The following is a 57,671-nucleotide window of genomic DNA, read 5'->3' as shown; positions in this document are numbered from 1 at the left end:
AGCGGCGAACTCCCGCATCGTTGGCAAGCCGGTCAGCGGATCAATTTTATTGCGCGCGTCCAGGCGCGTCATCATGCCGGCGAACAGCCACGGTTCGCCTTGTTCGTTTTTCATCATCGTGCCGCGGCATTCCAGCCACACATAATCGCCCGCCTGACTGCGCGCCCGGTATTCGCAGCTGTGATGCGTTTTCACTCCGGTAAAAACATCCTGGATGTCCTTCAGGTAGCGGCCGCGGTCATCCGGATGGATTTTCGCCATCCACAGCTCGGCAACGTTTTCCATATATTCGCCCGGCAGGCCGAAAAAGGTGACGGCATTCTTCGACCAGTGCGATAAATCCTGCTTGACGTCGCAGACATAGATATAAACCTGTTCAGAGGCCTCGGAAAAAGCGGTGAACAGGGCGTTGTCCAAAATCGTAGGCATCCGTTTTCCCCTTTCGTATCCTTTTCTATTTTAGGGAATTCCTGCCAAATTTCAAATTGATTACCTAAACGAGATGTTTTTCGACTTAAATCAGCGTCAAATACAGCCCAGATGCGCCAATGCATGCGCGATGCCGTCCTGATCGGACGAAGTCGTCACATAGTCAGCCAGCGCTTTGACTTCATCCACCGCGTTGCCCATCGCCACCGCGGTGCCGGCCAGCTTCAGCATTTCCACATCGTTGTAATTATCCCCAAACGCCGCGACTTCCCCGCGCGCAATCCCCAGCTGATCGATCAGCTCCTGCAAGCCGACCGCCTTGTTCATGCCGCGGGCCACGACGTCATAGCCATCGGCGGAATAGCGCAGAAACGCCAGTTCCGGATCGTCATGGAAAACTTCCTCGACTTTCTCGGGATCGGCATGCACGCTCGCGCTTTGCGGCAGAACGGTCTGATGACGGTCCTGCGCCGGACAGTCGATAAACGGTTCCGGTCCGATATCCGATTCTTTCTGCGGCTGCAGCCAGTCAATCTTCTCCGGATATTGATAGATGTAGCAATGATCGAGAAACTTCCAGGCCAGCCCGGCTTGATGCGAACGACAGAAAGCGTTGACACGCTCCACCTGCGCCAAAGATAAATCATGATGCGCCAGAATCCGCCCCTGCCCGTCAGCAACCACCGCGCCGTTAACCGCCAGGATATAATCCGGTTCTAACGCGTTCAGCGCCGCACCTAAGCCATAATGCGTCCGTCCGGTCGCAATCACAAAAATCAATCCGCTGCGCTTGGCTTTCGCGATCGCTTCCTGGCACGAACGCGGAATTTCATGGCGGTTTAAATCATACAACGTCCCGTCGACGTCAAAGACCAACATTTTTATCATTAACGAATCACTCCCGGCCTTATTGTACCAGAATTCAGTCGTTCCGCGTGTTCTTTTCCCGCCCCGGTCCAGAAAAAAAACATCTTCTCAGAGCTGACCGGGGCTGAGAAAATGTTTTGTCAGTAAATCAAGGCTGCGTTTAAGCTTCATCCTTCGCGTAGCACAGCGCGGCATAGTCCTCCTCCGGGACTGGCCGGGAGAAATAGTAGCCCTGAATGTAGCGCGTGTCGATGGATTTCAGGAAATCAACCTGAGCCTGAGTTTCCACGCCTTCGACGATTACCGGAATGTTCAGCGAATGCGATAAGTTGACGATCGACGCGATCACCGCGCCGGAACGCTCGGCATTGTTTTCATCCGAACTGATAAAGCCCATGTCCAGCTTGATGATATCCACCGGTGCATCCTTAAACATGTTCAGCGAGGAATAACCGGCGCCGAAATCGTCCATCAGCACGGTAAAGCCGGCCTGCTGGAGCTGCCGGATCACCGCGTAAATTTGCTCGGTGTCCTCCGCGCAGGCGGTTTCCGTAATTTCCAGCTGCAGATCTCCGGGTCTCAATTCATACTTGGCGATCAGATCGGTAAACAGCGCGACCAGATTGGCGCGGTAGAAATTATACTTTGACACATTGACCGACACCGGCGGAACTTGCTCATGAAGCCGGTGCTGACGCTGCAGGAACTGACATGTCTTTTCCCAGACATAATAGTCCAGCTGCATGATCTGTCCGTTTTCTTCCAGCACGCCGACAAACTGCCCCGGACCCAGCAGTCCCCGGACCGGATGCTGCCAGCGCACCAGCGCTTCCCCGCCGATCACGCGCTGTGCGACGATATCATATTTTGCCTGAATGTAGATGATGATTTCTCCGCGGTCCATCGCGCCCTCGATTTCATCCAGAACCTGCTGCTCACGGATAATCCGCTGGCGCTGCTGATCCGTGTAGAATCCCACTTCGCTGAACATCGGATCCGTTCGATTCTTGGCTGCCAGCGCCGCCCGGTCCTGCATCAGCTTCATCGGCAGCGATCGATCGGTAATCGGATACACGCCATATTCCAGCGACAGATTCAAATCGCTGGTATAGTCTTTCAGAATATCCTCACGGCCGTTGGCCTGATACGCTTCGCACGGCGTCATCAACATGAAGTGATCCGCCGTGATCCGGCACGCCAGCGAACCGGGATAACGCCCGCAGTAATCCTGCAGCCGGCTGCCGATATGACTTAACAGCTGATCGGCCTGTTCTACCCCCAGCAGCTCATTGACGATCTTAAACCGCCGGATATTGATATAGATCAAATAATACGGCGGCGGATCCTGCGCCAGAATCGCCTGCGCTTTCTCCGTAAACGTATCCTCGTTGTACAGTCCGCTGATCCGATCCATTTCCGCCTTGTGCCGGAACATTTCGGTGCGCCGCCGCTGAATTTGTTCCTCGGTCTGCTTGCGGCTGCGGTAGATCAACAGCGTGACGCCCAGAATCAGCGCCAGGGCTAAGGACGCGACCAGATAAGAATTTGCTTTGAGCCAATCTGTCCACGAGGGCTGATAATGCAGTCCCAGCGTGGAATCATAAATAACCTGGTTAATTTCCTTCTGCGACAGACTGGCAATCGTCTTGTTTAAAATCGCCATCAGCACCGGATCAAGATCAGCGCTGGCCGCAAAACAAGGCTGTAGCGACGGGAATTCCAGCGGATAATTATCCTGCAGATCGCTGATGCCTGGTTTCCAGCTGTAATAATTCAGCGTATAGGAATCGCACACAGTCGCCGCGGCTTTGTGATCGGCCACCGCCAGCAGGCACTGAACCAGCGTATCGGCATACAGAATCTGACCCAAAGGCATCTGACTTAAAAACTCGCTGTTGACAGCTGTGTTGTCGGTTACGATCAGGCTGAATTCTTCATTGCCAGCCGTACTGAACTCCTCCGGATTGACGACGACCATCAAATCCAGCTGCAGCAGCGGGTCGCTGAGCTGAACGGCCGCGTTCTGCGTCATCCGCAGGTTGCGCCGGGTGATGCCGCAATAGAGCGACTGCCGGGGATTCTGATCCAGAAATGCGACATAATCCGCCTGGGGAGCCTGCGGCGTCAGCGCAAACCGCAGACCTGATTTCTTCTCGATCAGCGCTAACAGCTGCGGCCAGATTCCCTTCAGCTTCCCCTTTTCCATATAGGCGAAGGGAACCTGCGAGCCGTCCAGACCGACCGGGATCATCCCCGCTTCCCGGATATACGCGTCTTCCTCGCGGGTGAACAGCGGCTGCACGGAATACTGACTGTCGCCGTAATATTCATCATATAAATGGGCTTCAAAATAAGGATCCGATAAAAGCATCTCCGCCAGCGCTCCGTCGATCTGCGCCATCAGATCCGGCCGGGCTGAATTGGTAATGATATAAAACGGCGCCGGTTCCAACTTGAGCACGACCTTCGCTTCGTCATGCAGCGCCAATCCCCCGCTGACGATCAGGTCGACCTGTTGGGATAACAGCGCTTCCATCAGCTGATTTTCTGTTTTATATTCCGTTGTCGGACAGTTCAGGCCATGCTTTTTAGCGTAGTCCTGCCAGCTTTGATTTTGATAACTGCCCTGAAGCAGTCCGATGCGCAGTCCGTCCATCGCCGCGCTGTCATCGTAATACACCGACGCGTCTTCCCGCGCGTACACCACCGCCAGCTCATCGCCGATCGGCTGCTGAGAAAAAAGAAACTGGTCCGCCCGTTCCTCGGTGTACTGTGCGGTCATGATCAAATCGATCGAACCTTCGTCTAACTGGCTGAGAATCTGCTGCCAGTCGCCATAAACATATTCGTAGCGCCAGCCGGTAATCCGGCTAATCCGCTCGAGCAGCTCCACGCCGTAGCCTGTATATTTTCCAGTCCCGTCTTCTTCAATAAATCCGGCGTAATCAATGTAGCCGACACGGATCACCGGTGTTTCCGCCCGCACGGAAGCGGACCTTAAAAACGGGATCATTCCATTCAATCCCAGGCAGAAAATTAACATTAAAATAAGCCTGCGTTTTTTCATACAGCGTGATCTTTCCTTCCTGACAAGCGATCAGGTTCGGCCGCTGCGCTCGTTCCGGCGGTCATGGCCTGGCAATCCTCAATAATGTTCTATAAAAGGATTATATCATTGATTTGTAAAGAATTGGGAAAGATTACCGTTTTCATGATATTGATTGCTTTTTCTGCTTCCAAAGTCCTGTTTTGACAGCGATAAACATGGGAAAATCCATCTTTTATCCAGAATCTTTTCCACACCCCGCCTGCGGACTGCGTGAGATACCCGCCAGCCGCTATGCCAAAATCCGAACGATCAGGTCCCTCCGCCGCGTCTTCGAACAGTTTGCGCGGGGCCAGTACACCGGAAAAGGCATGAAAAAAGCGGAGTCCGCCTGACGCTGCCGTCCTGCTCTCCGCTGTACTCAGCCTTGACGGTCTGAGCTCAAAATCATGTTTGCGATTACGCTGAGCGCTTCGCCGCCGCTGCCCCGGCCTTGCGTCCGAAGTGGCAGGTGCCGATGACCGCGGTGCCGCTGCCTGGATAGTACGGGCCAACCCAGCCGCCCGCATTTAAGCCGGCCGCATACAGGCCTTCGATGACCTTGCCGTTAACATCGACGACTTCGCAGTCCGTCGTAATCTTCAAGCCGCCCAGCGCGCCTAAGTTATACGACGTGTTTTTATAGGCATAGAACGGGCCGCTGATCGGTTCCAGGCCGTCCTTGCGGCCAAACGGATCTGTGCCGGCCGCCACGTCTTCGTTCCAGTCCTTCATCGTCCGGGCCAAGCCCGCCGCGTCGATCCCCAGCTTTCCTGCCAGATCTTCCAGCGTATCCGCCGTGATCACAACTCCGTCGGCGATATCCTTGGCTACGCTTTCCGCCGTCCACGGCGCACCCGCCGCTTCCAGACTGCTTGCGCCGAAAATCATGTAGGTCGGGCCCTGCAGCTGCATTTCCTGCTGATAGATCGCGCGGTAATGATAGGCATACGTCGCGTCCTCGCAGACAAACCGCCGGCCGGCCTGATTGACGATAAACGACGGGAATACCGGGTTGCGGTTATCTGTCGCCGCGCCCGTCTTGCCGCAGAAGTCGATTGTACCGCCGCTGACATAGGCCGCGCCCAGCTCCATTCCCATGCGGATGCCGTCGCCTGTATCAGAAGCGACGCACAGACAGATCTGCGTCGTATCGTCCCAATACTGCTGCGGATTTAATTCCTTCGCCATCTCCACGTTCTGATCGACGCCGGCGGCCGCCAGAATGACGCCCTTGTTCGCCTTGATCGTAATCGTCTGGCCGTTCTGTGTCGCCTCCGCGCCGATGACCTTGCCGTTTTCCGTAATCAGACGGGTAACTTCCGTTTCATATTCAACAACCGCGCCTAAGCCCTCGGCGACCTTCAAGACCGCCTGAACATAAATTCCGCCGCTGCCGGAAGCGCCGCCGCCCTCATAGACGTGAATCCGGTCCGCCAGCACTTCATCCTTGACATAAGGAACGTGGCAATGGCCGTAAACGCTCGTCCATTTCAAGCCGCACGTGCTGGCCAGCCATTCGATGTCTTCCGGCGCGCCCATCGCCAGATCCTTAACCAGCGCTTCGTCCAGCTGGCCTTCGCCTTCCGTCATCCAGCATTCGAAATGCTTTTCCGGCGTATCGTCCTGATACGATGTGAATTGTTTCTGATAGGTTGTGCCGGCTGCCTGCATAACGCCGCCGGACAGATTGGTAGTCCCTCCGGCAATGCCCGCTTTTTCCAAAACCAGCACCTTCGCTCCGGCCTCCGCAGCCGCTGCGGCCGCACAAACTCCCGTGCCGCCGGCGCCGACGATTAAGACGTCCGTTTCCTTCGTCCAGCTGATCGTGGAGGCCGAAGCCTTCGGCGAATCCTCGCTGCTGCATCCGCCCAGCATCCCGACGGCAGCCAGTCCCAATGTGGAAGCGGCGGCGCCTTTCAGGAAATCCCGGCGGCTGATTGATTTCTTTGCCATGTTTCTTTCCTCCTGTTATTTTGTGATTTTATTATCCATTTCAAAGAAGGAAGATTCAAGAAACAGGTCGGCGGTTTTGTTTCTCTTTGTCCGCAAATTCACGATCAATCGTTGAAATACGGCTTAAACCGTTGCGGCAGCGTATCGTGGGAAAGCTGGATCATCTCGTCGATCGTTTTATCCATGCCGTTCTCCACCCATTCGCACATAAGCTCGAGATTGCCGTAAATATGCACCCGCAGCATGGCCATCGTATGCCAGTCCTGCACGTCTTCCCCATGGCGCTTCAACGTTTCCGCATACAGGTTCAGGCTGATCTGAAAAATATAGTTGCGCAGCGAGTTGGGATCATGCGAGCGCAGCGCATTCTGAAAGAAAAACAGATTTTCCTGAAACACCTGATACAAGGCCTTCACCGAATCATGCCAGCCGCAGCCGTCCAGAAAGGTATAAAGCGTCTTGTCGAGTATCTTCTGATAACTCTTGTTGACCAGATCATATTTATCCTGATAGCGCCGGTAGAAGCTGGACCGGCTGACGTGAGCTTGTTTCAACAGATCGTTGACCGTCAGTTTGTCTAACGGCATCCGCCGCATCAGCTCGATCAAGGCGTCGAACAGGCATTGTTCCAGTTCTTCTTCATTTTGATTGATTCCGATCGACATTCCGATTCTCCCCCTTTTAGCGCGGCTTCGCCTCGCTTTGTCTTCTCTATGATAACGAAAGGAGTCCGGCTTGACAATCGCTTTTCCGCACTTTCCGACACTCATCCCCCGGAAACGCAAAAAACGCCGGCGATCCGGCGTTTCTGCTTTTACAGCTTCAGAATATAATCGGCTTTGCGGGGTTTCGGCTGCGGAGCTTCACCGGCCGGTTGGCCCAGCGCCAGCGCGCCGACGCCGCGCAGGTTCTCGCTCAGACCCCATTCTTTTAGCAGCGCCTTGCCTTCCGCGCTGTCGAACATCTGACGCTCGCGGTGAATCCAGACGCTGCCCAGACCCAGCGCATGCGCCGCCTGCATCATCGTGCACAGCACGCAGCTGCCGTCTTCAACCCAGGTGCCGACCGTACTGTCGGCCAGAACCAGAATGATCACTGGCGCGCCATAGTAAGGATCGGTTCCCGGTTTGGCATATTCGGCGTTCATCCGCGTCAGCTGCGCGCGCAGCTGCGGATCCTGAACGGCGATGATCACCGGCGCTTGTTTGCCCTGACCCGTGGGAGCGTAAGTTCCGGTTTTTAAGACAAGATCCAGCAGTTCGGCAGAGGGGGCAGCGGATTGAAACTGGCGGATTGCCCGGCGTGTTTGAAGATCTCTGATCGTCGCTTCTGACATGGCAATGATCCTCCTTTTTCTTTTATTATACCGCGTCCGTCAAGCTCCGGAGGGCTGTTGATCCTGGAAATGGGCCAGAAACTCGGTCAGCTGCGTTTCTGCCAGCGGCCGTGAATAATAGAACCCCTGAATCAGATCGACGCCTTCCGCGCGCACGAATTGATCCTGCTCGACGGTTTCCACGCCTTCCGCCAGCACTTCATAGCCCAGCTCGTGAAAGACCCGGATCAAATATCCGGTCATCGTCGCGCTGCGCGGGTTTTCCACAGCCGATACAACAAGACTGCGGTCCAGCTTCACTGTGCTTAAAGGCATGTGCATGACGGAATCGATATTAGAATAGCCGGTGCCGAAATCATCCATTTCGATCTTCACGCCGTGTTCCATCATCGTCCGGGCAAAGCGGATCGTTTCCTCAGGATTCTCGGCAAGGGCTGTTTCCGTAATTTCAATGATGATCTGTTTCGGATCGGTCCGGCACTCGCGCAGCGTCCGCAGGACGGTTTCCGCCAGCTCCGGCTGAACCAGCTGAACGGCTGAAAAATTGACATGCACCGCCGGCAGCGTCATTCCTTGTTCGTGCAGCCGGACGATCATCACGCAGATCTGCCGCAGAATCTGCCAGGTCATCGGAATGATCAGTCCGGTTTCCTCGGCGATCGGAATAAACTCGCCCGGCGACAGCGGCCCCAGAGGACTTTCAGGGATTCGCATCAGCGATTCCACCGCGCTGATCCGCCCGGTCTTCACCTCCAAAATCGGTTGATACACCATGACAAACGCCTGTTCCTGCAGCTTTTGTTTTAAGATTTCAATGATCTCCGTGCGCCGGCGCATCCCTTCAAGCATCGTCTGGTCGCAATAACAGAGCTTCCAATGATGCAGCTTCGCCTGATTGACCGCGTATTCCAGACCGTTGATCAAGCCTTCCAGACTTTCCGCGCTGTTGGGGTAGGCAGCCAGCCCGATCACCGCGTGCAGCCGATAACTGTATCCGTCGATTTCAAACGGTTTGTTAAAGCGTGCCAGAATGTCCTGTTCAAGCTTTTCCATTTCTTTAGGCGTGCGGTTGCGGATCAGCAGCGCGAATTCATCGCCGGAGAACCGATACAGGGGATAGGGCGCCGCCATCGTTTTCAACGTCGAAGCGATCTGTTTGAGGAAATGATCGCCAGTCCGCTGACCGAAGTGATCGTTGATCTGCTTGAAGTCGCGCAGTGAAATTACCATCACCAAAAACAACGAGCGGTTGTTCTGCATCGACAGGCTGATCATTTTCTGGAACTCGACGCGGTTGCCCAACCCCGTCAGCGGATCCAGAGAGATCTGCTTATTTTGTAAATAGAGATAAATCAGCAGGATCGCCGTCGTCGCCGCCGATCCGCTTAAGATAACGTCGGGAAACAGCTGCTGGACCACGATGACGCTGCAGGCGATCAGCGGAAAAACAAATAGAATTTTATAGATCTGCGGTTCCAGCCAGCGGCGAAACCGCCGCACCAGCACGACGGAGATCAAACAATAAAAATAGAAGATCAGATAGGTCGTGATGATCCACGGGCCGCGCAGATAAACCCCTGCCCGGATCGTGAACAGCATGCCGGTCCAGGGATTGAGCAGAACGAGAACAGCATACAAAACGCCCGGCAGAATACCGAGCCAGAGCGCTCGCCGTCCGCCGGCATGTTCCTCGAAAACCGTCGCCGCCGTGTAGCAATAATAGGCCAGTCCCATTAACGGCGTCGCTAAAAAATAGATTTCCGTTACGCCCCAGCACAGCCAGGAATCAACCCAGTGCGGACTGGCCAGCAGCAGCGTCGAAAGAACGTTGGATACCATCGCCGCAAAGGTCGCCCCCAGGCAGCACTGAAACATCCGGTTTTTCCACGACGGCAGCAGCGTGCCTTTGTAGGCGTACACCAGAATGATCGATAAAAAAACAATGGAGATGCACTCCGCCGCGATATTCCAGGACATACGCTCCCTCTTTTCTCCAAATTAGTTCGTTATTCAATTACTTTCATTATAACCACAGAAAAATTAAAATACAACGGAGGATCATCCATTCATCAGCAAAATCCCAAATTGAATCTTAAAATTGAATAATACCTATCTTGTGTTTTCCGATTATCTGTTTTCACACAATTGCGACTATGATATACTAGCGGCAGAGGTAAACCGCAATGGACTTTAGAGATCTGGTATATCTGGACGCAATAGACCGTTATCGTAATTTAACGAAGGCTGCGCGAGCGCTCTACATCACCCAACCTGCGTTATCTAATTTTCTGCGCTCATTAGAAGAAGAACTGAACATCGAGCTTTTCCGTTGGAATGGTAATACAATGGCCCCGACTCCTGCGGGATTAGAATATCTGGATTTTGCACGGAAAGTGATAAAAAGTAAGAAAGAGCTTGATAATTCTCTACAGCTCAGCGCGTTTGGACGTGGTACGCTGCGTATCGGCATTCCCTTTTCAAGAACGTGTTCCTTTGTAAAACCTTTGATCATTTTTGAAAAAGCTTTCCCTGAAACTGAAATCATTCTTACCGAAGATGCTTACAAGAACCTCAATCACATGTTAAAAGCATGCGAGCTGGATCTGATCTTCACCAATGATCCAACCCTGGATCCGAGCCATGTAATTCGACCGATTTTTGAAGATGAAATTTTACTGTATGCTGCGGCCTGCCTAATTAAGCCAAAAACCTCAGTATGTCCGTTTTCTGATCGGCCCTGGACAGATCTGCAAGCTCTTTCCAATTATCGGTTTTTGATTCCTCCATCCGACCAAATGCTTGGCCATATCACTGAGCGAATTTTTGCTGAAAATGAGTTTCATCCTGCCCGAATCTTTCGGATTAAAAATGTTCAAGCTGAACTGCAACTGGCCAGAGCAGGCTATGGTCTGTGTTTCTACGGTCATCCCCGCGGTACACAGCGGCTGAGTCAGGAAGAACAAAGTTATTTATATTCCTTTGGGTCGCATCCATATATCAACCTGTTTGCCGCTGTTTATAGTAAGAAATTAAAATTCCCAGAAATGGCCGAGGCCTTTATTCAAATCGTAAGGAATCATATGAATCTTGATTAAAAAAATTCCGTATATCTGTTCACAGACAGATAACGGAATTTTTAATTTAATCAATTCTGAGAATACAGCGCCGCGCTTCTTCCAGCTATGAACCCCATATGGGAAGCGACAGCGAGCGCTTCCCCGCCTGGATAATAGTCGGCAAAGAAAGCACCGGAAGACACTAAGCCGCCAGCATAAAGCCCGACAATCGGCTGACCGGCAGCGTTGACGACTTCTCCTTGAGGACTTGTCAGAATTCCGCCGTAATTGCCGCGGGTTCCATCATAAAGCAACACTGCGTAATAGGGTCCTTCATCGATCGCGTCCAGGTATTTTGGATCCTTGCCGCAATCGCTGTCATTTCTCTGCTCACATTGCACATTATACTGGTTTATCGTGTTCTGCAGTACAGTTGAATCGATTTCCATCAAGTCTGCAAGTTCAGTCACTGTGGCAGCCTGATAAGCGCGGATTATCGGACTTCCCGCGGCGGTTGCTTCAAGATATTCGTCCAGTCGAACAAAATGATTGGCAATCGCCTGATCCATAACGCACCATGCTGTATCGAGCGCGTTGTCACGGATGTAATGAACCATTTGTTGATGACTTCCTCCATCTTCCCGGAACACCCGTTCGCCCTCCATCGTTAAAACAATAGATTCAAACGGATAAGAATTCGCTTTTTGCCCAATTGTCGGCATATCGAAAGGATTGGCGTTAAACACCCCGCTCATCGATTCCTGAAATTCATCAAGCACCCCGCCTGCGGACAACGCCAGTTTGATACCATCACCAGTATTGCCAATGGCCGTTGCGGAATATTCACCAGCGGCGCGGGGATTGATTTCCGCAGTCAGTTCAGCATTTTTGGCATAATCTCCGGTGGCCAGAACAACTGCTGCCGCATGAAAAATATGGTTTCCGGATTTTTTTGATTCACTGCGCACACCATTAACATTGCCATTTTCAATCAATAATTCAGTGGCTGGCATATTCAGAAAAATTTCAATTCCAGCTTTTTCACAGGCTTCTGTCAATGTCTTTATCGTATTCTCAGCACCTTTACCAGTCGCTTCCGCGCTTGCCATCTGAATAGTTAAGGCATTACGCAGCGACGCTTCGGAGGCATTGGAGAAAAAGGTTTGAGAACCTGAATCTGATGTTCTGATTTCGTATTCCACACCGCTGTCTTTAAGCAAATTAATAACCTCGGGCGAAACTTCACAAAGGGCCCGCACCATTTCCTCATCGACTTGATTGCGAAGATTGTTTTCGTTTTTTTTCATCCAGCTGTCAAACATTGGCTGAATGTTTGCTTCCTTTTCAGCACAGGCAAAAATACCGGAAGCCGTAATACTTGTCCCGCCAATCACACCGGTTTTTTCGATTAAAGTAACCCGTGCGCCTGTCGACGATGCAGCCAAGGCCGCCATCAGTCCGGACAATCCAGCGCCGACAACAACAACGTCCGTTTCATGCTCGGCATCTTCAGCAGCAGACACCACGGGTTTTTCTTTGAGCGCTGCCGCTGAGCCTCCAGCCTGCTCGACTGCATCCGCAACAGCGTTCAGCACCGCGTTGGACGTCACGGTCGCACCAGAAACAGTATCGACTGCCAGCGATTGGTTCGTGATAATCTGATCTGGCAGCGTCTCATAAACCCATTCACAAATACCGGCTGTTTCATTCTCTTCTACAATCTGAATTGTCAATATTTTCGTATCGTCGAACGTTACCTCGACGCTGACAGGTCCATCCATTCCCTGCGCGGTACCCGTTACTGTTCCAGCTTTGTAGAGTGCTGCTTTTTCTTTCGGCGTGTCGTTATTCGCACACCCGGACAAGCTCAGAGTCAGCAAGACACTGAGCATCAGACAAATTGTTTTCTTCATTTAGTTTCCTCCTCGCTAAAAGTTTATCAAGTTTAAGACGCTAAGAAAACTTTATTTATTTTATGAAAACTATAAGTTTTAGTGATACCATCAAGGTGAGCTATACAAATAAAAACACTGCATTTTTTGCAGTCAATGGCGTAAACCCAGAAAATTCTGGATTTGCGCTTTTTTTAAATATGCTTTAAACAATCAATATGTGGCATAGCAGAACCTATATTATTCAATTATTCAGTGTATTACAGTATAATTGCAGTATAGGAAATGAGCGGTCTTATGTTTATTAAAGTAGTTCCAAACAATAAAGGTAGAAAAAACTTCTTTTATTTACCTTGTTCAGTCTTATCGCGAAAATGGAAAAGTAAAACCCAGAACTATCCATGATCTTGGTTTATTTAAGAATGATCAAGCGCCTTATGTCTAGGCTGCTTTTATGGATCCTAAGCCACATCTTATTTATGACCATGAGTAGTATAGTATATTATGCATCTCAGGAATATTTTACAGGCATTTTCTTTCGTCCTCAGTGATCCGTCTTTCTTCTCTCATGCTCGTATACTTCCTCATTCTTTTACCAGGGGAAAGGGTAAGATGCCTTTACAATATCATTAACCCGCTTCCTGTAGAAAAAAGACGTGATTTCTTTAAATCAAGAATACCGTGATAAGACAGAATAATTAAAAAAGTTTTGGTAACTGTTAGTTACTCTTCACCGAAATGAAAAGAGCGTATTAGTTGAGAACTCGTTCGAGTGCCGCTATTGTGTTTTCTTTTCATAAGATTGCAGTCTGAAGAATGATCAGTCACCACAGTGATAAGCCACTGTCCTCAGAAACAAACTGTTTGAAAATTCTTTTCTTTGCCTTTACAATGCGGCATTGACGTTCAATAACCGTTTGAAAAAGTGAAAATTTTATTATTTTCCTCTTAACAGTTTTTATTCACATTCTTTTCTTCCTTGTTTATCGGTGAATAGTAACAACTATTTGGTTTTCATATACTCAATTTTTTTATTTCACTTTTTTTTAGAATCCTAATATAAAAAACGCAAATCCAAAATTTTCTGGGTTTACGCTATTAAGAGGTTATTCCTCTGTTTTTTCGTGCCAATAGTAATACGAATCAGAATTATATTCTTCAAGATCATCCAAGCTCATTTCTTCAAGAACAATATAAGCTTTTCTGTCTTTCAAAATCAAATAAAAGTCTACACTTTCTGATATAGGCGAATTTTTAGATAACATTGTCGGCATAAATTCTCCTTTAGCACTGTAACTATTTTCAGCAATCTCAGTCAATGTCCCTTCATAAATTGACCGATGAAGTTTTGTATAAGCTTCTTGATCTTGCTCAGTAAATAGATCAAGATCGAGACCAACTCCACAATCCGCTACCCATCGTATGTTCTTTGTATCCAAGTTAATGATGATATCCGTAGGGTAAAATAGAAACTTTTCTTTAATTTGATCTTTAATATTCGATGTTCCTGGAACGAGACCACGATAATCTCTTTCTGAAGTATCCTCTTCGATATTTTGAGTAGGAGCCGGCTCAACTGTAATTGTTGGATCAGCGATAACTTCCTTTTCTTTGAATGAACAACTACACAAGAAAACCATGGATAAACTCATCAGCAAAATGTTTTTCATTTTTCCCTCCGTTACCGCATTTTAGATTTAAAATTTCTTCTATTCCTTTCAAGAGTGATCGCTGCCGATGATAAGCCTGGGATTGCCGGGCATCCTTCAATAAGTCTACGGCCTTCAGAACCTTTTTCAGATTTTGTAAGTTTCTCTCGGAAACGTCGGTCAAAAAAGGTTTTATCGAATCCGGTTTACCAGCTTTTGTTTTAGAAACTGAAGCTGATCGGGATCACAGTTCTTTTTTTCCAACGGATATCCGTAGTTTTTCTGTGGTTGGATAAAAAGAAATTCCGGATCTTCCAGATATCCGTAACATTCAGCGTATTTCAATCGCTCCCAGCTGTTTTCCGCGCTAACTTCAAACTCATCCTCACTAAAGGAAAAGGTTAGCGTATATCCAGCTTTAAGCCTTAGATTTCCATCAATTTCTTCATTCAAAGTTCTTTGACTCACGCTTTTTACAGCCTTCGGAATGAATAATATCAATAGCACAAAAAAGAATCCGCCGAGGAAAAGAACAGACGCGAACCAGCCAATGCTTCCCTGATTCTTAATCAATATGCCAAGCAGAATCAACAGACAGGCTTCCCCTCCGAAAAAAACCTGCAAATTCCGACTTAAAGTTCTGTACACCGTGCGCGTGTTGAGTTTAAAGAATAAACTGAATACATAAGGGCCGACATGAGTCTGAACTTGATTCTGATCCATCATTAATTCCTCCGGCTTGTTTTATCCCCCTGCATGCCTCTTCGGACATACCCCGGGCTTCTTTAATTTCATTATACCGATAGTTTCCTGAAAAACAATGTGTATTCGTTCATCAAATCCTTGCGCCGCGGCAGAAAAAACATCCGCAGTAAACGGATGTTTCAAGGATTTATTCTTCTTCCAGCTCTGCCGCAGCCTTGTTCAGCTCGCGCATGTGCTGCCGGCGTTCCAATGCCGTCAGATATTTCTTGCGGATCCGGATATCCGTCGGCGTCAGTTCAACCAGTTCATCGTCGTTGATGAATTCCAGCGCTTCTTCCAGCGACATGATCTTCGGCGGAACCAGCTTCATCGCTTCGTCGTTGCCAGTCGAGCGAACTGCCGTCATCTTCTTGTTTTTCAACGGGTTGACGTCCATGTCCATATTCCGGGCCGACATGCCGATGATCATTCCTTCGTAGACTTCCGTCTGCGGGGAAACGAACAGCTGGCCGCGTTCCTGAATATTCCACAGCGCATAGGTCATCGCCTTGCCGGTTTCCGTGGAAATCAGCGCGCCGTTAGCCCGCTGCGGGATATCGCCCTTGTAGGCTTCATAACCGGCCAGACGGCGGACCATCGTGCCTTCGCCGCGCGTATCGTTGATGAATTCCGAACGGTAGCCGAGTAAGCCGCGCGTCGGAACCGTGTATAAAATCCGCGTGTAGCTGCCTTCATCCTGGATATCGACCATGATGCCCTTGCGCAGGTTCAGCTTGGAGATGACCGTTCCCGCGTATTCGTTAGGAACGCTGCACACGACTTCCTCGACCGGCTCATACAGCGCGCCGTCAACCTTGTGCATGATGACTTCCGGCTTGGAGACCGCCACTTCATAGCCTTCCCGGCGCATGTTTTCCAGCAGGACTGACAGATGCAGCTCGCCGCGGCCGGAAACCTTGAAGCAGTCGGTCGTATCGGTTTCTTCAACCTTCAGGCCGACGTTGACTTCCAGTTCTTTTTCCAGCCGTTCGCGGATGTTGCGGGAAGTGACGTATTTTCCAGACTGTCCGGCAAACGGTGAAGTGTTGACCATAAAGTTCATCGACAGCGTCGGTTCTTCAATCCGGATCATCGGCAGCGGCCGGATGCTTTCCGGATCACACAGCGTATCGCCGATCGAGATATCGGCCACGCCGGAGATCATGACGATTTCACCGCACTGTGCTTCCGGCACGGCGATCCGGCTTAAGCCCTTATACACGAACACCTGATTGATTTTACGGCGTTCCTGACGGCCGTCCTCGTTGCACAGGATGACCGTGCTGCCCTCTTTCAGCGTGCCTTCATAAACCCGGCCGATGCCCAAACGGCCGATGTAATCGTCGTAAGCCAAAGCGGAAACCTGCATCTGCACCGGTTCTTCCGTGAAATCCGGATACGCTTCGCAATGCTTCAGGATCGTTTCAAACAACGGGATGATGTCCTCGTTTTCATCATTTGGCTGATAACGCACGATTCCCTGACGGGCGATGCCGTAGAGGATCGGGAAGTCCAGCTGTTCGTCGGTCGCGTTCAGATCGAGGAACAGATCGTAAACCTCGTCGATGACCTGATCGGCCCGTTCATCCTTCTTGTCGATCTTGTTGATCAAGAGAATCGGGCGCAGGCCGCATTCCAGACTCTTCTGAAGCACGAAGCGCGTCTGCGGCATCGGTCCTTCGCTGGAATCCACCAGCAGGATGACGGTGTCGACCGTCTTGATGATCCGTTCAACCTCGGAGGAAAAATCCGCGTGGCCCGGAGTATCGACGACATTGATTTTGTAATCCTTGTACGTCACAGAACAGTTCTTGGAGTAAATTGTAATGCCCCGTTCCCGTTCCAGATCGTTGCTGTCCATAACGCAGTCAACCGTTTCCTCGTTATCCCGGAAAACGTGACTCTGATTTAAAAACGCATCCACCAGCGTCGACTTACCGGCGTCGACGTGGGCAATGACCGCGATGTTAATAATCTTCTGATATGCCATAAAAGTACCATTCCTTTACACAGTGATTTATTATAGACGCATTATCATTAAATTACAACAAAAACCGCATAACAAAGCGATAAATCGAAGATTGACAAATTTTGAAAAAAGCAGCGGAGCGACTTTCTCACCCCTTGTTGAGAGCCGGGTTTTCCTCCGTTTGTTTCTTCTGCGGACGACTTCAGACATCTGGCGCTTTGTGAAAACCTATAAGTTTTAAGCAAACGAAAACCGGTCAGTCAGCGACCGGTTCGTTTTCATCTTGAGTCGTTGCGGCAGGATCAGCTTCCATTTCCTGAACCGCTTCCGTTGAAGACGGCAGCGTCAGACCGCGGACGTTGAGATTGCGGTTGACCTTGGCGTCGTAGGAGCCGGCCCGGACGATTTCCTTCAGGTCGATGCCGGTGGTTTCCTTCATTGACTCAAATAATTTCGCCATGACGGCCGGCACGTTATTGGACACTCCGTCCAATCCGCTGCCTTCGCCGCCGATAATCGTGATCTTGTCAATCTGGCTTAACGGTTCGGCGATCTTGCCGGCAACCTCCGGCAGAATCTGGATCAACATTTCCGCCATTGCGGCGTCGTTGTATTTCTGATAAGCCAGCGCTTTCTTTTCCATCGCTTCCGCTTCGGCGATGCCTTTAGCCCGGGCAGCTTCGGCTTCCGCTTCGCCGACCATCTGGATGCCCTGTGCTTCGCGTTCCTTCGTATACCGTTCCGCGTCGGCCTTGGCTTTCTGGGCTTCCGCTTCCTGCTGGATTTCAAATTTGCGCGCTTCGGCTTCTTTCTGGCGGGCGTACAGCTGGGCGTCGGAGCGCTGCTGCTGCGCATATTTCTCCGCTTCCGCCTGCTTGCGGATCTGCGCGTCCAGTGCTTTTTCCTTAACTTCCGCTTCCTTCTCCTTCAACAGAACCTCGCGTTCCTGTTTGGCGATATTAGCATTGGCGGATGTGATTTCAATCGTTTTGCGCTGGGTTTCCTGTTCGATCTGATACGCGGCGTCGGCTTCGGCCTGTTTGAGATCCGCTTCCTTTTTCAGTTCGGCCTTCTGGATTTCCAGCTCGTTGTTCTTGATCGCGATCTCGCGCTCGGCGTTGATCCGCGCGTCGCTGGCCTGCCGGTCCGCCTCGGCCTTCGCCACGGCGATTTCCTTATCCGCTTCGGCTTTGGCGATCGCGGCTTTCTTCTTGATCTGCGAGATATTGTCGATGCCCAGATCGTCGATCACGCCGTTGGAGTCGGAGAAGTTCTGAACGTTGAAGCTGATGATGTCCAGTCCCATCGCCGCCAGGTCCGGCATCGCGTTTTCCTTGACCAGCTCCGCGAATTTCTGACGGTCGCTGACCATTTCCTCTAGTTTCATGCGGCCGACGATCTCGCGCATGTTGCCTTCCAGCACTTCGCGCGCGACGCGGGCGATATAATCCGTATCCTGATTCAGGAAGTTTTCCGCGGCAACGGACAACCGTTCGCTGTCGCTGCTGATCTTGATATTGACGGCGGCGTCGACCTGGATATTGATGTAATCCGCGGTCGGCACGGCGGTAGACGTCTTGACGTCGATCGGAATCAGCTTCAGACTCAGCCGGTCCATCCGTTCAAAGAAAGGAATTTTAATACTGGCCTTGCCGATGATAATTTTCTTCCGCAGGCCGGAAATGATATACGCCGTATCGGGCGGCGCTTTGATGTAGCCGGTCGTCAAAATTACGATGACGAGCACAGCAATGACGAGCACGATGATCAAACTCTGATAAGCCATTACTGCTTCCAACACAAACATCCCTCCTTCACTTGTGGTGGCGCCTTGCTTGCTTTCTGTTGACCGATTCCTCACCTCTTTCCGGCAATTCGCTTCGATAATTTATTTCTCTTATTTATCTTATCAAATTGTTGATCTTAGTTTAGCATAGATTCTTTGTTTTGTAAATATATTCACAAGATTTTCATCCTGCGTTCCCTTCTCAGGATGAATCCAAATAAAAAGACAGGAATCGAATCTCCTGTCAGTTCATGAATCAAATCACAGATGCGGACGGCGCTTGCGTTTCTTCCTGGCTGATTTATAGCGGCGCTGTTCCCGCCGGTAGTCGCGGATCAGAATCAGACACAGAACCAATCCCAGCACAACCAGCCCGAAGAAGACGGTATGGGCTTTTACCCACTCCTGAAATTGATGGAAGCCGTAGAGCAGGGCGCTGCGTTGATAACGGCGCGGACTGGTCAGCTCGATCCGAGCCAATTCCTGCGGGGTTTCCGTGTCGGTGCGGGTAATCGTCGCCATGCCTAACCGCTGGCCTTCCTCAATCGGAGCTTGAAGCTCCCCGTCCAGCTGGGTTTCGATCTGCAGCGCAGACAGATCATAGCCGTTGGGCAGATTCAGCACGACGTCGGTCCCAGCCTTCAGCGTCAGCTTGTCGTTGAACAGGACAAACGGAACCTTGGTTTCCAGCAGCGTCTGATCCGCCGTTAAAACCGTTTGCTTACTGTAATGATCGTAGAAATAATCATAGATATGGTCCGCGTCGAGAATGTGATACGGGGTATTGGATACCGGGGCATGTGCGGTGATCAACATATACCGCGTGCCGTTTTTCTCCGCGATCGAAGCCAGACACAGACCGGCCGGATTGGTATATCCGGTTTTGCCGCCGAGAATCGAATCGTTATCGATCTTGGCGGGGTCGGTCGACGAGATCTTCGCGAACAGCGTGCTTTCCCACACCAGCCCGCCAGTGTGCAGCGACGGGGTAGCGGTGTAGCGGCGGGTCTGAAAGATCTCACTGAACGTTGGATTTTCCAAAGCATAGCGCATCAGCGTTTCCAGATCGCGCAGCGTTGTGTAGTGATCGGGATCATGCAGTCCGGATGTATTGACAAAATGCGTTCCCGACATTCCCAGCTCAGCCGCTTTTTCGTTCATCAGTCCGACAAATGCCGTTTCGCTGCCGGCTTCTTCCAGTGCCAGCGCCTGGGCGGCATCCGCCCCCGAAGGCAGAAACAGACCGTAAAGCAGATCTTTTACCGATACGGTTTCACCCTGCTTAAACCCGGCGACCGAAGCGTGCGCCTCCGCCAGTCCGGCGAACACCTCCGGCCCCAGCGTCATCGTGCTGTCCAGCGCCGGGGCGTTTTCAATCGCCACTAACAGCGTCATCATCTTCGTCATGGAAGCGGGATAAATCTGATCCTCGCTGCCTTTGTCAATCATCACCTGGCCGGTGTCCATATCGACCATGTAGACAAAATCGCTTTTGATCTGCGGGAAATCCGCATCCTCTTCCAAATAAGCAGTCCCGTCCTCAAAGCGCGGCGCATCCTGGCGCACGATTTCCCCGATCCGGGAATCCGCCGTGATCAGCGCGCGGCCAGAGACTTCCGCATGAACCGGCGTCAGTGTCAGCCCCAGCGCCAGTAAACTTAATTGAATCATTCTTTTTTTCACGTTGCAAAACTCCTCGCTGAATTCCTTCTTATTATAACAAAAGTCCTGTCGATGTTCCTTGCGATTTTCTTTCATTTTTCTCAATCTGCTTAACTTTTATTCCTTAATGATTACGATTTTCTGATCAAACAAGGCGGAAGAAAGCTTAAACGCGGGTTGTCCGTCTTTTGGTCTTGTATTCCTCCGGTTGATCAGCACTTGACTTCACCGCCAAAAAGAAGCTGGCAGAGTCCATTCTCCGCCAGCCTTCATCAGGGGGTCATGCCGAACTTATTCCAAACGGCGGGCTTGCACGCGGTCGCGGATCACGCTCAGACTGCTTGTGTAGGTGATCAGGAAATAACCGCCGTAGATCAGGGCCAGGAACCCGCCGACAAGCAATACCTGGCTGCCAATATCAATTTTGACCAGCGCCACCAGCGATTGAATCACCGCGCTGACGCCGACGATGGAATGCACGATGGCTAATGCCAACGGGAATAGGAAATAAATGGCGATCTGGGTGAACAGCGAGCGGCGGATCATCTTTTCCTCGACGCCGATCTTTCGCAGCAGAGCGTACCGATGCACGTTGTCCGCGGATTCCGACAGCTGCTGCAAAGCCAGGATCGCCGCCGAAGCGATCAAGAAGACCAGGCCCAGATACACGGCGATATACGACAGGATCAGCTTCATCCCACCGGAGGCCTCGTACATCTCCGCGCGGGTGACGCCGTTGTAAGCAAAACCCGTCTGCTGCCCATAGGCTTTGATCATTTCATTCAAACGCGCATCGCCTTCCTCGGCAGATCCGTTATAGTTCAGATTGAACGACTGACTGGCTGGAATTTTATTGATAAAAAATGAATCCGGCAGCACGATCGTTAAGAAGTTGCCGTAAGCACTGAAATTCTGAAGCTGTAAGAACAGCGCCGGCTGGCTGACCGTCAGTGTCTTGCCGTCAATGGTCAGTTCGCGGTGTTCCTTGACTGCCTTGAAGATATCCGACTCGGCGGCGTTCATTGAATAGGTGATCAGATATTCGTTCTCTGCCAGCGTGACTTCCGGCTTCGACTGCATTGTCAGCGCGGCGTTGAGCTGGGACAGCGGCAGGAAATCGATCGCCATTTCCCCGACATCATGGGACGTGCTGTTCTGCATCGTTGCGATGACTTCCGGACTGCTGAAATCCTTGATTTTTACGGCCAGATCATACAGATCCAGATCGGCCGCTTCACGGGCCAGACCATCCAGATCCAATCCTTGGCTGCGGAAATCTTCAGTTAAATGGAAGCCCAGCGACTGCGTGTCGTAAACGTACACAGTCGCGTCGTATGGCGAGGTTTTCTCGACATCGCCCGCCAGCACCTGGCCGAAGGACAAACCGGTGCACAAAGCGCCGATTGTCAGCAGCAGCATGATGCAGATGATCGTCATCGACACGAACGCCGAATTGATCCGGCTGTTCAGCTGACGCATAACAAACATATTCAGATTGCGGTAGTAGAAGCTTTTGCGGCTCTGCACAAATTTCAGCAGGAAGCCGGACAGCGAGAAGAAAAACAGGAAGGTTCCGATCGAACCGAGCACGATCGAAGCGGTGAATTCCAGCGTGAACATCACAAAGCCATTGTCCAGGATCAGCGCGTAAGCGCAGCCCAGAATGATCAGACTGGCGATGAACAGCACGACGGACAAGCCGATAGAACGCAGCTTCAGCGTTTCGTTATGCCGGTCGCCCTGAAGCAGATCGATCAGCTTATACCGGCTGACAACCACACTGTTGAAGATCAGCACGATCAGATACATCCCGCCGAAGAACAGCGCCGACAACAGAATTGCCTTAAAGGAAACGATGAACTCAAAGGCTTTGAGCTGAACCATGAACAGATTGGCGGTGACCACCGTCAGCGCCTGGGAGACCAGAATCCCCAAGCCCAGACCGACCGCGAAGGCCAATAAACCGATCATTACGGTTTCAATCATCAGGATCCGGGCCACCGTGCCTTTGTTCATGCCCATCACCAGATACAGACCAAGTTCTTTTTTACGCCGCCGGATCAGAAAGTTATTGGCGTAAACGATCAGAAAGCCCAGGACGATACAGACAAACACTGAGAAGATCTGCATCAGATTGTTTAACAGCACCAGCATTTTCGCCTGCGACTGACTCAGCGCCAGCATGACGGACTGAGATTGAATTGAATTAAAGACATAGAACAGGCAGACGCCGAAGGTCAGAGTCAGGAAGTAAACGCCGTAATCCCGGATGCTGCGGCGGACATTGCCCAGCGCGATTTTAAAGTACATTGTTGGTGTCCCCTCCCAACAAACTGACGACCTCGATGATGCGGTTGAAGAATGTCTTGCGGTCGTCGTCGCCGCGGACTAACTCATTGAATATGCGGCCGTCCTTGATGAACAGAATGCGATGGGCGAAGCTGGCGGTGAATGCGTCGTGAGTGACCATCAGGATCGTGGCTTCCAGCGACTTGTTAAGCACCTCAAAGCTGTTCAGCAGCATTCTTGAGGCTTTGGAATCCAACGCCCCGGTCGGCTCGTCAGCCAGAATCAGCGACGGATGGCAGATCATCGCGCGGGCGCAGGCGACGCGCTGCTGCTGACCGCCGGACATCTGATACGGATATTTTTTCAGGACTTCCTCAATCCCCAGCTGAACCGCCAGCTTTTTGATGCGGCTGTCAATCTTTTTCGGATTGACCCGCTGAATTGTCAACGGCAGCGCGATGTTTTCATACGCTGTCAGCGTATCCAGCAGATTGAAATCCTGGAAGATAAAGCCGAGCTGTTCCCGGCGGAACTTGGACAGCTGGCTGCTTTTCATCTTGGTGATGTCGTCCTTGCCGATTAAAATATGACCGCTGGTCACCGTGTCGATTGTCGAGATGCAGTTGAGCAGCGTCGTCTTGCCGGAACCGGAGGGTCCCATGATCCCGACGAACTCCCCTTTCTTCACCTCGAAGCTGATATCCTCGATCGCCCGGGTAATGCTTCCTTTATTGCCGTAAATCTTTTCAATTTGTTTTACCTGTAATATCGTTTCCATAAGTTTTCCCTTCCTTTATTAATGAATATCGCCAAGGCCGTCCTGGCCTAATACAATGACCTGAAATAAAACCTGGCATACAATCAGAATCTTATTGAATGTTTTCATTTGTGATTCCTCCTTGATTACGATTTTATTATAAGCTTGTCACGCTTATTGTACCTTAGAAGGGACTTACAGCTCGCTAACAGAATTGTAAGATTCAGATTTCTTCCTTTTTATATAAAATGAACTCGTTCGGAATCAGGCATCCCCTAAACTCGGAAGTAAGCTGAAATCAAAGCAGGGTGTATAATAATGACAAGAAGATTCCCGCTTGAACTTAACTTCCGGGCCTTCGCAGGCAGATTCAGGGTCTGCCGAAAGGAGATCGCATGAAAATTGAAATCGGATCAGACCGGCCGGCTCATTTCCAACCCGCTTATCCGGAAGAATTTGAGCTGTTTTCCCATCTGGAGCTCGCAGCCGCCATCCCGCAGGTTTTATTTGCCGTCACGACATGGAAAGAGAATGGCAAGCCGAACATTTGTTTTCACAGCTGGAGCTGCTTCCACGGGGACAAGACGGCCTTCTTTACCGTGCTTGGCAATCTTTACCAGCACACGCACACCTATGCCAACATCAAGCGGACCGGTGTTTTTGCGGTCAATTTTCTGCCGGTGCGTTATTACGACGCACTGATCGAAACAATCCGCCAAAACGAACTGGATGCCGATGAGTTTTCCGCCGGCGGCTTCACATTGGAAAACGCCCGCACGATTTCCGCGCCGATCATCCAGGAAAGCTTCGTCACGTTGGAATGCACGCTGAAATCCATGGAGGATCTCAGCGGCGCCGGCATCACCGCCATGGTTGTCGGCCAGGTGCAGCATGCCTGGGTCGACGCCGATCAGTCCCCGGAAAGCCGGTGCGGAAAAGACGGGTATATGATGTTAATGCCGGGCGCACAGAATTTAAAAACCGGCGCGCCGAATCCTTCTATCATCGCCTCGCTGGCGATTGAAAAGCGGGATTAGCGAACATACTTGATCTTCACAACAAAAGAAACTGGCTGTCCAAAGCTCCAACATCCGCTTTGAACAGCCAGTTTTTTCTGAGATCTTGATCTAATCCGCAGGGTCTGCTTCTTTTCAAAAGGGACAAACCTTGCTTTTTGGCAAAGCTGAAGACAGGGAAGCTTCGTTTACCGCCGGTAAACGACCTCGCCGTCCACCATCGTCAGCAGCGCTTTCGCTGCGGTGGAAACGACCGGATTCTGATCAAACAGGACAAGATCGGCATCCTTGCCGACTTCCAGCGAACCAATCCGGTCTTCGCAGCCCAGGATCGTCGCCGCGTTGATCGTAATCATCCGCAGCACGCGTTCCGCCGGACAGCCGAAGCGTACGGCTTCCCCTGCCTGAGCCAGAATCATCCATGGATTGCGGGCCGGACCGTCGGTCATGATCGCGCATAAAACGCCGCGCTCATCCAGCTCCTTTAAGCAGCCGGTATCGACTAAATGCAGCTCATTCGGCCCCTTCTGCGCGCCGATCGGGCCGTAGATAATCGCCAGCCGGTCTTTTTCCGCTTCGATTTCGTCGAGGAAATCACTGGAACCCAGAGCATGATCGATCGTGATCCGGATATCGAATTCCTTTGCCAGTTCGATACATGTCAGAATATCGTGCTGATAGACATGGATTTTTAACGGGATCTTTTTATCGAGCACCAGCTCGCCGTTTTCCAGCCCCTGATCGAACTTCGGCATTTTGGCCGGATCCGCCTTGGCTTCCTGCTTCTTCTGGCGGTAGTCCTGAACCTGATGGAAGTATTCGCGGATCGTTTCCGCGATCGCCATGCGCGTCATCGGGCTTTGATTGCGTTTGCCGTAGACGCCCTTCGGATTGCCGCCGACCGCGGCCTTCAGCGCGAACGGCTGCTTCACGCAGCGCTCTGCCAGACTGGTCCCGGCGGATTTGATCACGCAGCCCAGACCGCAGATCACGTTGGCGCTGCCCGGCACGATCCCGCTGGCAGTGATGCCGGTTTCCAACGCTGAGGCAAACTGCGGCGATAACGGATCCACCCCGTCGTAGGCGTTCAGCTGCGCCGTAACCGGATTGACGCTTTCGTTGAGATCCTGCGCACCGGTTTTCGTGTCGAAGCCGCCGATGTGGCTGTGCGCGTCGACCAGCCCCGGCAAGACGAGCAGCCCGGAAGCGTCGATGATTTCAGCACCTTCCGCCGTAATCTTTTCCGCAATGTCAATGATCTTTCCGTTCTCAATCAGAATGTCAGCCTGCAGCGTTCCCTGTGGCCCCATCGTCATGACGGTTCCGTTTTTAATCAGCTTCATTGTTGATAACCTCCCTGAACATAGACGACCTTGCCCTGCATGAAGACCTTTTCAACCCGGCCTTCATAGGTTTCGATCGGATTGGCGCTCCAGACGACGAAGTCCGCGTCCTTACCGGCTTCAATTGAACCGATCCGGTCTGCGCAGCCCAGCAGCTTCGCCGCCTGGCTTGTCAGCATGCTTAACACGGCTTCACTGTCCCCGCAGGCCCGCATCATCCGCGCCGCCGTCCAGATCAGGCCTTCCTTTCCGTTAGGGTTGTTGCCGATTGTCGCCATCGCGACCGGCAGTCCCTTCTTATATAACGCGTATAATCCTTCCAAATCCGCTTTCTGCGAATAAGCGTTAAAGCCATATGACAGATTGCCCAGAATGACGCCCTGGATTTTATCTAACAAATCGACGTCTTCCGCATGAATATCATAGCCCAGCGCCAGAATCGGTTTCAGATCGTAGTCGGCGCAGACCCGCAGCACCCCCCGCAGCTCGGCGGCGTTGTTGGCGGCGATCAACAGCGGCATTTCCTTCGCCAGCACCTTTTTCAGCGCTTTGGCTTTTTCATCGCGCTTAGTTTCCGCTTTGTTCTCATCATACTCCTGCGCCTGCCGCAGTGCGTCCCGCAGCAAGCTGAAAATTCCCATCTTCGTCATCGGCGCTGCGTTGCGGGAACCATAGGCTTCCTTGACCTGATCGGTCACAGAACCTTTCATCCCTGCCTCATCCTTCACCAACATTTTAAACGGATTGATGCCGGCCGTTCTGAAAACCGCCATCTGACCGCCCAGAATATTGGAATTGCTCGGTGATGCCGCCAGCGCGGTAATCCCGTAGGTATACGGCGCCTGTTCGCTGACGCAGTCCCCGTCATAAGCATAGAGCGCCTTCAACTGCGGCGTGAGCGGATCGCTCTTTTCGTCGTTGTCGCGCACTTCGCCGCGCCGGACCGCCATGCCCAGTTCGCTCATCGCGTCGATAAACCCCGGCAGAATCACCTTGCCGGAAGCGTCGATAAACCCTTCGGCCTTTCCTTTTAAATCCTTACCCACTTCAACGATCTTTCCGTTATCGATCAGAATATCGGTATTTTCCAGCACTTCACCCTTGCCGGTATGGACGGTGCCGCCCGTGATGCAGATCATATAATCCCTCCTCAAGAATCATGTCTTTATTGTACGCCAGAGGAACAAGGAAAGGCAAGCCGCAGATGCAGGGAACCCGTTATTAAAAAGATATGGTAAACACGAACCAAGCATAAACGGCTTACCCCTCATCCCCGGGCAAGCCGTCCAAAATCCTGCTTTCTAAACGTAAAATATCCTGAACTTCGATCCGCGTTCCATCGTGAAGAATCAGCGTCGGATGAAGCGTATCCATCTTTTTCAACATTCCCTGAATCGTCTGATAACTACCGCCTGATTTCTTTTCATCCGCCGCAAAATAAACGACTTCAACGTCCGGCTGTTCCTCGATCCGCAACAGAAGCGCCTGCAGCTTTTTATCCAGCGCCTGCTTTTCATCCTCCGCTAACAGAATCTTTTCACTGGTGAATCGAGCCGCTTCCCGGATTTCATCGTCATACCCGGTCAAGGCGGCGAACGGGTTAAACTGCGCCGCGCGGTCTGCCAGCGCCATCGGGCGGTGGATTTTCGAAATAGGATGAGGAAGATCAATGATGTCTTCATACGGGAAATAATCTGTTTCCTTCATCTGCTTTCTCCGCCTCCCTAGGCTTTATGGCCGCCGATCTGCCGGTTGCGCTCAATCGTCGTCGCGCCTTCAAGCAGATTCGTACCTTTTAAAACGGCGTTCTTGCCATATTTCCGTTTAATTTTCAGGATTGCCTGCTGCACCTGCTTTTCTTTTTCCAGCTCCGCGCTTTCCTGTTTGCGCTGACGCAGAAGCGCTTCGCTGTCGCTGAACAAATCGAACTGTTCGACATATTCCTTCTCTTTCAGTTCGCTTTCCGGCCGCAGTTGATTGGCGTTGATCCCCACGCGGTGAATCAGCAGCTTGGGATTGACGATCCGGTCGAACAGCTGCAGCATCGCTTCGACAATCTGTTTGCCGGAAGCGTTGGGCCGGGCCATCCGGAGGGTTCCATGTGCGGATTTAGGTACCTCGCGGCCATTGCGGTCGGTCGTCACCGGTCCCTGATACTCCCGCCTGCGATCCGGATCGCGCAGATTCTCGACGGCATACCCGAGATACAACCCCAGCTGATCGGTAACCAGTCCCTTTTCAACTAATTCCAATGCTAACAGATCCGCCATTTCCCGGATGATCAGCCGCGCTTTCTCCGCCGGATAAGGACAATGCAGCACCTGCCCGCTGCCTAGACTGCGGGAAACCGGTTTGTAGGCCTTGATCTGCGCGATTGTGCAGGGTTCCCAGCCCCAGGCGTGGTCGATCAACAATTCGGCATTGACGCCGAACAGCTTATACAATAAGGCTTCGTTGTGGAATTGATCCGGGCCGCCCAGGGAACAGCGGGCGATGTCTCCCATCGTCATCAAGCCGTGGGCTTCCAGCTTTTTAGCATAACCCCGGCCGACACGCCAGAAGTCGGTCAGCGGCCGGTGCGTCCAGCACTGCCGGCGATAGCTCATTTCATCCAGTTCGGCGACCCGTGTTCCATCCGCATCCGCCTCAACATGTTTGGCAACGATATCCATCGCGACTTTGGCTAAATACAAATTTGTGCCGATGCCAACCGTCGCGGTAATGCCTGTCGTTTTCAGCACATCCTGAACAATGCGCTTCGCCAGCTCCCTGCCGGAAATGCCTAACGGCTTCAAATAGGCGCTGACGTCCATAAAAACCTCGTCGATCGAATACACATGGATGTCTTGCGGCGATATGTACTTCAGATAAAGCTGATAAATCTGACGGCTGACCTCAATATACCGGGCCATCCGCGGCGGAGCGGCGATGTAAGCGGCCGCAAGCCCGGGCTTTTGATCCAGCGTCAACGCATCCCACGACGAACCCGTCAGCTTCCCGTGCGGTGCTTCTCGGCGCCGCTGCGCATTGATGAAAGCGATCTTCTGAACAACCTCGAACAAACGCGGACGGCCCGCCAGACCCAGCTTCTTTAACGACGGTGAAACGGCCAGGCAGATCGTCTTTTCCGTCCGGCTTTCATCGGCAACCACTAAATGGGTAGTCAGCGGATCCAAAGCACGGTCGACGCATTCCACCGAAGCATAAAACGATTTGAGGTCGATCGCCAGAATCACGCGCTGTTTCTGCATTGTCAAGCCCCCTTTCAGCCTCCGTCAGGATGCCTGATCCTAATTTTATCTCCCGTTTGAAGTGAATTGAAATCTGAATCTATTATAAAGGAAAGTTGAATTATTTTCAAGTTTCAATTCCTATTTTCATCCTCCCGTTTGGCCTTCATCCGCTCTCTCCCTTTTAGTTTTAGCCTGATCCAGCTCTTCATCCAGAATGAAAAAAGATGGGCTTTCATCGCGTTAAAACGCTTGCGCAGAAAACTGTTCCAAAGAGTTTTTCCTTTCCTCTGTAACGGCCTTTCCTAATAGAAAAAACGTCCCTTCGGACGCTTCATCGTTGGAAAATTAACGCGGCGGAAAGCAGTCGCACCAGCGTTAAATAACGCTGCCGGCTGAACGTTTCGTTGAGCGAACAGAACTTATCCGCCAGGCAGACGATCACGCTTTCCCGATACCGCGGCGGAATCGGCACCAGCGGAAACATGTGCCGGGCGATGATGTTGCGCTCTACGGCGTTTAAATCAAAATCCTGAACCGCGTTGCGCAGCGCCGTTGAAGGATGCGTAAACCCATGCAGCCCGTATTCCTTGTGCGGCTGATGCCAGTCGTAAAGAAAATAGTCGTGCAGCAAGGCGCCCCGCACCAGACTCCCTTTGTCGCAGTTCAGCTTCCATTTCTGGTCCAGCATCAAGCTGTAATACGCGACGGCAATCGCGTGATCCAGCGTCGTCGTATCCCCATGCTGAAGATAACCGCGCATCGACTGCACCTTTTCCCGCGTCAGCGTCGCCTGCGCGTACTTTTTTAAAAGTACGACCAGCTCGGTTTGTTTTTCGTTGTTTTCGATCATGCTTCACCCATTCTTTTCGTCCTTATTATAATCAAGGGCGATGAAAAATCAAGCGTTATCCCGCGGTTTAAAATTTTCCAGCCTTTCCGCTCTCAGTGTACTGCCCTTTTTCCCATTTTATTCCGGAAGCAGAAAGCCGGATAACGGGAACGTCAGCAAGAGGGTGGTTCCCCGGCCGGGCAGCGATTCAGCCTGAATGCCGATATTCATTTTATCACAGAGCTGTTTGACAAGATACAGCCCCATTCCGGTTGATTTGGCCACCTGCCGGCCGTTGTCCCCGGTAAAGCCCTTGTCGAAGATCCGCGGCAGATCATGGGCGCTGATCCCGCAGCCGTTGTCTTCAATCCGCAGCGTCACCTGATTTTCATCCGCTTTCGCCGTAAACCGCAGCACAGGCTTCTCGGCCGCGCGGTATTTGACCGTGTTGGTCACAATCTGGCTGAGAATGAAATCAATCCATTTCACATCGGTATAGACGGTCTGATCAAGATTTTCCCGTTCTATTGAGAACTGCCGGGAAATCAGCGTCTTCGCGTGATTTTTGATCACCTGGCTGACGATCTGATCGAGCGAACAGCGGCGGATCACATAGTCTTTTTCCACAACGGTGGACCGTGTGTAATACAGCGCCTGTTCGACGTATTGATCAATCCGGTCGACTTCCTCCTCCAGCGAACGCGTCACCGGGTCGGAATGGTTCTCAATGATCAGCTTGCAGGAAGCGATCGGCGTTTTCACTTCATGCACCCACGTTTCAATGTACCGGCTGTAATCTTCGTTGCGGCGGCGGTATTCGGCAATCGTATCGTTCATCGACTTACTCACAACCCGGAACAGCTGCGTCAGCTTCTGCCCTTCCACAAAATCGGGCGATTCGATGAGTTCCGATAAATAGTATTTCTCTTCCAGCTGATCCAAGAGCTGAAACATCTGGTCGAAGAAGGTCTTCTTGCGGTAAAATTCAATCCCCAGCGTGACAAGGATCAGCGCCAGATACAGAAACGCTAAAAACCCCAGCGCGAACCCGCTGACGCGCAGCAGCCGCAGCAGCACCCCGGCGAAAAGCAGGAAGACCGTCTGCCCCAGCAGGAATACCCAGCGGTCCTGAAGAAATTCTTTGAACGTCATATCCGATACCCCAGCCCGCGTTTGGTCGACAGATAATCCGGACTCACGCCGATGCTTTCCAGCTTACGCCGCAGCCGGTTGATGTTCACGGTCAGCGTGTTGTCGTCGACGAATTCCTCCGACTGCCATAAATCGGTCATGATCTCGTCGCGGCTGACGATCGTGCCCTGCTTGCGCATTAACAGCCACAGGATTCGGATTTCGTTTTTCGTCAGCTCCACGCTTTGATTTTCATGCAGCACACAGCCCTTGCTTAAATCCAGCGTGACGCCGTTGACTTCCAGCAGCCGGCCCTGATCCTGCGGATACGCGCGCTTTAAAACAGCCTGAATATGCGCCAGAAGAATCTGGACGTTGTAAGGCTTGGTGATGAAGTCGTCGGCGCCTAAACTCATGCTCATTAATTCGTCCAGATCGCTGCTGCGGCTGGTCACCATCAGGATCGGAATCGAAGATTGCTGGCGGAGCGAGCGGCAGATCATATAGCCGTCCATTTCCGGCAGATTGATATCCAGTAAGACCAGATGCGGCTGAATCCGCAGGATCTGCTGATCGACTTCGTGAAAATCATCCAGCGTCAGCGCCTCATAGCCGTAGCGGTTTAACAGGTTCTGCAGCTCCACCCGGATTTTTTCTTCATCCTCGACAATCAAGATTTTAAACATCCCAATCCCTCCTCGTATGATCTTATTATACACTAACCGAAAATCTTCCCGCCATGGCTTTTCTTCTCTCTAACAAAACTGTTAGATTCTGCCTGCAAAAGTAACAAAAAAGCCCTGATTTCAGGACTTTCGACCCCGGAAGTTCCGGGAAATTGAATTCAACTGGTGCACCGAACGGGACTTGAACCCGTACGAATAAATCACACGCCCCTCAAACGTGCGCGTCTGCCGATTCCGCCACCGGTGCATTGCTTAATTATTATAGCAAAGTTCCATTCAAAAAGGAAGAATTTTTATTAGCGCGCCGCGTTTTCAATAGAAGAAAAAAAACGCCAACTGACAAAATGAAGAACCGCAGCCAAGTTCAGCCGCGGTTCTCTCTTCATGAATTCAACTTTTTCGTCTTCTCCGGCAGCACCCGGTTCAATACCGCGTACAATAAATCCAGATCAATCGGTTTCGCCACATGCGCCGACATGCCGGCCGCCGCGGAGGCTTCCACATCCTCCGCAAAGGCGTTGGCTGTCATAGCGACAATCGGAATCTGTCCGGCGTCCGCCCGCTTTAATTGCCGGATGACACGGGTTGCTTCATAACCGTTCATCACCGGCATCTGGATATCCATCAAAATTGCGTCGTAATACCCTTCCGGTTGTTCGCTGAACCGGCTGACCGCCTGCTTTCCATCATAACAGACCTCAAATTCAGCATCGGCCAATTCCAGGATGCCGCTCAGGATTTCCGCATTGATCAGATTATCTTCGACGATCAGAAACCGCCGCCCTGCCAGAGTTGTGTCCGCTTGCGGACTTAAGCTTCCCTCCGCCGGCCTCTCGCCGTCCGGATTTTCGTTAAGCTCCGGCTCACACGCCAATTCGATGACAAACGTCGAACCCTGCCCTACCTGGCTCTCCACCTGAAGACTGCCGTTCATTAACTCGATCAGGCCCCGGGTGATGCTTAAGCCCAGACCGGTCCCTTCAATCTGTCCGACTTGCGAACTGCGGGCAAACGGATCGAACAAATGCTCCAAAAACTGCGGTTCAATGCCGATGCCGGTATCGCGAATCGTAAACCGGTAGCGGACCTGATTCAGATCGCTGCCTGGAATTTCCTCCACGATGAAATCAATTGTGCCGCCCTCCGGCGTAAATTTCACCGCGTTGCTTAAAATGTTAATTAAGATCTGATTGATCCGCAGCGCATCGCCATAGAATACCGCATGTTCAATTTGATTGGCGGAAATATTCAGCTGGATCGCTTTGATCCGGGCCTGCGGCCCCATGATCGCCGCCAGCTGTTCGATCACCTCCGGCATCCGCAGACGCACCCGGTTCAACGTTATCTGCGAACGTTCAATCTTGCTCATATCGAGGACGTCGTTGATCAGGCTCAGCAGATGCTTGGACGAATAGGTGATTTTTTTTAGACAGTCGGCAACCCGCTGGGAATCGCCCAGATGTGCCGTTGCCAAGGCCGTCATGCCCATGATCGCGTTCATCGGTGTGCGGATATCGTGACTCATCGCCGACAGGAAATCACTCTTGGCCCGATTGGCTTCTTCGGCCTGGATCAAGGCGTTTTCCAGTGTTTTCTTGGTCCGGCGCTCAGCCGCGAGCATCTCCGTCACATCCGCGCGGACCAGGCAAACCGTCTGATGATCGGCGTCACCCCACAGCACGCTGACCTTTTTAATCCGTTCTCCCTGTGCGTCTTGATAAGGAAACAGAAAATCATAGCCTTGCGGATCCTGACGCAGCCTGTCAAGCATCGCCGCCAAGCGGAACTGCCCCCGGATTTCCTCCAGACCTTCCTTCTGGGTGTGCTGGCTGACAAACTTTTCCATCGCTTCATCGTAATGCTCGACGACATACGGCGGCAGGTTTTCCACAACGGTCTGGCGCGTATGCACAATCAGCCGTTTCGAGGTGATGTCGATAAAACCGGCCAGTTCAAAGGTAACGGCGGCCACCCGCAGTAATCCCTGCTGCTCGCGGACCGATTCGGTGATGTCAGTCCGCGACAGACAGATCCGTTTCAGCCGCCGGTCCGTGACCGAGACCGTCGCGTTCTTCATCCGCAGCTCGCCGCTGGGATCCCGCATCGAAAAGGTAAACGTAAAGGAGTCTTCATTCTGCAGCCGTGATTTCAGATATTCCGGTTTCAGACTTCTCTCATACCGTTCCTTATCCTTGGGCAGCACATGGCTTTCCAAAAGCCGTTCAATCCATTGCGAATAACAGCCGTGCGTCGCGTTGAGCAGGTTTGTCTGTTCATTCTGCGACAGAATCTTATATGTATCGCGGCCTAAGTCAATATCGGCGACAAAATCATAATTTATTTTTGACAGCTGGTGCAGAATGAGATTGGAGATCGTCTTTTCCGTGATATCTGTAACGGTCAGAATTCCCGTTACATCCCCGGTATCCGGCGTCGATACCATGTTCATCTTGATCTCAACATAGCGGCCCTGACTTTCCTTGGGCAGCTGCACAAAACACTCCTGCATCTGAACGGTTTCGCCGGCGGCGAATTCCCGCCGCGCCGGCTCGTTTAAATAGTGATCCAGGAAATACTGCCGCGGTCCGGGTTCGACGATCAGCGACGACAGTCCCTTAAAGAACACCTCGCGGTCATAGCCGAAGCTTGCCAGCAGATCGGAATCCGTATAATCCATGATATCCAGAATCCGGCCCCGCGTGATATTGCAATGGCCTGCGACCAGCGCGTTCTCACCTGGAGTCCGGTAGTGTTCAAGAATCAGCTCGTTATACTGCTGCCGGATCCGCTGCTGCTCCAGGCGTTCCTTGGTAATGTCGTGATGCACGGCGTAAACATGCACCGTCCCGTCCTCATCCAGAATCAGCGACAGCTTGCTGCTGACCCAGATTTGACTTTGATCCTGTTTCAGCATGCGGAATACGATTTCCCCCTGCGGCTGGCGCTCCGCGATGAACCGCAGCAGCTGGCCGCGGACCATTTCCCGATCCTGCGGATGAATATTCGCGGTAAAATCCTGCTGAATTGCCTGACACATCGCCGTGTAGCTCATACCGGCCATTTCCGCGAAACCCTCGGAAATGTATTCCGGCACCAGCTGTCCCGCCTGACGGCTTTGGATCACGGTCACGCCGCCCGGCAAATTTTTGACGACCGTCTGGAAATACTGCGCCAGCCGTTCATTTTCCCGGCGCACCCGAACCTCTCCGGTAATTTCCCGAACATGCTTGATATAAGCCTCAATCCCATTCCAATCTGTTTCGCGGAAGCGCGTGGCATAGAAGCGGTCAGGCTGATCGACGGACATTTCGTGTTCCTCATTGTCCGCGGCGTGGCTTTTCAGCGTACAGAAAGCGCAGGGCTGCGATTTGCCAAAAAGCACCTCGTAGCATTTCCGCCCGCCAGCTTGCTGATCCTTGGCAAAGATCCGGTGGTTGTCGCTGACATAATAGAGCTCATAATTATGCTTGCCGATCACATAGATTCCGTCCGAGGATTCGTCGGCAATACTTTGATACAGCCGTGTTTCCGCGGACATGCCGGTAAACACCGCGTAGAATTGGGATACCTCCGCGCGCGGCCCCATCCGCCGCCCGTTGAGATGAATCCAGATCAGGGAGCCGTCGCGGTGCGGGCTGCGGTAGGAAACGTCAAGCACCTCGCCGCTGACTAACGCCTGCAGCGCCGCTTTTTCCACCCGTTCACGATCCGGCGGATAGATCGCAAGCATTGCGTTCTGTCCGGTGATCGCCTGGAATTCTTGCGGGCTGTGGCCGGTCAGCTGCGCCACGCCGTCGGAGAAAAACGTTGGAATAAAAACATTGTTCTCCACTTTGTAGCTGGCGATTCCGCCGGGGATGGAGTTGACCAGATGATTCATCTGCAGCTGGGCTTCCTTCAAATCAGAAATATTGTGGAAAACACAGTGAAGCAGAGGATGTCCCTCGTCCTCGCCAAGGGCGCTGATCTGGACGCGCACCCAGACCAGATGCCCGTCGCGGTGCACCTTGCGGAATTCCAAAGTCGCCGGAGTGCCGGTGCGCACAACCTCCATCGCCCGGGCCACGACGCGCTCGCTGTCCTCCGCGTAGATTCGCAGCGCGGCATCCTGAAGCCTCAGCGCATGATAATCCTCGGCAGTATATCCGCATAATGCCGGAACGCCGTCCGAGAAATAAACCGTTTCGAAAATATCCGTTACTTTGTAAATGGCCACACCGCCGGGAATCGCGTTGATGATCTCCTGCATTTTCTGATTGGCAGTGTTCAGCTGCGTCTGTAAGGTGAATTGTTCGCTGACGTCCTGAAGCAGCGCCACCAGCACCGCGCCGGTTTGCGGCAAAGTGCGGATAGAGGCGTCGATCCGGATAAAGCGATATGTTTTCCGCGCCGCATCCCAGACGCGGAAACTGTGCTGGAGCGCGCCGTGTTGATCCCGCAGCTGCGCCAGGGCGCTTTGCAAAGCCGGCCGGTCCTGCGGATGCACAGCTTCCATCGCCGCTTTAAAATCCGCGGCCGGCGTGCCGAACATCTGCCGGTAAGCTGCGTTGACATACAGCGGCTGCGCGTTGTCGATCTGACAGACCACCAAGCCGCAGGCAACCGCTTCCCACAGCTTCTCCATCATTGTGGAAAAAGCCGGAACCTCCGGCGTCAGCGTCAGCAGCGTCACGGCCTCCCCGGCAATCTCTAACGTCTGGATTTCCGCGGTGTAGCTTGCCTGGGTGAGGGGATTTTGCCAGACTGCCGGTTTTTCGTTATTGTCGACCTGCCCCAGCCATTCCGTGAAACCCGGATCCTGATTCCGGCTTTGCGCCGTTTTGTTCACCGGCTGCCATTGTGCGGCAGCTGTGCGGACAAACAGAGCCGCGGAATTGCTTTTCATAATTGACACGCAGTCAGTTCTTCGTGCATCTGCCTGACCTTCGCGAATTCTTCCTCAATCTTTTCCAACATCGCTGGATAATCGGAACGCTTTTCCCCATGCCGCAGCGGTTCCACGATATCGCAGACCGCCTCATACAACGGCGTTAACCCCAAGTTTCCAGATACCCCCTTCAGCGTATGCGCCGCCTGAAAGGCTCCGTCCAGATTTTCCGCCTGCAGCGCCCGCCGCAGATCCCCCAGACTTTCGTCCTTGAACAACATGCCCAGGATTCGCACATACATCTTTTCCTGCCGCATAAACCGTTCCATTGTCAGCGCGTAATTCACGCCGTAAGTTTCCATGATTATTTTAACGTCCGCCATGGGTTTTCCTCCTTGTTCCCGATTAAATCATTGAGCGTCTGATACAACAAATCCGGGTCGATCGGCTTAGCCAGATGCGCGTTCATCCCCGCCGCCAGACTCTTGGCGATATCGTCGTCAAAGGCGTTGGCTGTCATCGCAACAATCGGAATCTGCGCGGCATCCGCACGCGGACAGCGGCGGATCGCGGCGGCAGCGCTCAGACCGTCCATCACCGGCATCCGGATATCCATCAAAATGGCGTCGTAGGAATACGGGCTGGAGGCCTCGTAACACCGCAGCGCCTGTTCGCCGGTTTCCGCGGTATCGACGATGAAGCCTTTAGCCTGCAAAAGCAATACCGCCACCTCGGTATTGATCGTGTTGTCTTCGGCCAACAGAATCCGCCGGCCGGTAAAATCCAGATTCCGCGGATTTCGATTCGCTGAAGCGGCGTCAGCCGAATTCCAGCCGCAGGCTTCTGCCGCGGAGGAAACAACACCCAGTTTGACCTCGATGGTAAATTCCGTCCCTTTTCCTTTTTCTGAACGCACATTGATGCGTCCGTCCATCAGATCGACAACACTTTTGGAGATCGCCAGTCCCAATCCACTGCCGCCATACGCCGCGGTCGTCCCCGTCGACTCCTGTGAAAAGGGCTCAAACAGATGCGGCAGAAATTCCGGACTGATGCCGACGCCCGTATCGCGAATCACAAACCGGACCACGGCATTCTCTTTTTTCGCCAGAACCTGACTGGCGTGCAGGATAACCTCGCCGCCGGAATCCGTAAACTTCACCGCATTGCTTAAAATATTAACCAAAACCTGCTGCAGCTTCATTGAATCGCCGGTGTATTCCGCCTGCAGCGACGGATCGACAACACACCGGTAACGAACCCCCTTGGCCGCGGCCTGACCGGCGCACAGCGTACTGACGCCTTCGATCAGCCTGCGTGTAAGCAGCGGCCCGTTGTTCAGGAGCAGCTTGCCGCTTTCAATTCGGCTCATGTCGAGAATATCGTTGATCAAGCCGAGTAAAAACCGCGAGGACAGCTGAATTTTTTCGATGCACTCGCCCGTCCGGCCCGGATCGTTCAGCGATTGGGCAGCGATTGCGCTCATTCCCAGAATTGCGTTCATCGGAGTCCGGATCTCATGCGACATCCGCGATAGAAAATCTGTCTTTGCCGCATTCGCCTGCTGCGCGGCATTCAGCGCGGCCGCCAGCTCCGCTTTCTGCGTTTGTTCCTGACGCACGACTTCGGTCACGTCGCTGCGCGTGACGCACAGACGCTCCAGCTGACGGTCAAGATAAAAAACCTTATAGACTTTGACGCGGGTCTGCCTCTGATCATCCTGCATTTCCACCGAGAATGTATACGGGCCTTGTTCGGCCAGCGTGCGTTTCATGCGGTCCAGATCCAGCTGACGGCGATATTCCGCAATGAATTCCGGTTTGACATAACGGCTGGCGAATTGTTCAATCGCCAGTGAAAACTGATCCTCGGCCGGAACCATCGGATCATTGGAAGCATGAATCCGCAGTTGTCCGCTGTGCGCGTCAATTTCCGCGATGATATCGTAATTCAGGCTGACGATCTGATCCAGCAGCTGTTCCTGCAGCTTCTGCTCCGTGATATCGAGCGTATAGAAAAAGAGAATGAGTTCCCCTGTTTCCGGATTCAGACAGGAATGGAATGTCGTATGACTCCAGAACGCGCCCTCGCGCGTACTGCGCAGAAATTCGAAGTGATATTCGCTCTTGCCGACGGCATAATCCGCCCGGACCTGTTCTCTTTGCATTTGCTTCTCAATCCGCAGGCCGGTGTCCGGATCCATGGAGGAGTGTGCGAATTGCGCGATCACCTGATCATAGCTGTCGCCCACCTGGGCTACGGCGAAATTCGCCGTTGTCAAATAACTTTCCAAAAGATTTTGAGTCACGTTCAGCCGGCCCTGCCCGCTTTGATTGCCGCTGGCCGCTTCCACGAAATAACGCAGCTCCCGCTCATAGAGTTCTTCTTCACGCCGGCGCAGCTGCTTTTCCTCCGTGATGTCGATGAAGACACAGTCAAAAAAGGATTCATCGTTCTCCATGAACAACTGGGCTTTGACTGAAGCCCACTTCACGCTGCCGTCCTTGCAGCGCAGCCGGTTTTCAATATGGATCGTCTTGGCCTGCCGCAGCTGTTCGCGCAGCCGCCTGACGACATCCGGCAAATCCTCCGGTTCGATAATCGCCGCCAGCTGATTGCCCAGTTCGGCAAATTCAGCGCGGGTATAGCCGATGAAATCAAACAAGCCGTCGTTAGCGCTGACCAGGCTCAGCTTCTCATCATAGCGGCAGCGGAAAACCGCGCCGGGAATGTTATTGTATAAGCGCAGCACTTCTTCCTGCGCCTGAATTTGGGCGGTGATGTCGTAGCACACCGACGAAATGGCCGGACGTCCATCCTCCGCCTGCAGCCGCCGGCCTAAGTCGTGAACCCAGATATAACTGCCGTCTTGTTTCTTCATCCGGTATTCGACTGTATATTCGTCCCCGGTTTCCAGCTGGAAGCTCACTTCCGCATCGACGCGCCGGCGGTCGTCCGGATGCATGCAGTTGATAATCTTTCCCTGGATATCCGCGATGAATTCCGCTTCATCCTGATACCCCAAATAGGCCAGCATCTGATCATTGATGAAATAAAACGGAAAATCCTCGGCTATGTAGCCGCCCATCATTCCGCCCGGCAGCGTGTCGTTGAGCAGTTCCTCCCGCTGACGGCGCAGTCGTTCTACGACCAGCGTCTGCGGATAATGCTCGCCCTGCTGCTGGCTGCGGCCCGGCTCGGCAAAATGCAGACTTAAGATCCGCCACCCCTCGCTCTGCCGCCGCAAGATAAAAAACCCCCGAAGATGCCAGGCATACTGGGAGTTTTGAAGAATCATTTCAGTAAAAACAGAACCCAAATCCGCTTGTAAAAGGCGGCATTTCATCACGGGAAAAGCAACTGAAAACGATTCATCCAGTTCTTGAATATCCGTGATGATATAAGCCCGCATCGCATCCAGTCCGCGGGCAGTTTCCTGTTCGCCGGTTCCGATAAAATCAATGTCCGCGCAGAGAAAACCGGTGGTTTTCCCGACGTCCCGTGTTTCAAACCAGGCATTGCAGAAGGCCCGCACTATTTTTTCACAATTTCGCTCCTGATCCCCCATACATTCGCTTCCTCCCATAAACGGCAGCGGCTCTGACATCCGACCTTCGCGCATTTCAATGCGCTGTCCGCCCGCGCCAAGACTTCGTCGAGCGTTTCACTCAGATCCCACATCGCGATGCCGGCAGAAACCGTCAGCGGCACATCCTGATTCCACCCGGCTTCGACAAACGCCTGCCCCAACGCTTCCCCTTTTCTGACGACCGCTTCCTTGCGCGCCGTCTTCTTCATGACGACGATGAATTCATCCTGATCCAGCCGCGCCAGAATGTCACTCTGCCGGAAATGGGAACGCAGCAGATGGCTGAACTGACGAATCCGCTGATCCCCCTGATCGCGGCCGAGCTGGTCGTTGACTTTTTTCAAATTATCGAGATCAAACCGGAACAGCGCCAGCGGCGCGTCATCCTGCCGCAGCGCCTGGCAAACCGCGGACAAGCCGCGGCGGTTTAACAGTCCTGTTAAATAATCGCGGTAAGCTTCCTCGCGCAGAATTTGTTCCTGCTGCCGCAAAACGCTCAGACTCTGCGTCCGCTGCACGCGTTTCCATAAACTCATCGGGGTGTGCGGCTTCCCCGCAAAATCATCCGCGCCGATATCCAGCGCCGCTTCCTCCCATTGATCATCCCAATAACCGGTCGCGATGATCGGAATATCGCGAACCTCAATGCGATGCTGCAGCGTCTTCAGCACGTCGATTCCCTCCGGGTCCTTTAAGTCCAGACTTAAAATAATCAGCCGGATCTGATTGGCATACATATCCAAATACTGCAATACACTCTGACCGTCACTAACGCACTGGACAAGATACTGCTGACTTAAGACGCCGCGCATTTCTTCACAATACCGGACGTCCCCATCCGCTAACAAAAGCATCGGCTTCTGCTGATCGGGCAGAGGCAGCGAATTTTCCAGCGATTTTTTTGACGCCTGTTCGTATTGCTTCTGCAGCAGCTTTTCAAATTCCTCACACGGCATCGGCCGGGCAAAGTAATAGCCCTGCACATAATCGCAGCCGGTTTCCCGCAGCCGTTCCAGCTGTTCCCGGGTTTCCACGCCTTCCGCGACGACGCTTAAATTCATCCACCGCGCCAGGCTCATGATAAACCGCAGAATTCCCTGGTTCGTCGGTTTGGCGGTTTCATTCTGGATAAACTTCATATCCAGCTTTAGAATATCCAGCGGCAGCTGGTTCAGCATATTCAGCGAAGAATACCCGCTGCCGAAATCATCCATTTCGATCACGAAGCCCAGCGTCCGCAGCTGTTCCACCGTCGCGATGATCTGACCGGGATTTTCAGTATAGGCGCTTTCCGTGATTTCCAAATGCAGCCGGGAAGGCTGCAGCTCATATTTTTTCAGGATTCGAGTCAAAAAGTCGATCAAATCGCTGTTGTAGATATCGGCCCGGGACACGTTCACTGAAACTGAAATCTGCGGATACCCCGCCTGATCCCACCGATGCAGTTCCGCACAGCTCTGTTCCCAAACATACTGATCCAGTTTGGTGATAAATCCGTTGCGTTCAAACAGCGGAATAAATTCCGCCGGCGACTGAAACCCCCATTGCGGATGATTCCAGCGCACTAACGCCTCGGCGCCCGCCAGCTGATCATCCTTAATCTGAAATTTCGGCTGCAGATAAATCACAAACTGCCGTTGTTTCAGCGCAGCTTCCATACTGTCGGTAATCGCCTGTTCCCGCAGCAGCTTATTGCGCAGCGTATCGTCGTAGGCTGCGACGTAATTGTTATATTGTCCTTTGATCCGGCGCACCGCCAATAAGGCCCGGTCGCACATCTGTTCCACCGACACCTGTTTGTCGCGAATGACATAAACGCCCCACTTCACAACAACGTTCTGCATGTTCGCCAGCGTGTTGATCTCACTGTTGGCGTGAATAAAATATTCCTGCGGATAGGCTTGCGGACGGTGGATCAGACAGGCAAACTGGTCAGCGCTCAGCCGGCCGCAGATCCCGCGCTCCCCGATTTTTTCCTGAATCATCTCGGCAACGCTGATCAGCAGCTGATCGCCCGCCGGCACCCCCAGAATATCATTGATCAATTTAAAGTTTTCGATATTGGAACACAACATATCATATTCCCGATCCGGATGTGCCTGCAGCTCCTCGCGCACCCGCCGGTAAAAGAATTCCTTACTGTAAAGACTGGTCAGCCGGTCGTAGCGGAACTGATTGATCATCGCAGCGTTTTCGCGCAGGCTGATGATACTGGCGACGCGATGCAGGATGATCTGCGGCCGATATGGTTTGGCAACGAAATCCGTCGCTCCATGAGAAAGCGCGGCCACTTCATCGGATTCGTTATCATTCTGCGTCGCAACGATGACCGGAATCGAGGAAATTGACGGATCGTTTTTCAGGATCGACAAAAACGTATAGCCGTCCATGACCGGCATCACGATATCCAATAAGATCAGGGAAACGTTATCTTTCTGATCATTCAGCACTTTCAGCGCTTCTAACCCATTCGGCGCTTCCAGGACTTTATATTCCGACTCTAAAATTCCGCGCAGCATCGCCCGGTTAATTTCATTATCTTCTACGATCAGGATTATTTTTTGTGAAGTCATCTTTATTCCCCCGCTTCATCCGCCTTGCTTGGACTGTCGCCAGAAATCGAAAACGAATTGTTAATTTTAAGATTTCCAACCAGTTGTCTGAACTGCTTAAAGAATTAGGGGAGTGTTTTTATCTCTGCCTGATATCTATTATAATAATTTTAGCATAGGGTCATCGGAACCGCAATCTCTTTCCGGGACGAAACTCGTTCGACTATGGTAATAATTCCCTCAAATAAGCCTGTTTTACTCCATCCTTAGAACTTAGGCTTAAGGGCTACAAAGATTGATCGGATTTGTGTTCCCGCGGCGCCGGAACTGAAATTATATTTCAGCCTGAAAAATAATTATTCCGATTTCCTAACGATCCGCTGTCCCGCGGATTACATCCTGATCTCGGGAGAGGAAAAATTGAAAAGGACTGGATAGCCAGTCCCGATTTCGCAGTGGATTTAAGCCCGGACGCCGTGACCGCATTGGTGCTTCAGCCGCGGCAGTTCAGCGAAGCATCAGCCGGCTGCCCTGGTGCAGAATATCCGTGATCAAATTCAGCATCGGATTGTACCGATCCAAAAGGCAAAGACTCATGCCGCCGAAAACGAACATCATCGCGGCAAGCCAGCGCAGATTCTTAATCATCATCATCCGCTTCCTTTTGTTTTTTAAACCACCAAAGCAAGCCTGCCGCCAGGCCTAAACTGATGAGCAGCCATCCTGTTCTTTTTTTCATGAAGCCTTTCCTCCTTGATTTCTGGCTTCATTATAAGAGAGTTGACCACAATCCTCCATCGTTTGAGCTTACAGCCAACTTACAGTTTCGTCACCCGTCCGAAAAGCCCCCGTTTTATCACGGCCCAATTCTCCCCCGCCCGGACTTGATGATGACAGCGATCGAAAAAGAATCACCTGTTGATCTTCTGAGCTTTTTCATTTCCAGAAAACAGACGCGCGAATCGAAAGAGGCAACCGCCGGAATTCTTTCATCCGCCGCTGACCGCAACAGCCTATTTCTCAATAAAAGTAAAATGAAAGCAAAAAAAATAGAAATTCGCTTACCGGGCGCCTTTCTATTTCCATTCCATCAGGAATGATTTTTCTATTGCCAGGGAGTCTGGCTTAACGGGGGAAAGAAATTAATCAAACTCTCATTTGATTGTCTACATTATATCCCCCTCATGTGTGAGGAACATGGATGAATTGTGAAATATTTGTGTAAGCCGAAAGTTTCTTTATTCTTCCTTGATGACAATCCCCAGAACCCGGGCCAGATCCACTGCCTGCGACGGATTGACGATCACGCCCTTTAGCTCATCCCCGCACAGCGCGATGCCTTCAATCGTACAGGTCGACAGGTCGACGCCGTTAAGATGACTGTGGAAAAACTCACTTTCATCCAGCTTGCACCGCTGGATTTCAAAGGCGGTAAACTTCCCCTCGCTGAACGAAGACTGCGTGCAGATGCAGTCCGCAAAGCGGCAGCTCTTAAAGCTGGAAAACGCGAAGTTGGAATAATCGAGCGCACAGTTGAGAAATACGACGTCCTGCAGCACGCAGCGCGACAAATCCGCGCCGGTCATGCGGCAATGATCGAACACAACCCGCCGCAGCGTGCTTTCACTCAGCTGACAGTTGGAAAAATCGCAATGATCGAAAATCACGTCGACAAAATAATTTTTCTCGCTGATCGCCGCCATTGTCACTTTCGTCAGCCGGCACTCGCTGAATTCCTTCCCCAGCGCTTTTTCCTCCGGCCACAGATCGTCGTTGATTTCCAAGCCGATCAATTTTTCCTGAGCGGCCAGCGCGGACGTCAGCACAACGGGATCTAATGCCAGCGGCAGGCGCGGGGCCTGCGGTTCTTTTTTGATTTGTTTCATGAACTCATCCTTCCTGATTCTTTTAATCTTATCACAGATCCAATTTCTTGCAACGAAATCATCAAGCAATCCAATCGCTAAAAGAAAACAGGAGAAATCGGCGGTGATCCCGTCAATTTCCCCTGTTGCTTCTGATTTTTAAATCAAGTCCGCGTCCATTTACAACACAAGCTTCACGACTGCACGGCCGGCTTTCGGCTGGAACGCGGTAATCGTGATTTCCGCACCCTTGCGCGCCTGCACCAGCCAGCGCAGAGTGTGCGTCAGCGGCGCGTGAGCGCCGGTGGTGACTTCACAGGAACGATACTCGGCGTTGACGCCGGAATAGCCTTCCAGATCGCCGATTTCCATAATCGCATGCCCGGCGATGAAGCTCTCAATCTGCCCCTGCAGCGAAACCTTGACCGGTCTGGCCGTGCCCAGAAGCTTTGCTTCCCGGCTTAAATAGGTCGGCAGATAGCCGTCGTTAGAAATCGTGACGGTCACTTCCGCCAGATCCGCGCCCAGCCAGTTCACGTTTGTCTTGTCGATCGCCAGCTGCGGCAGCGACTGAGCGTAGCGCAGACAGAACTTCGTCGTTTTTTCCACTTCCTGCAATAAGAAGGCATTCGGACAGTTTTCCTCTGTGAATTTCAGATTCAGGCCACCGATTTCGACCAGTCCCAGCTGCGGATGTTGATACGGCGTCCACGCTTCCATGCTTTCCGGAGCGTTTTCCGCGCACCATGCCAGCACCTTCGCCATCGTGTCCAGACATTCCGCTTCGCTCTTGGCGTCGCGGCGGTCCCAGTCGATCTTGCAGCCGGCTCGTTCCAACAGATTCCACAGCTCCAGCGTATAGGCAGGAATGCCCTGATCCTGGAAACACCAGTCGTCAAACGCGCCGGAAGAATAATTTTCCTGATCCGTCATGAAATGATCGAAAATATTGATCGCCGGATAGCCCATTTCTTCCGTCGCCATCGCCGCGATCTCGCGCAGCCGGCGCATATCGTCAGGATCCGCGCTCTTTTCCGGGCGGGTTCCCGGCGGATACAGAATCACGCCGCCGCTGGTATGATGCGTGGCGACCGCGCCGATGTTGTGATGGGCTAAAACAAAATCCACCACCGCTTTATTTTCCGGATTGCTTAACGGATAAGCCCCGGCCCCGGCCTGGCGGGATTCATGGAACCAACCGAACGGATAATTCCGGTTGAAGTCCAATCCCCATAACGTGGGAGCCGGCTGAATCTCATTGCCGTTGGCGCCCTTCAGCACGCCTTCGCTGACGACTGTGTAGAACTCGCCTTCCCGCTCGTCCGGCTTGCGCTTTTCCATTAACTGCGGGTGTGCCTTGCTGATCTTCCAGGCGCCATGCTTGTCCTTAATCCGCATCATCCGGATCACGCCGTCCTGATCCATGTCTTCCGGCACCAAACCCGGCTGCTGCACGGGCGTCAGATACGGCCGGTCGGCGGAACGCAGGTCATACGGCGAAGTCAGATACACCTCGCTGCCGTCCACGCTGATCCGCGGAATGACATAGAACGTCAGGGTGTCCGCCAGCCGCGTCAGCTGCGCGTCTTCGCCATAGTTGGTGCATAAGACGTCGAGCGTATGCAGCGCCGCCATCGAACCGGTCACTTCCCCGGCATGCGTATTGGCGTCGATATAGAACGCCGGCTTTGCCAGCGGATCGCCCGTCTGCTTTTGGGTCAGCGTCAGCGCCCACACGTCGCGGCCCTTTTCACTCTTGCAGATTGATTCCATCGTGAGTAAATCCGGATGGTTTTTGACCAGCGTCTGCAGCGCTTCGGTCAGCTCGGAATAAGTATAGTAATGATCGTACTGAAAGGTTGTTTTCATTGAGGCACCTCCGATTTTAGTTTCGTCTTAGCGGCTGCGGGGTATTCCTTTTTTTCCGGTTTGCCCCAGGCCTTGTCCTGATCCTGTCAGAAACGTCTGTTTCTTAAAGCACTTTGCTCAGGAATTCAATCGTCCGCGGATGCGTCGGGTGATCGAAGATTTCCGCCGGGCTGCCCTGTTCGGCGATCACGCCCTCATCCATAAACAGCACGCGGTCGCTGACTGAACGGGCAAAGCCCATTTCATGCGTAACGATCACGCACGTCATGCCGCCTTCGGCCAGCTGCTGGATAACCTCCAGAACATCCTTGACCATTTCCGGATCGAGCGCTGAGGTCGGTTCGTCGAACAACATGACGTCCGGCTCCATCGCCATCGCCCGCACGATTGCCAGCCGCTGCTTCTGACCGCCGGAGAGCTTGCGCGGATATTCCTGCGCCTTGTCCTCCAGACCGACCTGCTTCAGCAGCTTCATCGCTTTTTCTTCAGCTTCCTTCTGCGGAACCTTCTTTTCCAGCGTCGGGGTGATCGTGATATTTTCCAGCACGGTTAAATGCGGGAAAACGTTGAAGTGCTGGAACACCATGCCGATCTTCTGACGATGGTGATCAATGTTGATCTTTTTGTCGGCGATGTCCACACCTTCAAAGATAACCTGGCCGCTGGTCGGCTTTTCCAGCAGGTTCAGACACCGCAGAAACGTCGACTTGCCGCTGCCGGACGGGCCGATGATCGAAACGACCTCGCCCTTATGAATTGTTTCGTTGATTCCTTTTAAAACTTCCAACGATCCGAAATTCTTTTTCAGATCTTTAACTTCAATTAATTTTTCTCCTGCATTAATCACTGACGCTCATCCTCTTTTCCATATATTGAATGCCCTTCGACAAGACGAAGGTCACGACGAAGTAGATCGCGGCGATGATGATCAGCGGCTGCCAGGCATAGAACTTCGTGCTCATTAACAGCGTCCGCGTATACATCAGTTCACCGATATAGAAGGTGGAAGCCAGCGAGGTTTCCTTGATCATCGTGACAAACTCGTTGCCCAGCGCCGGCAGAATATTCTTGACCGCCTGCGGCAGAATGATTTTCATCATCATGTGCCGGTTGGACATGCCCAGACTCTTGGCCGCCTCACTCTGGCCCTTGTCCACGGCCTGGATGCCGGAACGGATAATTTCCGCAACATAGGCGGAGCTGTTGAAGACCAGCGCGATAACGACGCAGGCATATTTCGACAGGTTCAGCCACGGGAAGGCCATCGGCAAGAAGAAGCGGAAGATATACAGCTGGACGAGAATCGGCGTGCCGCGCAGCACTTCCACATACACCGCCGTGATGAATTTCAGCAGCGGATTTTTCGACAGCTTGATAATCGCGATCAGCGCCCCGAAAATCGTACCGAAGAAGACGGTGATTGCCGCCAGCTTCAAGGTTTCCCACAAGCCGCTCATGAAGATGCCGGAATTCTCCTGGAAGACCTGGATGACGCCCGGCGACTTCTTCGCCACGCCTTCGGAGCCGTCGAATTCAATGCCCAGCTTGGAAGCCAGCGTCTTGGCTTCGTTTTTCCATTGTTCGTACAGACCCTTTTCGTTAATATCCGCAATAATGTTGTTGATCGCGGCAATCAGCTCGGTTTCGCCTTTTTTGACGGCGAGTACGTTGCCGGCGTGCTGATCTTCCAGCGTCGTATCGAAGCGCGCATCCGCTAAGATCAGCGAATTGTCCTTGGATACATAGCCTTTGGCCACGTCGCAGTCGGAAGCCAGCGCATCCACCTTGTTGGTAGTTAAGCTCAGGATGCCGATGTCCATCGACGTAATCGTTTCCAGCGTTGCCTGCGGCAGCTGGGTCTGCACATAGTTTTCCTGCAGCGAGCCGGCCTGCGCCGCGATCAGTTTTCCGTCGAAGCTGGCCAGATCCGGATACTTCTCCGCATCCGCGCGGCGAATCATCAGCCCCTGACAGGCCGCTTCTCCGGTTTTGTTAAACCCGTCGGATAATTCAAAGGAATCCTCGCGGTCTTCCTTCCAGCCGAAGCCGCTGATCGCCATGTCGCTTTCGCCCAGATCAACCGAGCTGAGCACCATCGCGAAGTCCATCGCCTGAATTTCCAGCTCGACGCCCAATTGATCGGCAATATACTGCGCCATCAGGATATCCGAGCCGACATACTGCTCCTGCCCCTTCTTGGAATCGTCGATAAACTCCTGCGGTGCAAAGTCCGGCGACGTCGCGACGATCAGTTTGCCCCGCTGCAGGATTTCCTCCAGCCGGTTGGCGGGATTGCCTTGAGCCGGCTGTTCCTCCTCAGCCGCCAGCGACAATCCGGTTGTGATCCACAGGCAGAAAATCATAACGGCCAGGATCAACGTGTTTTTCATCTTTCTCATATTACCCCTCTTTTCCAAACAAAAAAGCCGTTCCTCCAATCTAGGAACGACTCACATCGCGGTACCACCCTAGTTGCCGGAAACCACTGTTCCGACCCCCTCGTTCGTTAACGCAGACTCACGTTTCAGACTACTTTTTTCATCTGAACTTCTCCCAGGTGCGCTTCGCTTTCGACAGTGCCGCCAAACTTTCACTCTGTTTTGGCTCGCTGATGGATATCTTAAGCTACTCTCCTGTTCACTGAATTTTGAATATGGATTCAGTTTAAGCGAAACTGAATCGGTTGTCAAGACGGAAATCGCCATGTTTCCGATCAAAAGAGAATTTTTACATTTCGCAGTGTAACTTTTTACATTTATCCCTGTTTCAACCTTGAACGACCCTCGCCGCCAGCCCGGAAAAGGCCGGCTGAAATGATCCGGGGATTCATCTTGAATCCCTTCTGCCCTGCATTTTTCCAAGCCGAGGTTAGTTCCGGCGTCCTTCGCTTTTATTTATCATAGATATGCGTGATGTTTTTCAGCAGAATGGACAGACTGCCGTCGGGATTGGTGATGAATTCCACATGGCTCTGATCGTGCATATAATCGATCGGCAAGACGATCGATATCCCGCTGTCCGTCACCAGCTTCTGCTTTTTCAGCTTGGCGTCGTAGGCGGAGCTGGTCACGACCATCCGCTGCTGATCCAGACCGCGGTCCTGCAGCTTCGCTTTTGCTTCAAACAGCGTTGAAGGATCGTCGACATAGATTTCCTCAAAGACTTCTTCCAGGTTGACTTCCTCTTTTTCCTGCAGCGATTCCGCGACTTTCTGTTTGAATTCGACCCGACGGTTCATTTCGGTGAGATCGTCGCTGGGATGAATTTCCTGCACGATTTTCTGCGCCGCCTTGATCTTCTCCTTCGGCGTCATTTCAAATTGTTGGTTCAGCAGCAGCTCTGAAAGCGGTGTAAAGCCTTTTTCCTTCTTCTCGATCAGCTGCGTCAGCCCGGTGAACAGATCGGTGCAGAACTCGAAGCTTACCCCTGCCGACGCGCCGGGCAGCGTCGTCTGATACTCAACCAGCTCCAGCCGGGTCTGACGCTCATCCTGGCTGAGATGATGAATCAGCGAGCTGCGGTAATCCAGAATTCCGACATATAAGCTTAAATGCCGGTCGATTTCCAGCAGCGCGAACAGGACGTCCGCGCTCTGACCGCCGTTGCTTTGGCGGTAGTTGAACAGCTTTTCCAGCAGCTGCAGCGTAAATTCATAAAATGCCTGCCAGTCCGAGGCTTTCAGCACCTCATCCAGACTGACCCCGCCGATGCTGGCCGTCGTGCTGGTGCGGCAATGTTCGCTGCCGGCCAGACGCTGCAGCCGTTTTTCCAGATAGGTATTCAAAAAATCCGTCGGTTCCAATTCCACCTGCGATACCACCGGCATCCCCAGATTCATATCCAGGCTGTGCAGAATCGCGGTTTTTAATTCCATTGTTTCCACAGGCGATTCCTCCTTTATCCAGCGCTTAGTTTACCTTTTTTCACGCAAAAAGAAAAGACATCTCCTTTCAGAAATGTCCTGTTTTACTGATTACAGCTGCGGCGTCCCGGCCACCGCGGCGATGATGTCGTCGGTGTTCAGCGTGCTGAACCGGCTGCGGTTAAAGCGGATCGTCTTTGACTGCATATCGACGATGACCGACAAATCAATGTTCATGTAGAACCCCTTAACTAAACATGTGCGGATCGACTCTTTCGCCAGATCATGCTTGACGATCGCCAGACTTTCCACATCGGTATAGACTGGAATACCCCGGTCCTCCGAATACATCTGAAGTTCTTCCAGCCGAATATAATCCACAATGAACGCGTCTAAATTCGCAATCCGGTCAGCGTACTCCAACAGCTGCAGCGTCGCGTTTTCCTCTGCTTTCAGCGGCACGGCATATTCTTCCACCAGCGTATTGCCGATGATCTTTGTTTGTTTCTTATTCATCCTGCTCACCCATCCTGTTCCTTTGCTTATCATCATTATACTATGTTTTAGGAAAAGTGAATATGATGAAATGAATAATATCCTTATTTTTTTAATTTCGACAATGTTCGTCACAGAAATGATCACAGCGCTTACATTTCCGTTATTTTCCTGCTTATTTAATTATGCTGAAAACGACGCCTTTTTCATACCTGAAGCGACTTAAAAAGTCTGAAATCAAAATTGTTCCAGACCGGTTATCCTGATGAAAGTTATAAAAATCGGAATTGGAAATTTAATTCTGTCCTTCCAATCCGTCGATGAACGCCAGCACCTGCGCGACATCCTGATCGGGCTTCACTTTATCAAAACGTTTCAGGATGTTTCCCTGCTCGTCGATCACGAACGTCGTGCGCGCCACCCCCATCACCTTTTTGCCATACATCATCTTTTCCTGCCAGACGCCGTAGGCTTCGATCGCGATGTGGTCAGGATCGGAAAGCAGCGTAAAATTCAGGCTCTGCTTGGCGATGAATTTCTGATGAGATGTCGCGGAGTCTTTGGAGATGCCGATCACCTTGAGATTCCGTGCGGCCAGTTCCGTGAAATGATCACGGTAGCTGCAGGCCTGCTTCGTGCAGCCTGGCGTGCTGTCTTTGGGATAAAAATAAACGACGACCTTCTGGCCTAAAAAGTCGTGCAGCGCAACTTCGTTGCCCTCGCTGTCGTTAAGTTTAAAATCGTAGGCTTTTTCCATAGTTGTTCGTCCTTTCTTTCATTTTTCTCTGATTAGCTTTATCATACCCGTTTTTCTTATTTCTGCCTACTGATACGCCTGAATTTTAAACGCATTCGTTGGGCTGCACATGATCAAAACAAACATAAATACGAGAATAATGTTTCGATAAGGCAAGATCGAATTTAGTGAAGAATAAAAAAATGATATAATCAAAAAAAGAACGTGCTGGAAATTAAACCTTAAGGAGGAATAGTCATGCTTCGACTGGAAACAAAACGAATGATCCTGAGGGATTATACAGCTGAAGATAGTCAGGCAATCTTAAAACTGAAAAGTGATCCCCAGACAATGTTTTATCTGCCGGGCATGCGTCTAAGCTCGCTGGAACAAGCGCAGGCTGATCTTCAGAAATGCCTGCGGGATCAGAAGGCAGTTGAACGGCAAACCGTTTTTTTCCATATTGAATCTAAAGCAACCGCCGAGGTGTTGGGGAGTATCGGTTACACAATTAAGCAGAATACGCCGTTAGGCAAACTTGCGGACGTCGGTTATTTTTTATTGCCTCTTTTTTGGAATCAGGGATATGCGAGCGAGGCCTTAAATCGCGTAATCCAATTCGCATTCCTGGAGGATAACGTTATCCGACTTTCCGCAGGATGTATCAAAGAAAATATCGGATCTGAAAAAGTAATGCAGAAATGCGGGATGATCAAAGAAGCCGAGCATGTCCATTGCGTATGGCATGAGGGAAGACTAAAAAACCGGGTCGAATACCGGCTGTTAAAAACCGAATGGCTCGCACAGAGGCAAACGGATAAATAAAAATTCAATAAGAAAAGCGAGGTCCATCATGAAGAAAATTATCGTCGCATCCGACTCCTTTAAAGGTTGTATGTCCAGCAGCGAAATCGGCAAACGCATTGCCGTCACCACGCGCAAGCTTTTTCCGGAAGTGGAGGTAACCGTGCTGCCGATCAGCGACGGGGGCGAAGGCTTAGTCGAAGCCGTTGTAAAAAACGGCGGATTTCTCCGTCAGGAAGGAACCTTCTGCGATCCGCAGCGGCAGCCTTTGACTGCGGCCTGGGCCCGGAGAGGAGCGGAAGCGGTCATCGAACTGGCGCAGTGCAGCGGCTTGGGTTTATGTCATCCCCGCAATCCGGCGCTGGCGACGACTTACGGCACAGGCTTACAAATCAAGGCTGCCCTGGACGCGGGATGCCAAACGATTTATCTCGGCTTAGGCGGCAGCGGCACGCACGATGGCGGCTGTGGAATCGCAGCGGCGCTGGGCGTGCGGTTTTTCCATCAGGGAAAAGCCTTCCTGCCTACCGGAGCGACGCTGGATCAAATTGAAGCAATCGATCTTTCTGACTGCGAGTTATTCAATTCCGGCGCAAGGCTGATCTGTCTGTGCGACGTCACCAATCCTTTATTCGGAACCAACGGCGCGGCTCAAGTCTTCGCCCGCCAAAAGGGTGCGGACGAGGCGCTGATCGCGCAGCTGGACCACAATACCGAACAGCTGACGCGCAAAGTGGAGACCTGGCAGAACTGTTCCCTCGCCGCGCAGCCGGGCTTGGGCGCCGCCGGCGCCTGCGGTTTGATGTTAAAAGGAGTGTTTCGCTGTGAAATCCGCAGCGGACTGGAACAGCTTTTGCATTGGATGCGGTTAGACGAACAGCTGACCCACGCCGACCTGATCATCACCGGCGAAGGCCGGATCGACTCGCAGAGTCTGCAGGGCAAGGTTCCCTTAGGCATCCTGCACCATGCCCAAACGGCAAACGTGCCGGTGCTGGCGGTATGCGGCCAGCTGGGGATCGCGAAAACAGCGCTGCTGGAAGCGGGCTTCCGCGATGTGCTTGTGCTGCAGAAACCCTCCATGAGCAAACAGGAAAGTATTCGCCAGGCCCCCCGGCGGCTGCAGGAAGAATGGACAGCCTGGCTGAAACGAAATCAATCCATTGATCGCGAACGATGAGAAAATCCGGTATTTTTCTGAAAGCGCTGTCAAGAACATTTTCCCCGAGTCCGGATTATGATAGAATGGAAATAACAGCCAAAAGAGGTAGATCATGAAAATCCGTCATAACCCTGCCGGTCAGCGGCAGCAGATTCAAGAGTTCTTCGATTCCAGCCGGCGAATGCTGCGCGTTCCGCGGCAGACCTGCGTCAAGGCGTGCAGCTGGGACGTTTCGGAAGTCGTGCCGAATAAACCCCGGCCGCAATGGGAAATCTTTGCGGCGGAGGATGACGGCGGCCAGATCATCGGTCTTCTGGCGCTCGATCCCCAGCGCTGGCAGATCGATTTGTTGTCGGTCGTTCAGCAGCATCAGGGTGAAGGTGTGTCCAGCGAACTGCTGCACCAGGCCCGCCGCTATGCGAAAAAACATCATCATTTTGAGCTTCAGGTGATCGTCTTACTGGCCTCGCTGCCGTTCTTTCTTAAAGAAGGGTTTACGCTGATGGCCAACGATCATCAGCCGGTTCAGCTGCAGGGGCGCTTCTTCCTGCGCCAGACGCTGCGGCCGCGGTTAGTTCTGGCGGCTGAGCCCTTTGACAACGGCTGGAATGCCCGGGCGTTTACCGAGATCCTGCAGACGTTCATGCCGGTCTCCCAATGCCAGTCGGTTTCCTGTAATTTAAGCGATGGAGCGCAGGGCTATGTCGACGCGCTGATCGGTCAGTCGGTCTGCCGACGGGTTACTCTGCCCTCGGATCCCGCTCTGCCCGCGCATAAAATCAGTTATGCCGTCCGGGGCAACAATGCGATTCTGGAGTTTTCCGAGCTGAACGGACTCTCCGATTCGCGTCTTTACGGCACGATGGTTCTTCATGCCCTGACGCAGGGCTGCCGCCGGTTTTATCTTGTGCTGAGTCCCTTGGGTCCGGAGGACGGCGGATTGAGCATGCTGGAAACGTTAGGCATGAAGTTTATCTTTGACGATCAGGGGGAGATCGTTCAGGCGGACGACCAGGAATTAAAAAAGACGCTGCGCGGCTTAACGTTCATCGCGTTGTGCGATCCCCAGGACTTATACCGGAACACCGTGCCGGCTTCCCCGTTAATCCGCTGGCTGAAGCAAACTTCTGCGGCGGCCGAACCGGGCGCAGCCGCCGGTCACGGACTTGGCTATACGATCCAGGCGCTGCTGCAGGGAAAGTGCCAGGACAGCGTCGCGGCGTTAATGTCGACGATTGGCTTCCGGGAGCGGCTGCGGCACGCGGACGCTTTGCTTTGCTTCCGTCAGAAACCGCTGTCGCCGGCCTCCCCCAGCTCCCTGCCGCAGGCCGCGGCAATCGCACATCATGAGGATATGCTCACGATTTTAGTGACGCCGGCGGAAACCCAAGTTGCCCAGGCCGAGATTCTCGGTTTTGACCAGGTCGTCAAACTGCCGGAGGGGCCGTTAAGCGATCAGGACGTGCAGACGGCGCTGCGGGAAATTCTCAAAGAGCTGAGCCGTTTGTAAGCGGCGCTTAGCTTTATAAGAATAAACGATTGAATGGATTCATTTCGATTTTTGCGATATCAAAACGCGGGTCTTCCCCTTCCGCAAGGAAAGGAGAACCCGCGCTTTTTCATGTTAAAAGAGGATCAAGAATGCGTTATATAATCCTTCGGCACGGCGGTATATGGCGTCAGCCCCTGCTTCAGAATGGCTTCCAGCCCGCCTTTCTCCGCGATCAATTCCCGCTGTGCCCGCATCGAGCGTTCGTTCAGCGCATCGGGATCGCAGATCGTGCGCAGTGCCTGTTCCAGCTCATCAATCACCGGCTGATACACTGGATCCAAAGCCAGGTCGCGCTGTTCTTTCGGATCGCCCTTTAAATCAAAGAGCTGCGGCCGATCGAAACCGGAATAACGGATCAATTTCATGGAATCTCGTTTCAGCATAAAGACGCTGCCGGGAAAACCGGCGGCATGGTATTCGCTGTAGATGCAGCGGTGCGGATCCGTCTGGCCCTGGATCGTCTCGCAAAGCGAAATTCCCGGCAGACTGCGCTCCCGCTCATTCCGCTGCAGACCGGCAAAGTCCAGAAGCGTCGGATACACGTCGATGATCGACACATTGTCAGCGACCCGGTTGCCCGCCGGAATGTCCGGCCCGGCCAGAATCATCGGAATCCGGACCGAACCTTCGTTCATCGTTGATTTGAAGAACAAGCCATGATCACCCGCGGAATCGCCGTGATCGTCCAGATAGACAATCCGCGTCGTATCCTCCAGTCCGGCTTGCCGCAGCGCGTCCAGCACCACCCCGACCTGACTGTCCATAAACGTCACCATCGCGTAATAAGCCGCAATCGCTTTTTGCAGCTGTGCATCGGAAATCAGCCGGCCTTCGATTTCAGTCGTTTCCTTATACCGCCGCAGGGCCGGATGCAGCCGGGACGGATCATGCCAGGCGGGATCGATGGGGAATTGATCGAACGGTTCATAGAGCTTCAGAAATTCTTCCGGGGCTTTCAGCGGATAATGGGGCGTCGTGAATCCGACGTACAGACACCACGGATGATCGGACGGTGCTTCCGTTTTCAGATAGTCTGCCGCCGCCTGCGCAATCGTCCGGTCGTAATGCAGATAATCTGAATCCCCGGCGCCTGCAGCCTGGATTTGTTCGCGCAGTTTGGACGTTGTGCCGTCGGATTGCCGGCAGGCGGTCATCAGATCGCCCAATCCGCCTTTGACGTTCATCGGGATCCGCTGACCCGGGAATACCGCCTCGCTGGCATCCTGAAAATGCAGCTTGCCGATGGCCGTCACGTCCACACCCGTCGCTTTCAGCCGGTGGCCCCACGAAGGCTGCTTCCCGGCATAAGGATGTGCGTTGTCCCAATAGCCGCCGCAGAACGGATAATTGCCGGTGGCCAAAGCCGCGCGGGCAGGAACACAGATCGGCGTCGCGGTATAGGCGTTTTCAAAAACAGTGCCGCGGGCTGCCAAAGCGTCAAGATTGGGTGTGACGACTACAGCATTGCCGTAACAGCCGGTGATTTCCGGATTGTGCTGATCGCAGCATAAAATTAATGTATTCATAGCTTTCATCGTGGATTCCTCCTGTTTTGATTCCATTATAGAGCTTGAGAGAGCTTTTGAATAATACTATAATTAAATCAAGTTTATAGTGAATTTACTATGATTCATCTGGTTGAGCTTCGCATCGGCCGGAATTCAAGAATCTTGAAATCCAGGTAAGAAATGGGATTGCAGATCGAAGAAAAACAGCGGATTAAGGAGGAATCATCATGACCCTGCGTCATTTCCGGATTTTTATCGCCGTGGCGGAAAATGAAAGCATCACCCAGGCCGCCCAGCAGCTGGCCGTGTCCCAGCCCACGGTCAGCGTCGCGATCCGCGAGCTGGAGGAACATTACGGTGTCCGTTTCTTTGAGCGGATGAATCAGCGGCTGAAAATCACCGCGGACGGGCTTGCGTTGCTGACCTATGCTCAGCATCTGGTGCAGCTGCTCGAGGAGATCGATCAGAGTTTCCGCCAGCCGCAGGGCGGAACCACGCTGCGGATCGGCGGCAGCGTCAATGCCGGGGTTTCACTGCTGCCACGGTGGGTGCGTTTATTCCAGGATCACCATCCGGAAATCGAAGTCCAGGTTCAGATCCATACCACGGAATTTCTAGAACGTCAGCTGCTGGACAATGAATTGGACCTGGCGGTGGCCGGCGGGCCGGTGCATTCCGCCTTTCTGCTAACCCAGCCGCTGATTCGAGAAAAACAGGAAGTGGTCTGCGGCTGCAGATATCCGTTAGCCCACCAGGAAATCACGCTGCGGCAGCTGGCCGCGCATCCGCTGTTGTTCCGGCAGCGGCGCAGCGGCGCGTTTGAAGTCCTTCAATCCGCCCTGGCGCAGGCCGGTCTGTCTGTGCAGCCGCGGTGGGAAAGTTCTTCGCTTGAAGCACTGCTGGAAGCTGCGCGGCAAAACCTCGGGGTCACGATCCTGCCTCAGCCGCTGGCCCGGCGGGAGATCGAAGCCCGGCGCTTAGCCCCGGTGATCGTCAGCGATTTCTGTTTTGAAAATTCGCTGTCGCTGCTCTGGCATAAACAAAAATACAAAACTTCGGCGATGCTCAAATTTATCAGGCTGGCGGAAACACTGG

The 57,671-nt window shown here is 52.5% G+C and carries 42 protein-coding genes, 1 tRNA gene and 1 other annotated feature (2 of these 44 cut by a window edge); of the genes, 7 read left to right on the top strand and 36 right to left on the bottom strand.

Annotated features, from left to right (window positions below):
- The 7 genes from DWY25_RS05140 to DWY25_RS05110 all read right to left on the bottom strand — a co-directional run.
- Positions 1-429, bottom strand: partial view of a bifunctional diguanylate cyclase/phosphodiesterase gene (locus DWY25_RS05140; RefSeq protein ID WP_117894347.1) — the 5' end (the start) only. Its footprint begins 1,191 nt before the window's first position; 429 of the gene's 1,620 nt are visible here — the first part of the coding sequence; it begins with the start codon at positions 427-429; its stop codon lies beyond the left edge, outside the window.
- Between the two features lie 96 nt (positions 430-525).
- The gene (locus DWY25_RS05135) at positions 526-1,317 is read right to left on the bottom strand and encodes a Cof-type HAD-IIB family hydrolase (protein ID WP_117894346.1); all 792 of its coding nucleotides are present in this window, start codon (positions 1,315-1,317) and stop codon (positions 526-528) included.
- Between the two features lie 139 nt (positions 1,318-1,456).
- Positions 1,457-4,339 carry an EAL domain-containing protein gene (locus DWY25_RS05130; protein ID WP_181981704.1) on the bottom strand — a complete coding sequence of 961 codons (2,883 nt, stop codon included), beginning with the start codon at positions 4,337-4,339 and terminating at the stop codon, positions 1,457-1,459.
- 462 nt (positions 4,340-4,801) lie between these two features.
- Positions 4,802-6,337: an FAD-dependent oxidoreductase gene (locus DWY25_RS05125; RefSeq protein WP_117894344.1), complete on the bottom strand. Its 1,536-nt coding sequence runs from the start codon at positions 6,335-6,337 to the stop codon at positions 4,802-4,804.
- A gap of 104 nt (positions 6,338-6,441) precedes the next feature.
- Complete coding sequence (locus DWY25_RS05120; RefSeq protein ID WP_181981703.1) at positions 6,442-7,002, bottom strand: TetR/AcrR family transcriptional regulator; 561 nt, start codon at positions 7,000-7,002, stop codon at positions 6,442-6,444.
- Positions 7,003-7,151: 149 nt separating this feature from the next.
- On the bottom strand, positions 7,152-7,673 hold the full coding sequence (locus DWY25_RS05115) for a nitroreductase family protein (RefSeq protein ID WP_117894342.1): 522 nt from the start codon (positions 7,671-7,673) through the stop codon (positions 7,152-7,154).
- Between the two features lie 39 nt (positions 7,674-7,712).
- Positions 7,713-9,650 (bottom strand): putative bifunctional diguanylate cyclase/phosphodiesterase, encoded by a 1,938-nt coding sequence (locus DWY25_RS05110; RefSeq protein ID WP_117894341.1) that lies wholly within the window; start codon positions 9,648-9,650, stop codon positions 7,713-7,715.
- Between the two features lie 206 nt (positions 9,651-9,856).
- Here DWY25_RS05110 and DWY25_RS05105 point away from each other — a divergent pair, with 206 nt between their 5' ends.
- Complete coding sequence (locus tag DWY25_RS05105) at positions 9,857-10,768, top strand: LysR family transcriptional regulator (RefSeq protein ID WP_117894340.1); 912 nt, start codon at positions 9,857-9,859, stop codon at positions 10,766-10,768.
- A 50-nt stretch (positions 10,769-10,818) separates the two neighbouring features.
- On the opposite strand, the gene DWY25_RS05100 is transcribed toward DWY25_RS05105, so the two are convergent.
- The 8 genes from DWY25_RS05100 to DWY25_RS05065 all read right to left on the bottom strand — a co-directional run bounded on the left by DWY25_RS05100 (position 10,819) and on the right by DWY25_RS05065 (position 23,498).
- A complete protein-coding gene (locus DWY25_RS05100) occupies positions 10,819-12,642 on the bottom strand; it encodes an FAD-dependent oxidoreductase (protein WP_117894339.1) in 1,824 nt (607 codons plus the stop codon).
- Between the two features lie 1,085 nt (positions 12,643-13,727).
- Complete coding sequence (locus tag DWY25_RS05095) at positions 13,728-14,291, bottom strand: hypothetical protein (protein ID WP_117894338.1); 564 nt, start codon at positions 14,289-14,291, stop codon at positions 13,728-13,730.
- 171 nt (positions 14,292-14,462) lie between these two features.
- Positions 14,463-14,993, bottom strand: coding sequence for a YcxB family protein (locus DWY25_RS05090; protein ID WP_117894337.1), 531 nt, complete (start codon positions 14,991-14,993; stop codon positions 14,463-14,465).
- Positions 14,994-15,162: 169 nt separating this feature from the next.
- Entirely contained in the window at positions 15,163-17,004 is a 1,842-nt protein-coding gene (gene typA / locus DWY25_RS05085; RefSeq protein WP_006059883.1) for a translational GTPase TypA, read from the bottom strand.
- A gap of 235 nt (positions 17,005-17,239) precedes the next feature.
- A complete protein-coding gene (locus DWY25_RS05080; protein WP_117894336.1) occupies positions 17,240-18,790 on the bottom strand; it encodes a flotillin family protein in 1,551 nt (516 codons plus the stop codon).
- Positions 18,791-19,030: 240 nt separating this feature from the next.
- Positions 19,031-20,452 (bottom strand): D-alanyl-D-alanine carboxypeptidase family protein, encoded by a 1,422-nt coding sequence (locus DWY25_RS05075; RefSeq protein WP_181981702.1) that lies wholly within the window; start codon positions 20,450-20,452, stop codon positions 19,031-19,033.
- Positions 20,453-20,722: 270 nt separating this feature from the next.
- Complete coding sequence (locus tag DWY25_RS05070) at positions 20,723-22,741, bottom strand: ABC transporter permease (RefSeq protein ID WP_117894334.1); 2,019 nt, start codon at positions 22,739-22,741, stop codon at positions 20,723-20,725.
- The gene (locus DWY25_RS05065; RefSeq protein WP_117894333.1) at positions 22,731-23,498 is read right to left on the bottom strand and encodes an ABC transporter ATP-binding protein; all 768 of its coding nucleotides are present in this window, start codon (positions 23,496-23,498) and stop codon (positions 22,731-22,733) included. Before DWY25_RS05065 ends, DWY25_RS05070 begins: the two co-directional genes overlap by 11 nt.
- A 374-nt stretch (positions 23,499-23,872) precedes the next feature.
- Between DWY25_RS05065 and DWY25_RS05060 the strand changes: the two genes are divergently transcribed.
- Entirely contained in the window at positions 23,873-24,514 is a 642-nt protein-coding gene (locus tag DWY25_RS05060; protein WP_117894332.1) for a flavin reductase family protein, read from the top strand.
- Positions 24,515-24,681: 167 nt separating this feature from the next.
- On the opposite strand, the gene DWY25_RS05055 is transcribed toward DWY25_RS05060, so the two are convergent.
- The 13 genes from DWY25_RS05055 to DWY25_RS17695 form a co-directional block, all read right to left on the bottom strand.
- A complete protein-coding gene (locus DWY25_RS05055) occupies positions 24,682-25,836 on the bottom strand; it encodes an amidohydrolase family protein (RefSeq protein WP_117894331.1) in 1,155 nt (384 codons plus the stop codon).
- The gene (locus DWY25_RS05050) at positions 25,833-26,975 is read right to left on the bottom strand and encodes an amidohydrolase family protein (protein WP_117894330.1); all 1,143 of its coding nucleotides are present in this window, start codon (positions 26,973-26,975) and stop codon (positions 25,833-25,835) included. Before DWY25_RS05050 ends, DWY25_RS05055 begins: the two co-directional genes overlap by 4 nt.
- Before the next feature lie 121 nt (positions 26,976-27,096).
- Positions 27,097-27,543 carry a hypothetical protein gene (locus DWY25_RS05045; protein WP_117894329.1) on the bottom strand — a complete coding sequence of 149 codons (447 nt, stop codon included), beginning with the start codon at positions 27,541-27,543 and terminating at the stop codon, positions 27,097-27,099.
- A 17-nt stretch (positions 27,544-27,560) separates the two neighbouring features.
- Complete coding sequence (locus tag DWY25_RS05040) at positions 27,561-29,087, bottom strand: Y-family DNA polymerase (RefSeq protein WP_117894328.1); 1,527 nt, start codon at positions 29,085-29,087, stop codon at positions 27,561-27,563.
- A 313-nt stretch (positions 29,088-29,400) separates the two neighbouring features.
- Positions 29,401-29,919 (bottom strand): HD domain-containing protein, encoded by a 519-nt coding sequence (locus tag DWY25_RS05035; protein WP_117894327.1) that lies wholly within the window; start codon positions 29,917-29,919, stop codon positions 29,401-29,403.
- A 117-nt stretch (positions 29,920-30,036) separates the two neighbouring features.
- A complete protein-coding gene (locus DWY25_RS05030; RefSeq protein WP_117894326.1) occupies positions 30,037-31,050 on the bottom strand; it encodes a sensor histidine kinase in 1,014 nt (337 codons plus the stop codon).
- Positions 31,047-31,715, bottom strand: coding sequence for a response regulator transcription factor (locus tag DWY25_RS05025; protein WP_117894325.1), 669 nt, complete (start codon positions 31,713-31,715; stop codon positions 31,047-31,049). The genes DWY25_RS05030 and DWY25_RS05025 overlap by 4 nt, the downstream gene beginning before the upstream one ends.
- A 163-nt stretch (positions 31,716-31,878) precedes the next feature.
- Positions 31,879-31,962 (bottom strand) — tRNA-Leu (locus DWY25_RS05020).
- Between the two features lie 135 nt (positions 31,963-32,097).
- Positions 32,098-36,600, bottom strand: a complete 4,503-nt coding sequence (locus DWY25_RS05015) for a hybrid sensor histidine kinase/response regulator (RefSeq protein ID WP_117894324.1) — start codon at positions 36,598-36,600, stop codon at positions 32,098-32,100.
- Positions 36,597-36,965 carry an Hpt domain-containing protein gene (locus DWY25_RS05010; protein ID WP_117894323.1) on the bottom strand — a complete coding sequence of 123 codons (369 nt, stop codon included), beginning with the start codon at positions 36,963-36,965 and terminating at the stop codon, positions 36,597-36,599. Before DWY25_RS05010 ends, DWY25_RS05015 begins: the two co-directional genes overlap by 4 nt.
- Complete coding sequence (locus tag DWY25_RS05005) at positions 36,947-40,150, bottom strand: PAS domain-containing protein (protein ID WP_117894322.1); 3,204 nt, start codon at positions 40,148-40,150, stop codon at positions 36,947-36,949. The genes DWY25_RS05010 and DWY25_RS05005 overlap by 19 nt, the downstream gene beginning before the upstream one ends.
- Positions 40,117-42,744 carry an EAL domain-containing protein gene (locus DWY25_RS05000; protein ID WP_117894321.1) on the bottom strand — a complete coding sequence of 876 codons (2,628 nt, stop codon included), beginning with the start codon at positions 42,742-42,744 and terminating at the stop codon, positions 40,117-40,119. The genes DWY25_RS05005 and DWY25_RS05000 overlap by 34 nt, the downstream gene beginning before the upstream one ends.
- A gap of 486 nt (positions 42,745-43,230) precedes the next feature.
- Positions 43,231-43,374, bottom strand: a complete 144-nt coding sequence (locus DWY25_RS17695; protein ID WP_156788820.1) for a hypothetical protein — start codon at positions 43,372-43,374, stop codon at positions 43,231-43,233.
- Between the two features lie 239 nt (positions 43,375-43,613).
- On the opposite strand from DWY25_RS17695, the gene DWY25_RS17600 reads away from it, so the two are divergent.
- Positions 43,614-43,823, top strand: a complete 210-nt coding sequence (locus DWY25_RS17600; protein WP_147336663.1) for a hypothetical protein — start codon at positions 43,614-43,616, stop codon at positions 43,821-43,823.
- A 138-nt stretch (positions 43,824-43,961) separates the two neighbouring features.
- On the opposite strand, the gene DWY25_RS04990 is transcribed toward DWY25_RS17600, so the two are convergent.
- The 7 genes from DWY25_RS04990 to bcp form a co-directional block, all read right to left on the bottom strand.
- Positions 43,962-44,609: a pentapeptide repeat-containing protein gene (locus DWY25_RS04990; protein WP_117894319.1), complete on the bottom strand. Its 648-nt coding sequence runs from the start codon at positions 44,607-44,609 to the stop codon at positions 43,962-43,964.
- Positions 44,610-44,768: 159 nt separating this feature from the next.
- A complete protein-coding gene (locus DWY25_RS04985; protein ID WP_117894318.1) occupies positions 44,769-46,457 on the bottom strand; it encodes a M14 family metallopeptidase in 1,689 nt (562 codons plus the stop codon).
- Positions 46,458-46,560: 103 nt separating this feature from the next.
- Positions 46,561-47,304, bottom strand: a complete 744-nt coding sequence (locus DWY25_RS04980; RefSeq protein ID WP_117894317.1) for an amino acid ABC transporter ATP-binding protein — start codon at positions 47,302-47,304, stop codon at positions 46,561-46,563.
- Complete coding sequence (locus tag DWY25_RS04975) at positions 47,297-48,856, bottom strand: ABC transporter substrate-binding protein/permease (protein WP_117894316.1); 1,560 nt, start codon at positions 48,854-48,856, stop codon at positions 47,297-47,299. Before DWY25_RS04975 ends, DWY25_RS04980 begins: the two co-directional genes overlap by 8 nt.
- 39 nt (positions 48,857-48,895) lie before the next feature.
- Positions 48,896-49,107 (bottom strand) — a binding site (T-box leader).
- Positions 49,108-49,347: 240 nt separating this feature from the next.
- Complete coding sequence (locus tag DWY25_RS04970) at positions 49,348-50,331, bottom strand: nucleoid-associated protein (protein ID WP_006057705.1); 984 nt, start codon at positions 50,329-50,331, stop codon at positions 49,348-49,350.
- Between the two features lie 99 nt (positions 50,332-50,430).
- Positions 50,431-50,835 carry a hypothetical protein gene (locus DWY25_RS04965; RefSeq protein ID WP_117894315.1) on the bottom strand — a complete coding sequence of 135 codons (405 nt, stop codon included), beginning with the start codon at positions 50,833-50,835 and terminating at the stop codon, positions 50,431-50,433.
- Between the two features lie 274 nt (positions 50,836-51,109).
- Positions 51,110-51,571, bottom strand: a complete 462-nt coding sequence (bcp, locus tag DWY25_RS04960) for a thioredoxin-dependent thiol peroxidase (RefSeq protein ID WP_117894314.1) — start codon at positions 51,569-51,571, stop codon at positions 51,110-51,112.
- 237 nt (positions 51,572-51,808) lie between these two features.
- Between bcp and DWY25_RS04955 the strand changes: the two genes are divergently transcribed.
- The 3 genes from DWY25_RS04955 (at position 51,809) to DWY25_RS04945 (ending at position 55,026) form a co-directional block, all read left to right on the top strand.
- A complete protein-coding gene (locus DWY25_RS04955; RefSeq protein WP_117894313.1) occupies positions 51,809-52,375 on the top strand; it encodes a GNAT family N-acetyltransferase in 567 nt (188 codons plus the stop codon).
- 28 nt (positions 52,376-52,403) lie between these two features.
- Positions 52,404-53,534, top strand: coding sequence for a glycerate kinase (locus DWY25_RS04950; RefSeq protein WP_117894312.1), 1,131 nt, complete (start codon positions 52,404-52,406; stop codon positions 53,532-53,534).
- Between the two features lie 94 nt (positions 53,535-53,628).
- Positions 53,629-55,026: a GNAT family N-acetyltransferase gene (locus DWY25_RS04945; protein WP_117894311.1), complete on the top strand. Its 1,398-nt coding sequence runs from the start codon at positions 53,629-53,631 to the stop codon at positions 55,024-55,026.
- Between the two features lie 125 nt (positions 55,027-55,151).
- On the opposite strand, the gene DWY25_RS04940 is transcribed toward DWY25_RS04945, so the two are convergent.
- Positions 55,152-56,603 carry a sulfatase family protein gene (locus tag DWY25_RS04940; RefSeq protein WP_181981701.1) on the bottom strand — a complete coding sequence of 484 codons (1,452 nt, stop codon included), beginning with the start codon at positions 56,601-56,603 and terminating at the stop codon, positions 55,152-55,154.
- Between the two features lie 200 nt (positions 56,604-56,803).
- On the opposite strand from DWY25_RS04940, the gene DWY25_RS04935 reads away from it, so the two are divergent.
- Positions 56,804-57,671, top strand: the 5' portion of a protein-coding gene (locus DWY25_RS04935) for a LysR family transcriptional regulator (RefSeq protein WP_117894309.1). It continues 17 nt past the right edge of the window; the window shows 868 of its 885 coding nt (coding positions 1-868); its start codon is at positions 56,804-56,806; its stop codon lies off the right edge, out of view.

Source organism: Holdemania filiformis (assembly GCF_003459085.1).
GTDB classification, from domain to species: Bacteria; Bacillota_I; Bacilli_A; order Erysipelotrichales; family Erysipelotrichaceae; genus Holdemania; species Holdemania filiformis.
This window is presented reverse-complemented; position numbering and strand designations above follow the sequence as displayed.

Coding starts and splice junctions, on each gene's coding strand:
- DWY25_RS05040 (WP_117894328.1), bottom strand. CDS start 29,087: ATGCAGAAACAGCGCGTGATTCTGGCGATCGACCTCAAATCGTTTTAT.
- DWY25_RS04985 (WP_117894318.1), bottom strand. CDS start 46,457: ATGAAAACAACCTTTCAGTACGATCATTACTATACTTATTCCGAGCTG.
- DWY25_RS04940 (WP_181981701.1), bottom strand. CDS start 56,603: ATGAAAGCTATGAATACATTAATTTTATGCTGCGATCAGCACAATCCG.
- DWY25_RS04955 (WP_117894313.1), top strand. CDS start 51,809: ATGCTTCGACTGGAAACAAAACGAATGATCCTGAGGGATTATACAGCT.
- DWY25_RS05025 (WP_117894325.1), bottom strand. CDS start 31,715: ATGTTTAAAATCTTGATTGTCGAGGATGAAGAAAAAATCCGGGTGGAG.
- DWY25_RS05035 (WP_117894327.1), bottom strand. CDS start 29,919: ATGATCGAAAACAACGAAAAACAAACCGAGCTGGTCGTACTTTTAAAA.
- DWY25_RS05080 (WP_117894336.1), bottom strand. CDS start 18,790: ATGTTTGTGTTGGAAGCAGTAATGGCTTATCAGAGTTTGATCATCGTG.
- DWY25_RS04970 (WP_006057705.1), bottom strand. CDS start 50,331: ATGGAATTAAAAACCGCGATTCTGCACAGCCTGGATATGAATCTGGGG.
- DWY25_RS05135 (WP_117894346.1), bottom strand. CDS start 1,317: ATGATAAAAATGTTGGTCTTTGACGTCGACGGGACGTTGTATGATTTA.
- DWY25_RS17695 (WP_156788820.1), bottom strand. CDS start 43,374: ATGATGATTAAGAATCTGCGCTGGCTTGCCGCGATGATGTTCGTTTTC.
- DWY25_RS05015 (WP_117894324.1), bottom strand. CDS start 36,600: ATGAAAAGCAATTCCGCGGCTCTGTTTGTCCGCACAGCTGCCGCACAA.
- DWY25_RS04950 (WP_117894312.1), top strand. CDS start 52,404: ATGAAGAAAATTATCGTCGCATCCGACTCCTTTAAAGGTTGTATGTCC.
- DWY25_RS05095 (WP_117894338.1), bottom strand. CDS start 14,291: ATGAAAAACATTTTGCTGATGAGTTTATCCATGGTTTTCTTGTGTAGT.
- DWY25_RS05045 (WP_117894329.1), bottom strand. CDS start 27,543: ATGAAGGAAACAGATTATTTCCCGTATGAAGACATCATTGATCTTCCT.
- bcp (WP_117894314.1), bottom strand. CDS start 51,571: ATGGAAAAAGCCTACGATTTTAAACTTAACGACAGCGAGGGCAACGAA.
- DWY25_RS05030 (WP_117894326.1), bottom strand. CDS start 31,050: ATGACGTTCAAAGAATTTCTTCAGGACCGCTGGGTATTCCTGCTGGGG.
- DWY25_RS05115 (WP_117894342.1), bottom strand. CDS start 7,673: ATGTCAGAAGCGACGATCAGAGATCTTCAAACACGCCGGGCAATCCGC.
- DWY25_RS05060 (WP_117894332.1), top strand. CDS start 23,873: ATGAAAATTGAAATCGGATCAGACCGGCCGGCTCATTTCCAACCCGCT.
- DWY25_RS05105 (WP_117894340.1), top strand. CDS start 9,857: ATGGACTTTAGAGATCTGGTATATCTGGACGCAATAGACCGTTATCGT.
- DWY25_RS04965 (WP_117894315.1), bottom strand. CDS start 50,835: ATGAATAAGAAACAAACAAAGATCATCGGCAATACGCTGGTGGAAGAA.
- DWY25_RS05070 (WP_117894334.1), bottom strand. CDS start 22,741: ATGTACTTTAAAATCGCGCTGGGCAATGTCCGCCGCAGCATCCGGGAT.
- DWY25_RS05120 (WP_181981703.1), bottom strand. CDS start 7,002: ATGTCGATCGGAATCAATCAAAATGAAGAAGAACTGGAACAATGCCTG.
- DWY25_RS05090 (WP_117894337.1), bottom strand. CDS start 14,993: ATGGATCAGAATCAAGTTCAGACTCATGTCGGCCCTTATGTATTCAGT.
- DWY25_RS04975 (WP_117894316.1), bottom strand. CDS start 48,856: ATGAGAAAGATGAAAAACACGTTGATCCTGGCCGTTATGATTTTCTGC.
- DWY25_RS05065 (WP_117894333.1), bottom strand. CDS start 23,498: ATGGAAACGATATTACAGGTAAAACAAATTGAAAAGATTTACGGCAAT.
- DWY25_RS05050 (WP_117894330.1), bottom strand. CDS start 26,975: ATGATCTGCATCACGGGCGGCACCGTCCATACCGGCAAGGGTGAAGTG.
- DWY25_RS05005 (WP_117894322.1), bottom strand. CDS start 40,150: ATGGGGGATCAGGAGCGAAATTGTGAAAAAATAGTGCGGGCCTTCTGC.
- DWY25_RS04990 (WP_117894319.1), bottom strand. CDS start 44,609: ATGAAACAAATCAAAAAAGAACCGCAGGCCCCGCGCCTGCCGCTGGCA.
- DWY25_RS05010 (WP_117894323.1), bottom strand. CDS start 36,965: ATGGCGGACGTTAAAATAATCATGGAAACTTACGGCGTGAATTACGCG.
- DWY25_RS05130 (WP_181981704.1), bottom strand. CDS start 4,339: ATGTTAATTTTCTGCCTGGGATTGAATGGAATGATCCCGTTTTTAAGG.
- DWY25_RS05100 (WP_117894339.1), bottom strand. CDS start 12,642: ATGAAGAAAACAATTTGTCTGATGCTCAGTGTCTTGCTGACTCTGAGC.
- DWY25_RS05110 (WP_117894341.1), bottom strand. CDS start 9,650: ATGTCCTGGAATATCGCGGCGGAGTGCATCTCCATTGTTTTTTTATCG.
- typA (WP_006059883.1), bottom strand. CDS start 17,004: ATGGCATATCAGAAGATTATTAACATCGCGGTCATTGCCCACGTCGAC.
- DWY25_RS05125 (WP_117894344.1), bottom strand. CDS start 6,337: ATGGCAAAGAAATCAATCAGCCGCCGGGATTTCCTGAAAGGCGCCGCC.
- DWY25_RS04945 (WP_117894311.1), top strand. CDS start 53,629: ATGAAAATCCGTCATAACCCTGCCGGTCAGCGGCAGCAGATTCAAGAG.
- DWY25_RS05000 (WP_117894321.1), bottom strand. CDS start 42,744: ATGACTTCACAAAAAATAATCCTGATCGTAGAAGATAATGAAATTAAC.
- DWY25_RS05055 (WP_117894331.1), bottom strand. CDS start 25,836: ATGAAGCTGATTAAAAACGGAACCGTCATGACGATGGGGCCACAGGGA.
- DWY25_RS17600 (WP_147336663.1), top strand. CDS start 43,614: ATGACAGCGATCGAAAAAGAATCACCTGTTGATCTTCTGAGCTTTTTC.